The organism is Streptomyces sp. NPDC028305, from assembly GCF_055569495.1.
Genome location: NZ_JBVHTN010000014.1, coordinates 113,843 through 171,513 on the forward strand (window position 1 = coordinate 113,843; position 57,671 = coordinate 171,513).

Annotated in this window: 43 protein-coding genes and 1 pseudogene (2 of these 44 running past the window's edge); 14 read left to right on the plus strand and 30 right to left on the minus strand. The window is 70.9% G+C overall.

What is annotated here, in order from left to right:
• Positions 1–697, plus strand: the end of a protein-coding gene (locus ACZ4WQ_RS44805; protein ID WP_398377208.1) for a family 78 glycoside hydrolase catalytic domain. It extends 1,988 nt beyond the left edge of the window; 697 of the gene's 2,685 nt are visible here — the last part of the coding sequence; its start codon lies beyond the left edge, outside the window; its stop codon occupies positions 695–697.
• Here ACZ4WQ_RS44805 and ACZ4WQ_RS44810 read toward each other — a convergent pair.
• The 6 genes from ACZ4WQ_RS44810 to ACZ4WQ_RS44835 all read right to left on the minus strand — a co-directional run bounded on the left by ACZ4WQ_RS44810 (position 685) and on the right by ACZ4WQ_RS44835 (position 7,957).
• Entirely contained in the window at positions 685–1,638 is a 954-nt protein-coding gene (locus ACZ4WQ_RS44810) for a DUF5996 family protein (RefSeq protein WP_398377207.1), read from the minus strand. The genes ACZ4WQ_RS44805 and ACZ4WQ_RS44810 overlap by 13 nt on opposite strands.
• 114 nt (positions 1,639–1,752) lie before the next feature.
• The gene (gene fumC, locus ACZ4WQ_RS44815) at positions 1,753–3,213 is read right to left on the minus strand and encodes a class II fumarate hydratase (RefSeq protein WP_385342931.1); all 1,461 of its coding nucleotides are present in this window, start codon (positions 3,211–3,213) and stop codon (positions 1,753–1,755) included.
• Positions 3,210–4,883, minus strand: coding sequence for an NAD-dependent malic enzyme (locus ACZ4WQ_RS44820; RefSeq protein ID WP_385342929.1), 1,674 nt, complete (start codon positions 4,881–4,883; stop codon positions 3,210–3,212). The genes fumC and ACZ4WQ_RS44820 overlap by 4 nt, the downstream gene beginning before the upstream one ends.
• A 104-nt stretch (positions 4,884–4,987) precedes the next feature.
• On the minus strand, positions 4,988–6,043 hold the full coding sequence (locus ACZ4WQ_RS44825) for an alpha/beta fold hydrolase (RefSeq protein WP_385342927.1): 1,056 nt from the start codon (positions 6,041–6,043) through the stop codon (positions 4,988–4,990).
• On the minus strand, positions 5,949–7,370 hold the full coding sequence (locus tag ACZ4WQ_RS44830; protein WP_398377205.1) for an MFS transporter: 1,422 nt from the start codon (positions 7,368–7,370) through the stop codon (positions 5,949–5,951). The genes ACZ4WQ_RS44825 and ACZ4WQ_RS44830 overlap by 95 nt, the downstream gene beginning before the upstream one ends.
• Positions 7,367–7,957: a helix-turn-helix domain-containing protein gene (locus ACZ4WQ_RS44835; protein WP_311728058.1), complete on the minus strand. Its 591-nt coding sequence runs from the start codon at positions 7,955–7,957 to the stop codon at positions 7,367–7,369. The genes ACZ4WQ_RS44830 and ACZ4WQ_RS44835 overlap by 4 nt, the downstream gene beginning before the upstream one ends.
• On the opposite strand from ACZ4WQ_RS44835, the gene ACZ4WQ_RS44840 reads away from it, so the two are divergent.
• Complete coding sequence (locus ACZ4WQ_RS44840; RefSeq protein WP_398377204.1) at positions 7,956–8,474, plus strand: GNAT family N-acetyltransferase; 519 nt, start codon at positions 7,956–7,958, stop codon at positions 8,472–8,474. The genes ACZ4WQ_RS44835 and ACZ4WQ_RS44840 overlap by 2 nt on opposite strands.
• 42 nt (positions 8,475–8,516) lie before the next feature.
• Here ACZ4WQ_RS44840 and ACZ4WQ_RS44845 read toward each other — a convergent pair whose 3' ends face one another.
• Together ACZ4WQ_RS44845 and ACZ4WQ_RS44850 are read right to left on the minus strand one after the other, a co-directional pair.
• Positions 8,517–9,251, minus strand: a complete 735-nt coding sequence (locus ACZ4WQ_RS44845; protein WP_398377202.1) for an alpha/beta fold hydrolase — start codon at positions 9,249–9,251, stop codon at positions 8,517–8,519.
• Between the two features lie 131 nt (positions 9,252–9,382).
• Positions 9,383–10,297, minus strand: a complete 915-nt coding sequence (locus tag ACZ4WQ_RS44850) for an NmrA family NAD(P)-binding protein (RefSeq protein ID WP_398377201.1) — start codon at positions 10,295–10,297, stop codon at positions 9,383–9,385.
• Between the two features lie 87 nt (positions 10,298–10,384).
• On the opposite strand from ACZ4WQ_RS44850, the gene ACZ4WQ_RS44855 reads away from it, so the two are divergent.
• Positions 10,385–11,137 (plus strand): TetR/AcrR family transcriptional regulator, encoded by a 753-nt coding sequence (locus ACZ4WQ_RS44855; protein WP_358845599.1) that lies wholly within the window; start codon positions 10,385–10,387, stop codon positions 11,135–11,137.
• A gap of 18 nt (positions 11,138–11,155) precedes the next feature.
• Here ACZ4WQ_RS44855 and ACZ4WQ_RS44860 read toward each other — a convergent pair whose 3' ends face one another.
• The 13 genes from ACZ4WQ_RS44860 to ACZ4WQ_RS44920 form a co-directional block, all read right to left on the minus strand.
• Positions 11,156–11,587, minus strand: coding sequence for a VOC family protein (locus ACZ4WQ_RS44860; RefSeq protein ID WP_311728063.1), 432 nt, complete (start codon positions 11,585–11,587; stop codon positions 11,156–11,158).
• A 33-nt stretch (positions 11,588–11,620) separates the two neighbouring features.
• On the minus strand, positions 11,621–12,799 hold the full coding sequence (locus ACZ4WQ_RS44865) for an argininosuccinate synthase-related protein (RefSeq protein ID WP_398377200.1): 1,179 nt from the start codon (positions 12,797–12,799) through the stop codon (positions 11,621–11,623).
• Positions 12,800–12,819: 20 nt separating this feature from the next.
• A complete protein-coding gene (locus tag ACZ4WQ_RS44870; RefSeq protein ID WP_398377198.1) occupies positions 12,820–14,016 on the minus strand; it encodes an acetyl-CoA carboxylase biotin carboxylase subunit family protein in 1,197 nt (398 codons plus the stop codon).
• A gap of 41 nt (positions 14,017–14,057) precedes the next feature.
• On the minus strand, positions 14,058–15,803 hold the full coding sequence (locus ACZ4WQ_RS44875; protein WP_398377196.1) for a non-ribosomal peptide synthetase: 1,746 nt from the start codon (positions 15,801–15,803) through the stop codon (positions 14,058–14,060).
• Between the two features lie 119 nt (positions 15,804–15,922).
• Entirely contained in the window at positions 15,923–17,299 is a 1,377-nt protein-coding gene (locus ACZ4WQ_RS44880) for an MATE family efflux transporter (RefSeq protein WP_398377195.1), read from the minus strand.
• A 10-nt stretch (positions 17,300–17,309) separates the two neighbouring features.
• Complete coding sequence (locus tag ACZ4WQ_RS44885) at positions 17,310–18,128, minus strand: thioesterase II family protein (RefSeq protein ID WP_398377193.1); 819 nt, start codon at positions 18,126–18,128, stop codon at positions 17,310–17,312.
• Entirely contained in the window at positions 18,125–19,156 is a 1,032-nt protein-coding gene (locus tag ACZ4WQ_RS44890; protein ID WP_311728069.1) for a MupA/Atu3671 family FMN-dependent luciferase-like monooxygenase, read from the minus strand. The genes ACZ4WQ_RS44885 and ACZ4WQ_RS44890 overlap by 4 nt, the downstream gene beginning before the upstream one ends.
• Complete coding sequence (locus tag ACZ4WQ_RS44895) at positions 19,153–26,286, minus strand: amino acid adenylation domain-containing protein (RefSeq protein ID WP_398377191.1); 7,134 nt, start codon at positions 26,284–26,286, stop codon at positions 19,153–19,155. The genes ACZ4WQ_RS44890 and ACZ4WQ_RS44895 overlap by 4 nt, the downstream gene beginning before the upstream one ends.
• A 56-nt stretch (positions 26,287–26,342) precedes the next feature.
• Positions 26,343–29,810, minus strand: coding sequence for an amino acid adenylation domain-containing protein (locus tag ACZ4WQ_RS44900; RefSeq protein ID WP_398377190.1), 3,468 nt, complete (start codon positions 29,808–29,810; stop codon positions 26,343–26,345).
• Positions 29,807–32,452 (minus strand): beta-ketoacyl synthase N-terminal-like domain-containing protein, encoded by a 2,646-nt coding sequence (locus tag ACZ4WQ_RS44905; protein ID WP_398377189.1) that lies wholly within the window; start codon positions 32,450–32,452, stop codon positions 29,807–29,809. Before ACZ4WQ_RS44905 ends, ACZ4WQ_RS44900 begins: the two co-directional genes overlap by 4 nt.
• Entirely contained in the window at positions 32,449–35,586 is a 3,138-nt protein-coding gene (locus ACZ4WQ_RS44910) for an amino acid adenylation domain-containing protein (protein WP_398377187.1), read from the minus strand. Before ACZ4WQ_RS44910 ends, ACZ4WQ_RS44905 begins: the two co-directional genes overlap by 4 nt.
• A 648-nt stretch (positions 35,587–36,234) precedes the next feature.
• Entirely contained in the window at positions 36,235–37,677 is a 1,443-nt protein-coding gene (locus ACZ4WQ_RS44915; protein ID WP_398377185.1) for a M1 family metallopeptidase, read from the minus strand.
• Positions 37,678–37,729: 52 nt separating this feature from the next.
• Positions 37,730–38,479 (minus strand): M20/M25/M40 family metallo-hydrolase, encoded by a 750-nt coding sequence (locus tag ACZ4WQ_RS44920; RefSeq protein ID WP_398377183.1) that lies wholly within the window; start codon positions 38,477–38,479, stop codon positions 37,730–37,732.
• 429 nt (positions 38,480–38,908) lie between these two features.
• Here ACZ4WQ_RS44920 and ACZ4WQ_RS44925 point away from each other — a divergent pair, with 429 nt between their 5' ends.
• Positions 38,909–39,220: a hypothetical protein gene (locus ACZ4WQ_RS44925; protein ID WP_385342897.1), complete on the plus strand. Its 312-nt coding sequence runs from the start codon at positions 38,909–38,911 to the stop codon at positions 39,218–39,220.
• Between the two features lie 19 nt (positions 39,221–39,239).
• Here ACZ4WQ_RS44925 and ACZ4WQ_RS44930 read toward each other — a convergent pair whose 3' ends face one another.
• Complete coding sequence (locus ACZ4WQ_RS44930; protein WP_398377181.1) at positions 39,240–40,148, minus strand: MerR family transcriptional regulator; 909 nt, start codon at positions 40,146–40,148, stop codon at positions 39,240–39,242.
• A 39-nt stretch (positions 40,149–40,187) separates the two neighbouring features.
• Here ACZ4WQ_RS44930 and ACZ4WQ_RS44935 point away from each other — a divergent pair, with 39 nt between their 5' ends.
• From ACZ4WQ_RS44935 to ACZ4WQ_RS44945, 3 genes are all read left to right on the plus strand, one after another.
• Positions 40,188–40,937, plus strand: coding sequence for a maleylpyruvate isomerase family mycothiol-dependent enzyme (locus ACZ4WQ_RS44935; protein WP_311728079.1), 750 nt, complete (start codon positions 40,188–40,190; stop codon positions 40,935–40,937).
• Positions 40,938–41,250: 313 nt separating this feature from the next.
• Positions 41,251–41,904 (plus strand): class I SAM-dependent methyltransferase, encoded by a 654-nt coding sequence (locus ACZ4WQ_RS44940; RefSeq protein WP_398377179.1) that lies wholly within the window; start codon positions 41,251–41,253, stop codon positions 41,902–41,904.
• Between the two features lie 94 nt (positions 41,905–41,998).
• Complete coding sequence (locus tag ACZ4WQ_RS44945; protein WP_398377177.1) at positions 41,999–42,496, plus strand: hypothetical protein; 498 nt, start codon at positions 41,999–42,001, stop codon at positions 42,494–42,496.
• A gap of 76 nt (positions 42,497–42,572) precedes the next feature.
• On the opposite strand, the gene ACZ4WQ_RS44950 is transcribed toward ACZ4WQ_RS44945, so the two are convergent.
• On the minus strand, positions 42,573–44,816 hold the full coding sequence (locus ACZ4WQ_RS44950; protein ID WP_398377175.1) for an MMPL family transporter: 2,244 nt from the start codon (positions 44,814–44,816) through the stop codon (positions 42,573–42,575).
• Between the two features lie 128 nt (positions 44,817–44,944).
• On the opposite strand from ACZ4WQ_RS44950, the gene ACZ4WQ_RS44955 reads away from it, so the two are divergent.
• Positions 44,945–45,430, plus strand: coding sequence for a hypothetical protein (locus tag ACZ4WQ_RS44955; protein ID WP_398377173.1), 486 nt, complete (start codon positions 44,945–44,947; stop codon positions 45,428–45,430).
• A gap of 78 nt (positions 45,431–45,508) precedes the next feature.
• Here the strand turns inward: ACZ4WQ_RS44955 and ACZ4WQ_RS44960 are convergent, their stop codons facing one another.
• Positions 45,509–46,099, minus strand: coding sequence for a class I SAM-dependent methyltransferase (locus tag ACZ4WQ_RS44960; RefSeq protein WP_385343084.1), 591 nt, complete (start codon positions 46,097–46,099; stop codon positions 45,509–45,511).
• A gap of 97 nt (positions 46,100–46,196) precedes the next feature.
• Positions 46,197–47,045: a hypothetical protein gene (locus ACZ4WQ_RS44965; RefSeq protein WP_398377172.1), complete on the minus strand. Its 849-nt coding sequence runs from the start codon at positions 47,043–47,045 to the stop codon at positions 46,197–46,199.
• Between the two features lie 147 nt (positions 47,046–47,192).
• On the opposite strand from ACZ4WQ_RS44965, the gene ACZ4WQ_RS44970 reads away from it, so the two are divergent.
• Complete coding sequence (locus ACZ4WQ_RS44970) at positions 47,193–47,696, plus strand: hypothetical protein (RefSeq protein WP_398377170.1); 504 nt, start codon at positions 47,193–47,195, stop codon at positions 47,694–47,696.
• Positions 47,697–47,782: 86 nt separating this feature from the next.
• On the plus strand, positions 47,783–48,304 hold the full coding sequence (locus ACZ4WQ_RS44975; protein WP_311728086.1) for a hypothetical protein: 522 nt from the start codon (positions 47,783–47,785) through the stop codon (positions 48,302–48,304).
• A 47-nt stretch (positions 48,305–48,351) separates the two neighbouring features.
• Here ACZ4WQ_RS44975 and ACZ4WQ_RS44980 read toward each other — a convergent pair.
• A pseudogene (locus tag ACZ4WQ_RS44980) lies at positions 48,352–48,423 on the minus strand (kinase); the annotation flags it as partial.
• Positions 48,424–48,562: 139 nt separating this feature from the next.
• Here ACZ4WQ_RS44980 and ACZ4WQ_RS44985 point away from each other — a divergent pair.
• The 4 genes from ACZ4WQ_RS44985 to ACZ4WQ_RS45000 all read left to right on the plus strand — a co-directional run bounded on the left by ACZ4WQ_RS44985 (position 48,563) and on the right by ACZ4WQ_RS45000 (position 52,421).
• Positions 48,563–50,803: an NUDIX domain-containing protein gene (locus tag ACZ4WQ_RS44985; RefSeq protein ID WP_398377169.1), complete on the plus strand. Its 2,241-nt coding sequence runs from the start codon at positions 48,563–48,565 to the stop codon at positions 50,801–50,803.
• 51 nt (positions 50,804–50,854) lie between these two features.
• A complete protein-coding gene (locus ACZ4WQ_RS44990; RefSeq protein ID WP_311728089.1) occupies positions 50,855–51,733 on the plus strand; it encodes a S1 family peptidase in 879 nt (292 codons plus the stop codon).
• A 113-nt stretch (positions 51,734–51,846) separates the two neighbouring features.
• Positions 51,847–52,131 (plus strand): hypothetical protein, encoded by a 285-nt coding sequence (locus ACZ4WQ_RS44995; RefSeq protein ID WP_358845579.1) that lies wholly within the window; start codon positions 51,847–51,849, stop codon positions 52,129–52,131.
• The gene (locus ACZ4WQ_RS45000) at positions 52,128–52,421 is read left to right on the plus strand and encodes a hypothetical protein (RefSeq protein WP_311728091.1); all 294 of its coding nucleotides are present in this window, start codon (positions 52,128–52,130) and stop codon (positions 52,419–52,421) included. Before ACZ4WQ_RS44995 ends, ACZ4WQ_RS45000 begins: the two co-directional genes overlap by 4 nt.
• Positions 52,422–52,438: 17 nt before the next feature.
• Here ACZ4WQ_RS45000 and ACZ4WQ_RS45005 read toward each other — a convergent pair whose 3' ends face one another.
• The 4 genes from ACZ4WQ_RS45005 to ACZ4WQ_RS45020 all read right to left on the minus strand — a co-directional run.
• The gene (locus ACZ4WQ_RS45005; RefSeq protein ID WP_398377168.1) at positions 52,439–54,289 is read right to left on the minus strand and encodes a glycoside hydrolase family 15 protein; all 1,851 of its coding nucleotides are present in this window, start codon (positions 54,287–54,289) and stop codon (positions 52,439–52,441) included.
• 84 nt (positions 54,290–54,373) lie between these two features.
• Entirely contained in the window at positions 54,374–55,432 is a 1,059-nt protein-coding gene (locus ACZ4WQ_RS45010; RefSeq protein ID WP_311728093.1) for an NAD(+)/NADH kinase, read from the minus strand.
• 75 nt (positions 55,433–55,507) lie between these two features.
• The gene (locus ACZ4WQ_RS45015) at positions 55,508–56,605 is read right to left on the minus strand and encodes a branched-chain amino acid aminotransferase (RefSeq protein WP_311728094.1); all 1,098 of its coding nucleotides are present in this window, start codon (positions 56,603–56,605) and stop codon (positions 55,508–55,510) included.
• Between the two features lie 83 nt (positions 56,606–56,688).
• Positions 56,689–57,671 carry the 3' portion of an acyl-CoA dehydrogenase family protein gene (locus ACZ4WQ_RS45020; RefSeq protein ID WP_311728095.1) on the minus strand. Its footprint extends 157 nt past the window's final position, so 983 of the gene's 1,140 nt are visible here — the last part of the coding sequence; its start codon lies beyond the right edge, outside the window; it ends in the stop codon at positions 56,689–56,691.

Below are 57,671 nucleotides of genomic sequence, written 5' to 3' on the forward strand. Positions count from 1 at the left end.
CGAGCGCGTCCGCGACGCCTGGCGCACCGAGTTCCTCACCTCCGACGGACGCACCACCGGCGACACGCAGGCCGCCTATGTGCGCGCGCTCTCCCTCGGACTCGTCCCCGACGAGCTGTGCCCGGCCGCCGCCGCACGCCTCGTCGAGCTGATCCGCGCCGCCGGCACCCACCTGGGCACCGGCTTCCTCGCCACCGGCGACCTGCTCCCCGTGCTCTGCGACACCGGCCACGCCGATACCGCCTACGAGCTGCTCTTCCGGCGCACCGCACCGTCCTGGCTGTACATGCTCGACCGCGGCGCGACGACCATCTGGGAGGACTGGGAGGGCGTCGACGAGAACGGGGACGCGCACGACTCCCTGAACCACTACAGCAAGGGCGCCGTGATCCGCTTCCTGCACACCCACACGCTGGGGCTGCGGCAGGCCCCGGGGTCGGTCGCCTGGGAGTCCTTCGAGGTCGCGCCCGTCCCGCACCCGTCGCTGACATGGGCCCGGGGCACCCACGACTCCCCGCAGGGCACGATCACCGTCGAGTGGCGGAGGACCGGCGACGAGCTGACCCTCACCGTGGACGTGCCGCCGGCCACGACCGCACGTGTCGTCTTTCCCGACGGCGCCACCGAGACCGCCACGGCAGGCAGGTTCCGTGCCACCCGCCGTACAGGGAAGGCCTCCGGCGATCAGCGCTGCTGAGCGTGGACCGGGGAAGGCGGTGTCCTGCTCATGTACCAGCCGTCGCAGCGGGGCCCCATGAGGTCCGACGGCCAGCCCGCCGTCTCCACGGCGGCGTCGTAGACGGCGTCACCGAACGCGACGATGGCCTGGTGCGGGTCTGCTGTCTGCCTGAGCGCGGCCCACGGCAGCAGAACCAGACCGGCATCAGGGTTCCAGGCCGCTCCGTCGACCCCCCAGGACCGGCCCTCGAGGCCGTCCGGCTGAGGCCAGATGTAGGCGTACATGCTCACATCCGGCGCCTCGGGACTGCCGAAGGTGAATCCCACCGCCACATACTCTTCGAGCTGGGCGTTCTGCATGAACGCCGGAACGTGGGCCGGCGGGGCGGTGGGCCGTGCGCGATGCCGCGTGGCGGAGAGGTCGAAGCCGCCCCACATCACTCCGACCCGGGGCCGGTGACCCTGGAACGGCGCCTGCCACTCCTCGAGCCCGCCTGCGGCGAGGTTCAGCGCGCTCCACATCAGCCGTGCGGCCTGGCGATCCCAGTGGCGTTCGACGCGATCGTCTCCGAAGGTCGTCGGGGCATCGGGAATCTCGCAGATCAGCGAGGAGCCCGGCCTGCGAATGCCGAGTTCGCTCACCGCGGTGCAGAACGATGTGTAGAACGCGGCCAGTGATTCGTCGAACAGCGGCACGGTCCGTGAGCCCGAGTCCGCTTCGATGACCACGTCGCCGTCGAGGAGTCGGTAGTGCACGGTGAAGGTCACGTCCCGCTTCCGCAGCGTCGGCGTCCTGAGCCCACGGGGCGTGACTTCGAGGACGATGTTCCCCCAGCCGACCTCGAAAGGCTCGTCGAGTGTGTACTTGCCTCCGACCTGCACAAACCGGTTGACGTAAGCGACCATGGGAGCCAGGTCCTCGTAGACCAGCCTTGGCCACACGTGGAGAGACGTGCTCACGACGAACCTCCCAGCCTGTCGATGGGAACAGCGGGCGCGCTTGGAAACACCGTGATGCCTTCTCCCCATTCTTGTACGCCGACCGCGTTTTCTCCTGCTCGCTCAGGCGGCGCCTCAGGGTTCCTGGCCGACCATGGTGGCGGGTCTGACGATCTGGTCGAAGTCCTCGGCGCTGATGTAGCCGGAGGCCAGCGCCGCGTCGCGCAGGGTGGTGGCCTCGTCGTCGGCCTTGTGGGCGATCGCCGAGGCCTTGTCGTAGCCGATCACCGGAGAGAGCGCGGTGACCAGCATGAGTGACCGGTCGACATAGCTGTCGATCCGGTCCCGGTTGAGTTCGGCGTCCTCGACGCAGTACTCCCGCATCTTGGTGCAGGCATCGGCGAGGATCGTGGCCGCGTGCAGGAAATTGTTGATGATGACCGGGCGCATGGCGTTGAGCTCGAAGTTGCCTTGTGAGCCGGCGAAAGCGATGGCGGAGTCCTCGGACAGCGCCTGGATGCAGACCATGACCATCGCCTCGCACTGGGTCGGATTGACCTTGCCCGGCATGATCGAGGAGCCGGGCTCGTTCGCCGGGAGGTCCAGTTCAGCCAGGCCGCAGCGGGGTCCGGAGGCCAGCCAGCGGATGTCGTTGGCAATCTTCATCAGCGGCACGGCAAGCGCCCTCAGCCCGGCGGAGGCGCCGACCACGGCGTCCAGACCGCCCTGGGCCGCGAACTTGTTCGCGGCCGTGGTGAACGGGAAGCCGGTCGCGGAGGCGATCTCGGCGGCGACCTGCTCGCCGAATCCGGGCGGGGCGTTGAGCCCGGTGCCGACCGCGGTGCCGCCCATGGCCAGCTCGTACAGTCCCTCGGCGGATCCGGTGACCCGGTCGATCGCCTGTTTGAGCTGGTGGGCGTAGCCGGACCACTCCTGCCCCACGGTGAGCGGGACCGCGTCCTCCAGGTGGGTGCGGCCGATCTTCACCACGTCGTGCCACTGCCGGGCTTTGGCCTCGATGGCCTGGTGCAGCGCCCGCACGCTGGGCAGCAGGTGCTCGTGGATCTCCTTGACCGCGGCGATGTGCATGGCGGTGGGGAAGGTGTCATTGGATGACTGCCCCATGTTGACGTGGTCGTTGGGGTGGACGGGGGACTTGCTGCCCAGTTCGCCGCCGACCAGTTGAATGGCGCGGTTGCTGATCACCTCGTTGGTGTTCATGTTGGACTGGGTCCCGGAGCCCGTCTGCCACACATACAGCGGGAAGTGCTGGTCCAGCTCGCCCGCGATGACTTCGTCGGCCACCCGCTGGATCACGCCGCTCTTCCAGGCCGGCAGTCGTCCGGCGCGTCCGTTGACGACGGCGGCGGCCTTCTTGACGTGGCCGTAGGCGTGGTAGACCGCTGTGGGCATCCGGTCGTCGCCGATGGAGAAGTGGATCAGGGACCGTTGGGTCTGCGCACCCCAGTAGCGATCGGCGGGAACGTCGATGGCGCCCATCGAGTCGGTCTCCCGCCGGGTGCCGGTCGCGGCCAGGCCGACGGGGATGTCGAGGATCTTCGGGGCCTTGCTGTCGCCGTCCTGACGGGTGGTCATGAGCGCACTCCGTCGGTGTAGACGGGCTGCCACATGGCATCGCGGACGGTTTCCGCGGGGTCGGTCGGCTTGCAGGTGGCCACGCCCTCGTCGAGCGCCGCCTCGACCACGGCGGTCGCGGTGATCGCCGAGGACTCGCGGAGGTTCTCCACGGGTGGCAGCAGTGAGGCACCCCTCCCGGTCGCGTCGACCTGGTCCGCGACCGCGCGTGCCGCCGCGAGCAGCATGCCCGGGGTCACCTGGGACGCTCCGGAGACGATCGTGCCCAGGCCCAGCCCCGGGTAGAGCAGGGCGTTGTTCGCCTGCCCGATGTGGTAGGTCACGCCGTCGTACTCCACGGGCGGAACGGGGATGCCGGTGGCCACCAGTGCCTTGCCCTCGGACCAGGCGATGACATCGGCGGGCATGGCCTCGATCCGGGAGGTGGGGTTGGAGATCGGAAAGATGATCGGCCGCTCGGTGCCCTCGGACATGGCCTCGACGACCTCGCGTGTGAACGCCCCGTGCACGGTGGAAGTGCCCAGCAGGATCGTGGGTTTGACCCGGCGCACGGTTTCCAGCAGCGAGATCGCGCCGTCGTCCCTCGCCCAGTCCGCGACCCGGGCAGGATCGTGCGCGTAGGGCCGCTGGAAGTCACGCAGGTCGTCCATGTCCCGGGTGAGCAGCCCCTGCTTGTCGATCAGCCACACATGGGCGGCGGCCGACTCCGGGTCCGCGCCGTCGCGGATCATGGCGTCACGCAGCTGGTCGGCGATGCCCACCCCCGCGGTACCGGCCCCGAAGACGACCAATGTCTGGTCCCGCATTCGCACACCGCTCACTTCGACGGCCGACAGCACGGCAGCGAGCGTGATGGCGCCCGTGCCCTGCATGTCGTCGTTGAAGATCCGGTAGCGTCCGCCGTACTGCTCCAGGATCCGTCGCGCGTTGCTGGGGCCGAAGTCCTCGAAGTGCAGCAACGCGTTGGGGAACATGGACGATGCGGTCTCCAGGTACTTCTCCACGAACGCGTCGTAGTCGGCGCCGCGGGCGCGAGGGCGCCGGTTGCCCAGGTACAGCGGGTCGTCCAACAGCGACTTCCGGTCCGTGCCCACATCCAGCGACACGGGTACGACCCGGCGCGGGTCCACGCCGGCGGCCGCCGTGTACACCGCCAGCTTGCCGACCGAGATCTGGATTCCCCCGACGCCCCAGTCACCGATGCCCAGGATCTCCTCCGCGTCGGTGCACACGATCAGGTCGACGTCCTCGGGCCCGAGTTCGAGCGTGGCGAAGGCCCTTTCCATGTCGTCCGGATGCTCGATGGACAGGTAGATGCCTCGAGGGTGGCGGTACTCGTGGGAGTACTTCTCGATGGCCTCGCCCACGGTGGGGTCGTAGACGATGGGCAGCAGCTCCACGAGATGCTCGGCGAGAACCTTGAAGTACAGGGTTTCGTTGCGGTCGTGGAGCTGTTCCAGATAGACGTTCTTGGCGAGGTCGCTGCCCTGGGCATTCAACTGCTGGTAGGCGCGCTGAGCCTGCTGGTCGAGGGTGAGTACTCCGGGCGGCAGCCGTCCGGTGAGCCCGAGGGCCGCTCGCTGCCCCCGGGTGAAGGCGACACCGCGGTTGCGCAGCGGATCGGCCAGCGCGGCGGGGGTGGCCGGGGTCCGCGAGTTGCTCTCGGTCATGAGATTCTCCTCAGTGCGAATTCCGTCTCATGTCCGGTGCGGGGTATGACTTCAGGTTAACCACCGGCAGCCCGGCCTGCGACTTCAGCCGAAGCGGAACGCGATCAGAATCCATCGACCGTGACGACGGCCTTCGCGAAGGCCCGCGGAGCCTCCTGCGGAACATTGTGTCCCACCTTGAGGGTCTGGTGCGCGTATTTGCCCGTGAACTTCTTGCGATAGGCCGAGCCATGTCCCGGGGGCGTGAATGGATCGTACGCTCCGTCAATGGTGATCGTCGGCACTTTGATGACCGGGGCCGCAGCAAGGCGCTTCTCGATGGCCGCGTACTTGGGTTCCCCCTTGGCCAGGCCGAGCCGCCAGCGATAATTGTCGATCACGATGCTGACATAATCGGGATTGTCGAAGGCCGCTGCCGTGCGGTCGAAGGTCGCCCTGTCGAACTTCCACGTCGGAGAGTTGAACCTCCATACCAGCTCGGCCAAATCGTGGCGGTACTTCTTGAGGCCCAGCACGCCTCTTTCCGTTGCGAAGTAATACTGGTACCACCATGCCCATTCACTCTTCGGTGGCGTCGGCGTCTTGTTGGCTTCGACATTGACGATCAGATACCCGGTGACCGAGATCAGCGCCTTGCAGCGCTCCGGCCAGAGAGCCGCGATGATGTCGGCCGTCCGTGACCCCCAGTCGTACCCGGCGAGGACGGCCCTCTCGATCTTGAGGGCATCCATCAGGGCGATGATGTCGAGAGCGAACGCCGATTGCTGGGCGTTCCTGGGTGTTTTACTCGAAAGGAATCGCGTTGTGCCGTGGCCGCGCAGATAGGGGACGACAACTCTGTATCCCTGCGCGGCGAGCAAGGGCGTGACCGCAACATAGCTGTGGATGTCGTAGGGCCAACCGTGGAGCAGTATGACCGGCCGCCCGTTCACGGGTCCGGCTTCGACGTATCCCACGTTCAGGTCACCGGCATCGATTTGCTTCACCGGACCGAAGGATGTGCCAGTCCCGGGTTTGATCCCGAGAGGCGCCACAGGTCTTCCCGTTTCGGACTGCGTTTGCGTGTCACCAGTCATGCCGAATTGGGCCGCCACGGCAGCCGCGGCAGCGGCGCCGAGGAAGTGGCGACGGCTGTGTGTGATTCCCTCGGATGTTTCCATCGGCGAATCTCCTCGTTCGAGGCGACACGGCAGACCCTGAATGACGTGGCTCAATGAAAGCGTGGGGAATCGCGTTCGCCCGACGTCCGAGCTCGGGCTTCTCGCCGCCACTCAACATCCGTCGGAGTGACGGCGCAACACTGGCGAGCCGTAAGCTGCTCCACCCGGGTGGTTCCGCGCCGGTGCGCCCGAGGGCCGCGGCGAGGAGTAGCGCGGCGAGGGCGGTGAGGGTGGTGCCCTGCCAGCCGAGGGTGTTGAGGAGGGGGGCCGCGAGGGCGGTGCCGATGGCGCCGATGGTGAAGTACAGCACCAGGTAGACGCTGCTGAGGCTGCCGGAGCGCCGGGGGTTGAGGGCGATGATGCGGCTCTGGTTGGCGGCCTGGGCGACGAAGCAGCCGGCGTCGAAGAGGGCGAGCCCGAACGCCGTGGCCGGCGGGGTGTCGAGACCGGTGGCCAGCAGGGCGGCTCCGGCCGCGGCCGCCAGCATGCCGGCGGTGATCACGGTGTGGGGGGTGTACCGGTCGGTGAGGCGTCCGGTGAGCGGGAGTGCGGCGAGGCCGAGGAGTCCGGCCAGGCTGTACAGGCCGATGGCGGTCGGGTCGAGGGAGTGGGGCGGCCGCGCCAGGGCCAGCGCGAGGGCGACCCATATGAGGTTGAAGGCGAAGTACCACAGCCCACCGGTGGCCACCGCGCGGCGCAGCTCCGGATGGTGGCGCAGGAGCGGGGGAAGTGCGGTGAGGGTGGCGCGGTAACTGCGGCGGGCGTGCGGCCGCTGCCGGGGCAGGAGCGTGGCGGCGGCGATCGCGCCGAGCAGGGCGAGAGCGGCGAAGACCAGGAGCATCCGCCGCCACCCGAGCACGGTGGTGAGTGCTCCTCCCGCCAGGCGGCTGAGCAGGATGCCGGCCGACATGCCGGCGGCCACCGTGGCGACGCCGGTTCCACGGCGCCCGGGCGGGGCGTGGCGGCCCGCGATGCTGCCGGCCTGGGCCGCGACGCCGGCGGCCGCGCCGATGAGCAGGTAGGCGGCCAGGAGCACGCCCGCGCCGGGTGCGGCCGCGCCGAGGGCGAGGGCGGCGGCCAGGGCGGTGAGCTGTGCGGCCACCAGGCGGTTGGCGGCAAGGTGGTCGGTGAGGGGCAGCAGGAGGGCGAACCCGGCCATGCTGCCGGCGAGCGCGGCGGTCGGAACGAGGCCGATCACGGAGAGCGGGACGCCCAGGTCGGTGGCGACCTCGGCGAGCGCCGGCTGGATGGCGTAGTTGTTCGCGATCGCCGTTCCGGCTATGGAGGCGAGGAGGAACGTGCCGCCCCGGGTGAGGGGGCGGGTCACGGTGTCGTGCCACGGGTGAGGACGACGGCGTAGCGGCACTCGGTGTCGGTGGTGTTGGCGAAGACGCGCTCGGTGGGATCGCCGAGTTCGATGGTGTCTCCGGGTTCGAGTTCGTGGACGGTGTCGCCGTCGTGGAAGGTCAGGCGGCCGTCGAGGACCCAGACGACCTGGCGGATGAAGGCGAAGGCGGCGGCCGGATACGGCACCCGGGCCCCGGGGGGCAGGCGGATCTCGGCGATCTCCGCGGGGAAGTGGGGGCCGGTGATCTGGCGGCGGCGGTAGCCGGTGGCGGGGTCGGACCACTCGGCCGCGTCGGTCTGTCGGCGCACTCCCGCGGTTCCGTCCGTGTCGTCCGGGGTCCCTTCGGCGAGGGCGAGCAGGGAGGCGACACTGAGCTGGAAGGCGGCGGACAGTTTGCCGAGGACGACGGCGGTGGGGCTGCTCTCGCCGCGCTCGATCCGGTTGATCATGGCGCGGGAGACCCCGGAGGCATCCGCGAGCTGGGCCAGGGTCCACCTGCGGCGTTCGCGTTCGGTGCGGATACGGGCCGCGATCTGCCTCACCAGAGGATCTACTATGTTGGACATGAATCTAATATACGAGAGAAACCGGGCCGTGGCGGTGCGCCCGGCCCGCCCCGACGACGCGGAGGCCATACGCGCGATCCGCAACCACGCGATCGAGCACTCCACGGCCCTGTGGACACAGACCCCGCAGTCCCCTGCCGAGGGGGCCGCCTGGCTGGCCGCGCACCTGGAGCGCGGATCGGCGTTCGTGGCCGAGGTGGAGGGCGAGCCGGCCGGGTTCGCGGTCTACAGCCCGTGGCGGAACCTGGACGGATACCGGCACACGGTGGAGGACTCGGTCTACGTCCGCGAGGGCCGGCACGGCCTCGGCATCGGCTCGGCACTGCTGGCCACCCTCATCGCCTCGGCGCGCGAGGCCGGCCACCATGTCGTGATCGCCGATATCGAGGCCGAGAACACCCCCTCCATCCGGCTGCATGAACGGTTCGGGTTTCACCACGTCGGGACGGTTCCGGAGGTCGGTACCAAGTTCGGCCGATGGCTCGACCTGACGATCATGCGGCTGCCCCTGACCTGAGCCGCCGCGTCGGCCGGCCCTGCGGGACCTTGCGACGCGAGGTCAGGAGACGGCGGTGTCGAGGACGTCGGCGAGTTGCGTGGGCGCCGACAGCATCGGCCAGTGGCCGGTCGGCAGGTCGAAGCGCCGCCACGGCGGCATGCTCAGTGAGGCCAACATCGGCACCCCGGCGTCCAGCAGGCCCATGAAGTCATGACAGGCGACCAGGACTCGGTCCGCACCGGGAACGGGCTCGGCCGGGCCGGCGAGGCGCTGAGTGTAGGTGCCGAATGGCTGAGGGGTGGCACGCGCGCGCAGAACGTCCCGCTTGGCCTCGTCGAGCCCGTCGAGGCTGCTGGACGAGGCCAGGACCTCGAAGGGCGGCATCGGCAGCCGCCACCCGTCACCGGAAGCGGCGACCTGGTGGCGCAGTTGGTCCGCCGCCTGCGGTGGCATGAGGTCGAGCATGCACATGCCCGCGGTGAACGGGGCGCTGTCCACGTAGACCACGCGCTCCAGCCGGTTGCCGAGACGTCCGGCTGCCCCGGTCACCGGGGCAGCCGCATAGCTGTGGGCGACCAGCGTGACATCGCGCAGATCGCGGCGCTCGACGAACCCGGTGATGTCCGCGATGTGCGTGTCCAGGTCCGTCCGAGGTCCGCCCCCGTCCACGTGCTCGCCCAGGCCCGTCAGCGTCAACGGCAGCGCCGTGTGACCGCGCTCCCGCAGAGCGCGGGCGGTGTCGTCCCAGGCCCATGCCCCGAGCCAGGCGCCGGGAACGAGTACGAAGGTGGCCATGTGATCTCCCTGAAGTGAGGTGCTGCGGGGAGCGTAGAGCCGATACAGGACAGATCCCGTCCGGAAATGTCGAGTGACGGCTGGACGGCATGGCACACGTACTCGCCGCACCACCTGAACCAGCGCGGAGATCAGGAAGTGGCGAACCGGCCGCGGATGGCGGCGGCGCCGGATGCGGTGAGCCAGTCGCCGAGCGTGCGCAGGCCGGGGTGGATGACGCGCAGTGCCTCGATGTCGGCCTGCCAGCGGCCACCGGCCTGCCAGCGCTTTCTGGTCTCGGCGATCTCCGGGCTGAGCGCGGCGGCCTCGCCGTCGGTGAGCTGCTCGTACCGGGTCGGAAGGCCGGTGGCCTCGGCGATCGTGGCGGCGGCCGCCACCGGGGTCGGCTCGTCGCCGGCCAGTTCCAGGGTTCGCCCGGCGAACCGGGGCGGATCGGCGAACGCGAGGGCGGCGAACTCCGCGATGTCCTCCAGCGCGATGATCTGCATGGGCTCGTGCGGAGGGAAGATATGCCGGTGTACGCCGTGGGAAATCCCGTCGATGCCGGTCACCCCGGCGCCGAGATAGTTGGTCATGAACCGGACCGGGCGCAGCACGGTGGGCAGCGCGATGTGGTCGCGCAGATACTCCTCGATCAGCACTTTCCCCTCCGAGCCCCGTGATGCGGCCGCTGCCGAGGCGACGGTGCTGAACACGACCTGCTGGATCCCCGCCGCGGCCGCGGCGTCGATCAGCACCCGGCCGCGGGCCACTTCGAGAGCTGTTTCGGGTCCGGCCGGACCGAAGGTCAGGGGCGGGATGCCGAACACGGCGGCGGCGCCGTCGAGCGCGGGCGGCAGGCTCGCCGGATCGTCGAAGTCGCCGCGCACGAGTTGGGCGCCCGCGGCGGCCAGCTCGGCAGCGGCGGGCGCGGTCAGATCGCGCACCAGGGCTCGCACCGGCCACCCTCCGGCAAGCAGCCGCCGGGCGGTGGCGCCGCCCTGCTTTCCGGTGGCGCCGGTGACGAGGATCGGGGAGTCGGGGTTGGGGCGTGTCTCGGTGGTCATGGTGCCCTTTCCGGGGTTGATGGAGGATCCTGGACGTGATCCGGGATGCTCCACCCGTTTCAAGGCCGCGGACAAGGATTTCGTGACATGACAGCAGCACCAGATGCGGCACCTGCCGGGCGCGCCGATGCCCGCCGCAACCGCGAGATCGTGCTGAGCACGGCGATGCGTGTGTTCGCCGAGGAGGGGTTGGAGGTGTCACTCGGCCGGATCGCACAGCGCGCCGGGGTCGGCGCCGGGACGGTCTACCGGCACTTCCCGAGCAAAGAGATCCTCGTCGAGGCGGTGCTCGCCGAACACATCGAGCGGTTGGTGGCCGCTGCCGACCGGTGGGCCGCCCGCGCCGCGCCTGGCGACGCGTTGTTCGGGTTCCTGCTCGAAGTGGCCGAGAGGTCGGTGGACCGCCAGCGCTTCTGCGAGGTGCTCAACGCCGACCAGGGCTGGCCGCGCGCCGTGCTGACCGCCGCGGCGCAGCGGTTCCGCGAGGCGCTGGAGCGCTTGCTGCGCGACGCGAAACTGGCCGGTGCGATACGCGCCGACATACGGGCCGACGATCTGTCCGCGCTGGCCTTCGGCGGTGTCGCACTGCGCTCGGCACACCGGGACCCGACACGCGGGACATGGCTGGTGCGGCTGCTGCTGAACGGATTGCGCACGCAGGCCGTCACGAAATCCGAAGTGTTCCGTGACACGTCTCCCCTGCCGCGTCACGAAAACACCGCCCTGAGGTACTGCGTGGAATGCGGCACGCGGCTGCGTGTCCGCGCCACCGGGCGGCCACCCCGCTACTGCGGTCCGACCTGCCGCCAGCGCGCCCGCCGACGCCGTCTCGTCGACTAGGCGCATCAGCGGAGGTGCCTAGCCGGGGTAGACGGTGTCGTTCTCCACGAAGCACAGCGGGTTGTCCCAGGGGTCCTGGACGTAGAACGATCGTTCGCCCCACGGGCGGACGGCGATGGCGCCCGCCGGGGCATCGTGGACCAGTTCCGTGGACAGGCAGTCCAGCGCCTCGGCTCGTCCGAAGACGACATCGAGGTCCGTGACGGTGAAGTACAGGGCCTTCGCCGCCGGATGCGGCGGCGCTGCCAGGGCGGACACGTCCTGGATGGAGAGGGTGACCGGTCCGCACGGGAAGTAGCAGCGCGCCCCGGGCTGTCTGCGCCCCTCCAGGCCCAGCAGCCTGCCGTAGAAGGCGACGGCCTCTTCGAGATCACCGACTTCCACGCTGAGCCTGAACAACTGCGGAACATCGGCGGCGGGGTCCGCCGGTCCGGTGGTCGAGGTTGTCATGGCGGGTGTTCTCCTTGGTCGGCCCGGATTGACCTATGTTTCGGATCGCTCACACGAAACCGAAGCCTTCTCCCAGTCCTCGCGGTTTCGCAGATACAGCGGCCGCTTCGCGATGATGGCGTCCGTTTCCACGCGGGCGCCGTTCAGCCGCCACCGAACGGTTCCGGTCACCTCCACCGCGCAGGTGTTGATGAACGACTGGGCGCTGCGCCGCAATTCACCGTACCAACGGCCTTCTATGGCCTCGCGCACCCACAGCTGTTCGATATGCATCTTCTCGCGGATCGTCTCGGCTCGCAGAACAGCGCTCTCCAGATGCCGATACGAGCGCAGCAGCAGCCATGCCGCCGGCATCTCGCGAATCTCCAGGACCTTCACTCCGCTGTCGAGGTGTTCAAGGCCGGTGTAGCGCCCCAGGCCATGGGCTCCCACGCGCAGGTTCAGCGCCGCGATCAGCTCCGCCAGCGGGAGGGGGTTTCCGTCGACGGAGACCGGGGCGCCACCGGCGAAGCCGATCTCCAGGCGCTCCCGCCCATCGGTGTCGCCGGGCCTGCTCCACTGGTAGAGGTCCTCGGGCACCTCGTAGTCCTCGGGGTCGTCCAGGAATCCCGACTCGAATTCGCGGCACCAAAGGTTCGAGTCGCCGCTGACCACGCGCTCTCCCATGTGTGCCAGTCCGACATCCTTGAGCTCTCGGATCTTCTGTTCCCGGTCCACCGGGTCCAGGTCGTAGGGGCTGCCGTACCGTCCGGGGAACCCGAGCAGCTCGAAAGCGCCGTTGAGGCGGCGCAGCGTGTTCTGCGACCGGTTCGCGGTGTGGAGTATCGTCCGGGCACCCAGCTCCTCGGCCAGGCCCATGGCCAGCCTGGCGATCAGCGGCCTGCTCAGCGAGGAACTGATGGGGTGAGTGTCGAGATAGACCGCCTGGGCGGCTATCGCGGGCCGAATGAATTCATCAACAAATTCCTGTCTGCCGTCCATGACGTGCAGCCGGACTCCCAACCGGTCCGCGATCTCCTGCTTGGCCTCGTGCGATTCTCCTTCACCGAGCTCGACGGTGACCGCGTGGACATGGGGCGCGCCCATCGCGACCAGGCGGTTCAGTAGATATGTGCTGTCCAGGCCGCCACTGAACAACGTCACCACCGGCAGGGCCGGATCGGCACCCTCCGGGAATATTCCCGAGAACGATCTCACGACCTTGCCGCGCATCGGCTGAAGCTCTCCACCCGTCACTTGTATGCCACCTGCACCGTGTTATCCATTGTCGTCAGCAATCGGGCCAGATCATCATGTGTGCGCGTCGCTCCGTAGCACACATAGGTGTGTGCCAGCCTCCCCTGTCTCCAGTCGATGCGCGCCCCGGGTTCCTGCTGGACCATCACTCGTGAGATCTCCGGCATGGCCTGGAGATCGTCCGCTCCGCGCAGACTCAGCAGCTGTGTCGCCTCCACCGGCGGGGCCTTCGCGAAGACGAAAGAGACCTGGTTCGGTTCCCACGCGTCGATGCCGGTCGACGCGTCTTCGTCGCCCAGGGCCAGACGAGCGGCGATCTCCACGGCGTTCAGCTCACCGGTGCGCGTCAGCAGATCGTTGACGAGGCCCCCGAGCCGCCCGTTGACCTCGATCACCTGCGGACCCTGAGGAGAGAGCTTTATTTCCGTGTGGCACACTCCGACACTCACGCCCAGGCCCTGGAGGGCGAGCGTCGCGATGTCCAGCACCGCTTTCCGATCCCGCTCCGCGAGTGCCGCGGGAAGGAAGGATCCGGATTCCCGGAAGGGCTTCGCCAGGGGGAATTTCCCTATCACCGCCATGTGTTCGATCCGCCCGCCCTGGATCGCGGATTCCACCGATACATAGTCTCCCCACGGGCCGCTTCCGCGGTCGCCGGGGATCTCCCGCTCCAGAACGAAGTCCTCGTGCGTGGCCCCTTCCCCCTGTGGAAAGATCTCCGCGCAGGCCTCTCGTAATTCCTCCGGGTCGCGAATCCGGTAGGTGCTGCGGCTGCCCGTGCCCACGTTCGGCTTCAGTACCGCCGGGCCGCCGATCTCAGCGAAGGCGCGCATGGCCGATGCCCGGTCACCGACCAATCGCGTCGGAATCGCGGAGGCTCCGCACGCATTGAGCAGTTCACGCTGGAGGTGTTTCCGCGTGAGGCCCCGTACGACGTCGAGGGAGTGGAAGGGCAGCCCCAACTCCGCGGCCAGCACAGCCGTCGTCTCCAGCTGGTAATCGTTGTAGGTCACGATGGCGTCCGGGGCGCATGCTCTCAGCCGGGCGACCGCGTCGCCCAGGTCCAGCCCCGCGATATCGCACAGGACGCCGAACTCGTCCATGAGCTCCCTCGGCTGTTCCAGGTTCCGCGATTCCGGGCACACGAACACCGGAATCGCGAATCCCTCGAAGGCCGCGGCGACGTCGAGCACACTCGCGGCACCCATGTCGTGGACGACTGCGACGCGTCGCATTACGCCCCCCGGCCGGTACCGTCGGCGCCCGCCGCATCGATGCGTCCGGCCAGGTCGCTCAGGACCGGGTGGTTGATGATCTCGCGGAAGCCGATCGAGATCCCCAGATCCCGCTGGACGCGCTGGCGGGTCCGGTAGGCGAGCAAGGAGTTCCCTCCCACGCCGAAGAAGTCGTCCTGCGCGCCGACCCCTTCGACCCCCAGCAACTCCTGCCACAGATCGGCGAGATAGCGCTGGGTCCCCTCGGCCGGAGGGCTCATGTCCGTACGCCGGTGCAGGTCCTCGGCGAGCAGCCGCTCCAGTACGGCCACGTCCCGCTTGCCGTTCTCGTTGGCGGGGAGCATCGGCAGCACCAGGACGCGGCTGGGCACCATGAAGTCCGGCAGTTCCCGCTCCGCGTACCGGGTGAGCTCCTGCGGCGTGACCCCGTCCTCGGCCGCCGCGAAGGCGACCAGGCTCAGATCCAGGCCGGTGCCGATGACGACGACCACGGCCTCCTTGACGGCGGGGTGGTTCGACAGCGTGCGCTCCACATCGGCGGGTTCCACCCGGTAGCCCCGGATCTTCACCTGGTCGTCCTCGCGTCCGATGTACTCGAACACTCCGTTCGACCGTTCGCGCACCAGGTCCCCGGTCGCGTACATCCGGCTGCCGTCGGCCGCGAACGGGTCCAGGTGATAGCGCTGCTCGGTCAGGTCCGGCTGATCGATGTAGCCGCGCGAGACGCCGGGGCCGCCGACGTACAGCTCCCCCGCCGCTCCGGTCGGCACCGGGCGGCGGGCGGAGTCGAGCACATAGAGGTCGAAGCCCTCCAGCGCGCGCCCGATCGGCACCGAGTCCTCGTCGGGACCGACCGTCTCCACATGGTGGACGCTGCACCCGGTGGTGGTCTCGGCCGGTCCGTAGAGATTCCACAGCGACCCCCGAAAGCCCCCGCCCAGCACATCACGGCAGGCGGAGGCGTGCATGACGCCACCGCCGACCTGGAGGACACGCAGCGAGGAGAAGGTCTCGGGGTTCTCGCGCCCCACATGGTTGAACGCCATCGTCGGGGCGATCATGACGCTGATGCCGCGGCTCTCCAGTTCCTGCCGCACATCGGAGGCGAGCAGCTCCGGCATGGAGGGCATCACGGTGATCTGCGCTCCGTAGGCGAAGCTGCACCAGGTCTCGAAGTGGAAGGCGTCGAAGGAGACGCTGGCTATCTGGCTGGTCCGGTCGGTGGGCAGGAGCTCCGGCATGACGGGGTTGCGCGCGAAGGCCAGCAGGTTCCCGTGTTCGAGTATGAAGGCCTTCGGTATCCCGGTGGATCCCGAGGTGAACAGCACACAGGCGGCGTTGTCGGGCGCGGGCCGCGCGCCGGGTGGCCGGGAGGGGCTGCCCGGCTCGCTGTTCCACTCGATGACGTCGGCGCCGAGGTGTGCCAGGCGGCCGGCCCAGCCGGGGGCGGTGACGACCGCCTTCGCGCCGGACCGCTCGATCATCAGGTCGCGGCGCTTGTCGGGGTATCGGATGTCCACCGCCACATAGGCGGCACGGGCCTTGAGAATGCCCAGGAGCGCGACGAACAGCTCCGCCGACCGGGGGCGGTACACCGCCACACGGTCCTCGTTCGTCACCCCGCGTTCGCTGAGATACGCGGCGAGGGCGTCGGACCGCTCGCTCAACTCACGGTAGGTGAGGGTCTGTTCGACGTCGCTGACCGCGGGCCGATCGGGGTGGCGTGCTGCCGTTGCCTCGAACATGTCGACGAGGCTGCGTGGCGCTTCAAGGGCATGGGCGGTGTCCGGCACTGGGTTCTCCCGGGTTCGTGACGTGACGGATGACGTGACGGATGACGGGACGGATACGGCGCGGTGTCCGGTCAGGCGTTCACCGGTTCCGGCTCCACCGCGCGCAGCCTGCCGCTGCGCTGGTGGAAGAAGAACGCCTGGCCCACGACGAGCAGGGCGTTGGCACCGGCCAGCGTGGCCCAGAGGGCGTGGATTCCGCCTGCGGTGGCAACGGGTACGGCGGCCAGGGCCAGCACTCCGTAGCACGCCGCGAAGGTGACCAGGCTCGGCACCGTCCGCTTGATCGCGATGAGGCCGAACCCGAAGACCGCTTGAAAAGCGTCGGTCACCACCACGAGGAGCACCAACGGAAGCATCGCCAGCACGTCGTCCTGGAGGCCGGCGTTCTTGGTGAACAGGGAGGTCACGGGGTCCCGCAGCACCACGAGGAGGGTGCCGAGGGCGAACACCGCACAGAACGTCACCCAGACGCCCGCGAGCACGCCACGCCGCACCTCGGGCACATCACCGGTCTTGACGTACTTGGCCGCCAGGGGCACCGTCGCCTGCCCCACCGCGACGGCGGCGGTGAACATCAGGTTGACCAGCGACACCGAGATGCTGTGGACCGCCGCGTCGTCGCTGCTGATCCGGGCCACGGCGATGGACAGGACTCCCAGCACCGCGAACTTGATGAGCACGGTCGCCGCGAGCGGGATGCCCACCCGCGCGAGCCTGATCACCTCGCGCAGATGGGGCCGTCCGATGCGCAGCGACCGGCCGGCCAGCACCGTGGACCGGCGCAGGGCGATATGCGCCAGTGTGGCGTTGGTCAGGCTGGATGCCACCATCGCAATGCCGGCGCCCGGCAGGCCCAGGCCATCGAACGACCCGATGCCGCCGACCAGGATCAGGGACAGCACGACCGCGGCGGCGGTGCCGGTCAGGCCGGCCCGCATCACCAGCTTCCCCTGCCCCAGGCCGACCAGTGTCGAGGTGGCCGTGGCACCGATGGAGGTGACCAGCGCGCTGCAAGCGAGGATGTAGGGGAAGCCGCCCAGCGCGTCGAGCGTGGAGTCGGGCACACCGCTGAGCCTGCTGATCAAGGGCACCGAGGCCACGGCGAGGGCTCCGAGCAGCCCCACGCAGATCCCCAGCCACATGCCGTTGCGCACCACGGGCAACAGGCCGTCCGGATCGTCGTCCTTGGCGGCCACGAACGGCATCACCCCGCGCATGGCGCCGGAGATGGCGGCGACGGCGGGGCTGAAGACCGCCACGGTCACCGCGAACGCCGCGAGCGAGGTCGCCCCCTGCCGCCCGAGCAACGCGGTGTCCACCAGAGAGCCGGCGGATGACGCGATCATCGTCAGATAGAGCGGAAGGGCGGCGCCCGCGATCTTCCTTGCCTTGCCGCCGCCTTCGCCGTTGCCGTCGCCCTCGCGTGGAGCGGATTTTCCCTCAGTCACAGCTGCTCACTCATGCCTTTCTTCCCGCCGGGTCACGATCTCCGGTGAGTGCCGTATCGATGTCCATTGCCATGCGCCGAGCGACGCTTTCGGTCCTGTCGTACAGGTAGAAGTGGCCGCCCGGCCAGGAGTGGAATTCCACCTGCGCGGTGGTCTGCGCGCGCCAGCCTTCGAGCATGTCGTGTGTCGCCAGCGGATCCTGTTCGCCCGCGTACACGGACAGCGGAAATCTCAGAGGGGGGCCGTCCGCGTATGCGTACGTGTCCACGATGGCCAGGTCGCCGCGCAGGACCTCCACCATGTACTCGACGACGTCAGGGCTCTCCAGCAACTCCTCCGGAGTGCCGCCCAGCCGTCGCATGAAGGCGACCAGCCGCTCTGGTGACCACAGATCACGGCGCTCGTTGAAGCAGTCGCTCACCAGCCGCGGGGCGGGGATTCCGGAGACGCCGAGCCAGACCGGCGGTGTGCCGGATCGCTCCAGTTCGCGGGCCAGTTCATAGGCGACGAGACCGCCCATGCTGTGCCCGAAGACGGCATAGGGCCGGATCTCCTCGTCCATGAACTCGTCCAGGAAGGCGGGCGCCAGCGCCTGAACCGCCGCGGCCGCGCTCCGGCACGGCGGGTCGCCGGCGCTCAGCCCCCGGCCGGGGAGTTCGACGGCGCACAGCCGCCACGACGGCGGGAAGAACTGGGCGAAATCGACGAAACCGGCCGAGGAGCCCCCCGCGTGATGAACGAGGAAGCACGTGACGTCCGGCCGCGACGTCCGGACCCGGGTCCTCCCGGGCCGAGCGCTCAGCTCTCTGAACGGAGACCGGGGATTCACAGTTCCGCGCACCTCGCCCTGAGCCGGCTCAGCGTCCGCAGCCCGTCGAGGACCTGGTCCGTGCCGACCCCGAAGTCGATGAGACAGGCGATCTCGTCGACACCCAGTTCCGCGAGCGACTCGACCAGCGGCACACAGCTGTCGACGGAACCGATGAGGCAGCGGGTCCGCGCGTATTCCTGATAGGCGTGGTCCAGCAGTTCCGCGAGCGCCTCCGGCGCCACCTCCCCCGGCGCGCTTTCGGGCGACTTGAGCCCGAACAGGCTCATGGAGGACCGCATGTACTCGGTCAGCGGTCCCCGCGCGGTGGCCAGCGCTCCCTGCTGGTCAGCGGCGACGAGGGTGTGCAGCATGACGCTGACCCTCTCCCGTGCGATGCCGTGTCCCGCGGCCTCCAGCGCCTCGCTGTACGCGACGAGGTTGTCCTCCAGGCGCTCCCAGGACTGGCCGAGCAGATGGGTCAGCACGCCGCAGCCCTGGCTGCCCGCCCAGGTGAAGGTCTCCTCGGAGCCCGCCGCGGTGATCCACAGCGGGATGTCCGCCTGGCGCGGCCCGGGATGGGTGCGGACCTGTCGCGCCCGCCCCTGCGGCCCCTGGCGCTCCACCGCCTCCCCGGCCCACAGGGCCCGCAGTTCCGCCAGTCCTTCCCGCATGGCGCGCTTGTTGTCGGCGAAGTTGTCGGGGGCGAGGACGAAGTCCTGAGGGTTCCACCCCGAGGCGATCGCGACGCCGGCCCGGCCGCCGGAGATCTGGTCCACGACGGCCCATTCCTCGGCGACGCGCAGGGTGTCGTGCAGCGGGAGCACCACGCTCCCCGCCCGGACGCCCACGCGGGAGGTGACGGCCGCGACCGCCGCGCCGGTCACGGCGGGGTTGGGGAAGGGGGCCCCGAAGTCGTGAAAGTGCCGCTCGGGGGTCCACACCGCCGAGAAGCCCTCGGCGTCGGCGAATCTGGCCGCTTCCAGCAGCAGCCGGTACTGCTCGGCGGCGTCGTCGCCGTTGGCGAAGAAGAAGAGGCTGAATCTCATATCCGCTCCATGACGCTGTCGGATTCCGCGACCGGCGTCTGTGCCATCCCGCCGAGTACCGCGGGGGTCGCGTCGGGCTCGAAGGCGAGTGCGTACAGGGCATGGCGGTAGAGGCCCAGCAGTCGGGAGTCGTCCGGCTCGGCCGTGCCGTGCCGGTACTTGACCAGGGCCCGGAACGCGGCGGAGGAGTCCACGACGGTGAAGTGCAGCCGTTGGCCGAGCATGAGCGGATCGGGGCCCACCGCCCGCAGGGGGTGTCCCTCCAGGCGGATGGTCTCCTCGTCGTCCCTGGCGTAGTTGAACACCACGGGCAGGTCGTCGAAGCCGGTGAGGCCCGGATCGTCCGCGGCCAGATCGGCGTACGGCAGGGTGCGCACGCTGTGCACCTGGTCGAACACCTCGCGCACGGCGTCCAGTGTCCGGATCAGTGGCTGCGTGGCCCGCACGTTCAGCGGCAGGGGCACGACATTGGCGAAGCCGCCGACCGAGGTGTCCAGCGAAGGGCCGGGCCGTCCGTCCAGCGGCACCGCCGGGCACACGCGCTCGCTGCCCTGGGCCCATGACAAGGCCGCGGCGAAGGCGGTGAGATGCAGGACGAAGGGGGTGACCCGGTGTTCCGTACACCGGGCGCGGAGCACCTGGTGCAATGCCTCCCCCGGGACCCAGCTCTGACGGCGGACCGGGCCGTCGGGCGTCGGCGGCCGCACGGTGCCGCCCGCCGCAGTCGACGGCAGCAGCCGCCGCCACAGGGCCGCCGCCTCGGCCGCGCGCTCACCGCCGGTCAGCGTGCTCCGCCACGCGAGGTATCTCAGGAACCCGTCGTCCGGCCGCCGCCGGGCCCCGGGGTCCCGGTACGCCTCGACGAGGGCCTGACACAGCCGCAGCAGCCCGCGCCCGTCGAGCGCCAGGAGGTGCACGGTGAGGGAGAGCAGCGTGTGCCGCCCGGGCACATCCGCCACCGCGACGCGCAGCAGCGGATCACGGCGCGGGTCGATGGCGACGGCCTGCGCCCTGTCGTACAGCCACGCCGGGGCGTCCTGCGCCGTGACCGTATCCGGGCACACCAGGCTGTACACGGTCTCGGCGGCCGGATCCGGCTTTCCGACCGTGGCCAGGCCATCGCCCCCGACCCGCAGCCGCAGCGCGGGGTGGAGGTCGAGCACCGCGCCGACGGCGGCCCGCAGGCGTGCGGTGTCCAGCCGCTGTCCGGTGTCGAACACGAACGTCTTCTGCGTGGCGGCCGATGGTGACCCGGCCGGCCTCCGCAGGCCGGGCGGCAGCGGGGCGGGGGCGGTGGGCGCGGGCGGCAGTTCTTCCTCGGTGTCCGCGTCGGCCGCGCCGCCGCGCCGCGCCACCACCTCGGTCACGGCCCACGCCGTGCCGCGGCGGTAGAACTCGGGGACGGTCAGACGGACGCCGAAGCGGTCCCGCACGGCATGGATCAGCCGGGTCGCGAGCAGCGAGTGCCCGCCCGCGTCGAAGAAGTCCTCCTCCGGCCCGAGGTCCGGGCGGTCCAGGACACGCCGGAACAGGGCCAGGACCCCGGCCAGGACCTCGTCGCCGGCCAGGACCCCGTCCAGGACCTCGACGCGCTCGCCGACGCCGCCCCCTGGCGCGGGCAGTCTCGTCGGCTCCACCTTGCCGTTGACGTTCACCGGCAGGCGGTCCACGAGGGTGAACGAGGACGGCACCATGGCCGCCGGCAGTTCCTCGCGCAGCCGGATCCGGGTCTGTTCGACCACCTGCGCGCTGTCCGCTGCGGCGACCAGATAGGCGTCGATCCGCCGGTCGCCCTCGGGCCCGTTCACGATCAGGGCGACATCGCGGATCCGCGGGTCCTTGCGGAGTACGACCTCCAGTTCCCCGAGCTCCACCCGGAAGCCGCGGATCTTGACCTGCTGATCTCCCCGGCCGAGGAACGCGACATCGCCGGATCGCAGCAGGCGCGCACGGTCGCCGCTGCGGTAGACGCGGCCGCCGCCGTCCGCCTCGAGGAACCTCTCGCCGGTCAGCTCGGGCTTGCCCAGGTAGCCCGTGGCCACGCACACGCCGCCGATGGCCAGCTCGCCCACCGACCCCCGCGGCAGGTCCTGCCCGTCCGCGCCGAGAACGCGCAGCGTGACGTTCTGGATGGGCACGCCGATGGGGGCGTGCTGCGGCCAGGTGTCCGGTGGCCCGGAGAACCGGTAAGACGTCACGACATGGGTCTCGGCGGGGCCGTAGTTGTTGAGCAGCCGGCAGTCGCCGAGCGCTTCGAGGAACGACACGAGTGCCGCGCTCAGCCGTAGTTGCTCGCCGGTGGAGGCGATCTCCCGGAGTGACGGGAAGGCGGAGGCGTCGTGTTCGAACCGGGCCGCGAGCGCGTGCAGGAGGGAGACCGGAAGGATCGTCTTCGCCACCCGCTGGTCCGCGATGAACGCGGCCAGCGCGTCGTGATCGTGCTTGGTCTCCTCGTCCGCGATATGCAGCGATCCGCCCGAGCACAGTGCGGCGAACGTCTCGTGGAAGGAGGCGTCGAACCCGAACGACGCGAGTTGAAGCCAGCGACGGCCGGTGGTGTAGCCCGCCGTTTCCCAGTGGATGAGGTTGGCGAGTGCCCGATGCGGAAACTCGATGCCCTTCGGTACGCCCGTGGTGCCGCTGGTGTAGGTCAGGTACGCGGCCGTGTCCAGGTCCACCTCGTCGCCCGCCGCGGCCGCGTCCCGGGCCGGGAGCGTGGCGACATCGATCGCCACCGCCTGCGCGTCGGTGGCGAAGTCCGCGTCCTCCTTGCGCGCGCACAGCACGACCGCGGCACCGCAGTCCTGTGCCATCGTCGCGAGCCGGCGTCGCGGGTGGGTGAGGTCGAACGGGACGGGTGTCGCCCCCGCGCGCAGCACACCGAGCACGGCGGCCACGACGGGAACACCGCGCTCCATCGCGATGCCGACGGTGTCCCCGGGTTTCACGCCGTGCGAGCCGAGCAGTTCGGCGAGCCCGGCCGAGAGGCCTGCCAGTCGGCCGTACGTCAGCGAAAGCCGTCCGTCGGTCACCGCGAGCCGTTCGGGCTCGCGGGCCGCCCACCGTGCGAAGACCGCGTGCACGGCGCGCTCCGGGACGGCGACGACGGGCCCGGTCAGCGCGTGCCGGGTGCGCTCGGCCACCGCCTCGGGTTCCGCCGCCACGCTCGCCAGGGTGGCGTCCGGAGCCCGGGTCACGGTGTCGAGCAGGTGCACGAAGGTCTCCTGCCAGCCGGCGATCGTGGCCTGCTCGAACCTGAGGGTGTCGTAGACGAAGCGGCCCGCGATGGCGCCGTCCCGGTCGAACCACCAGTCGAGCGACAGCTCGTACGGGCTGGTGGCACGGTCGAAGGGCAGCGGGCCCGTCCGGAGGCCCGGCGGCCCCGGCGGCACGCCTGCGTCGAGGCTGAGCATGTTGAACAGCACCTGGAAGACGGGGGCGGTGTCGAGTCGGCCTCCTGGGGTGAGTTCACGGGCGAGCACTTCGAAGGGCAGGTCCTGGTGGTCGAGGGCCGCCATGACGCGCCCGGAGGTTTCGCGCAGCAGGGCGCGGAAGTCCCCGTCGGTGTCGATCCGCGCGCGCAGCGGGAGGGTGTTGACCAGGTTGGCGATCAGATCCTCGGTCCCGGGCCGGTGACGGCCCGACACCGGAGTGCCCACCACGAAGTCGCCGCGGTTGCCGACCTTGCCGAGCAGCAGCAGGAAGGCGCTGAGCACGACCGCGAACGGAGTCGTGCGCTCGGCTTCGGCGAGCCGCCGGACGCGCCGGGCGAGGTCGGCCAGCACGGTGAAGTCCAGCTTGCCGCCCGCGTAGCCGCGCCTGGCACCATGCGGCCGGTCGCCCGGCAGCTCCAGCCGTTCCGGCAGGTCCGCCAACTGCTGCTGCCAGAAACGCAGTTGGCGGTCGGCTTCGGGTGAGCGCAGCCAGTCGGCCTCGGCCCGGACGTGCGCCGCGAGCAGGCCGTCGACGGGTGGCAGTGTGCGGGCCGCGCCGCCGGTGCGCCGCTCGTAACCGACGTAGAGGTCGCGGAGCAGGATGCCGGTGGACCGGGCGTCCGCGCCGATGTGGTGGACCGCGAGGGCGAGCACATGCCGGTCCGGCGCCGTCCGGAAGATCCGCGCGGCGAGGACGGGTGCGCGGTCCAGGGGGATGCGGCGGTCGAGGAGCTCGGCGATCTCGCGCCGCAGGGTGGCCTCGTCGGGGACGTCGACCAGGGGCACATCGACGGGCGCATCGGGAAGGATCACCTGCTCCGGCCCGTCCTCGGACATCCGGAAGACCACCCGCAGGCTCTCGTGGCGCGCCACCACATCGGCGAGCGCGGCGCGCAGCGCCGCCACGTCCAGCGGTCCGGACAGGTCGGCGAGCACCGGGACGTTGTACGCCTCGGCGGCGCCCTCGATCTCGCTGAGGAAGAGGAAGCGCTCCTGGAGGGGTGTCGCGGGCAGCACCCGGCCACCGGACCCGTCGGGGGCGCCGGTGTCGGCCGGGGCGGGGGCCGTGGGGGGCGCGGGGGCGGCCGCGCGTACGAGCCGGGCCAGGTTGCCGGGCGACGGGTCCCGCAGAAATGAGCCGAGCGGCACGGCCTGCGACCACTGCCCCCTCGCCAGGCTGATGATCCGGGTGGCCAGGAGCGAGTCCCCGCCCAGGGTGAACAGGTTGTCCTCGGGTGAGATTTCGGGGACGCCGAGGGCCTGGGCGAAGATCCGGCGGGCCGTTTCCTCGATGTCCGGGGCGGATCCGGCCGCCTGGGCCTCGGCCGGCGCGGGCACCCGCGGCTCGTCGCGGTCCCGCACCGGGTCGAGCCAGTGCCGCTGCCGGTCGAACGGGTAGGGGGGCAGGTCGACGTGGTGTCGGGGGCCGGGAGGGGTGACGCATGCCTCGTCGATCCGCAGTCCCATGGCCCAGGCCTGGGCGAGGGCGGCGCGCAGGGCCTCATCGCCGGGCCGGGTGTCCTCGGCGGCGGCCACGAGGCAGGCGCCCTCGAAGACCCCGGGTACGGAGCGGTCCCGGGCCGGAACCGGGGTCGGAGCCAGGGCCACCACCGCGGCCACGCGCGGCGGCAGGGTGCGTCTTCCGGGCGCCGCCGGGGCGCCGCTGAACACGTCCGCCAGATCCGGGCGCCGGCCCGCCGGGCACAGCTCCGAGCCGTCGGCGTCGTACCAGGGGACGCGGGCCGGGCGGGCGCGCACCTCGAGCAGGGCCCGTTCCAGGCGCTGCCCCTCGGCCAGGGCTCCCAGCACCTTGGCGACGTCCTGCTCGTCGAGCACTCCGCTCAGTACGGCCGCGGCCGCCCGGCTCTCCCGGTCGGCGACGACCGCCGCGGGGCGGATGCCGTGCCCGGCCCAGACGGCGGCGCAGCCGAGCGCGACCATCAGGGCGGAGTGGTGCGGCGGGAGGGCGTCCGCCAGCCGCTCGGCCGTGCGGCGGAAGGCCGGCTGATGGTGCAGCAGCGACCGGTACGTCTCGTGGTCCGGCTCGCGGTGGTGGAGCGCGAAGGCCACCGGCCGGTCCGTCACGTCCTCTCCCCCGGCTGTGCCGTGGAGCGTCACGGGCTCGCGGTCCGGGTGCCACAGCAGGGCCCGCCGGAGCGGGTGGGCCCGGCGCCCGGCGAGCAGCGTGCCCGCCGCTCCGGGCACGTCCCGCGGTTCCATCGTGGCCAGTCGGGTGCGCAGCAGTGCCTCGACGGCGTCCAGGGCCGCCGGGGTCCTCGCGGTGAACGGCAGCGGGGTGAGAGTGGGCTCGCTCTCGGCGGGCTTCTCGCTCCCGGCGGGCTCGCGGGGCGAGGGCCCGGGTTGTGGCGGAGCCTCTTCCACGAGTACGTGCACATTGGTGCCGCCGACGCCGAAGGAGCTCACCCCGGCGAGCAGCCGTCCCGGTGCCGTCCACGGCCGCAAGGCGGTGTTCACCCGGAACGGTGAGTTGTCGAAGTCGATGTGGGGGTTGGTCCGTTCGCAGCCGAGGGTCGGCGGCAGGGTGCGGTGCCGGAGCGCCAGGATCACCTTGATCAGTCCGGCGATGCCGGATGCCGAGTCGAGGTGCCCGATGTTGCTCTTCACCGATCCGATGGCGCAGAAGCCGGTGGCGTCGGTCGTCTCGCGGAAGGCCTCGGTGAGGGCGCTCACCTCGATCGGGTCGCCCAGCGCGGTGGCCGTGCCATGGGCCTCCACATAGGAGATCCGGTCGGCGGTGACACCCGCCAGTTGGTGCACCGAGGCGATCAGCTCGGCCTGGCCCGTGGGGCTGGGGGCGGTGTAGCCGCTCTTGCGATCGCCGTCGTTGTTCATGTCGCTGGCCCGGACGACCGCCAGGATCCGGTCGCCGTCGGCCAGTGCGTCCTCCAGCCTTCGCAGCACGACCAGGCCGACGCCGCTGGCGAAGGCGGTGCCCTGGGCGTCGGCGGAGAAGGGCCGGCAGCGGCCGTCGGGGGATCCGATGCCGCCCTCGGTGTAGGGATAGCCGAGGTCCGCCGGTTTGATGCCGGCTCCGCCCGCGATGGCCGCGTCCGTCTCGTAGTCCAGCAGGGCCCGGCACGCCTGGTGCACCGCGGCCAGGCTGGACGAGCAGGCGCAGTCCACCGCCACGCTGGGCCCGGTGAGGCCGAGGCGGTAGGACAGGCTGGTCGCGGTGTGGCCCCGGTCGTTGCCCATCAGCACCCGGTGCCAGCCGAGGGTCTCCACCACCTCGGGGTGGTCGAGCACATTGCGCAACAGGTAGTCCGAGTGGTTCAGGCCGATGTAGACGCCGGTCCTTCCGGCCCGTCCCGCCCGTCCGAGCCCCGCGTCCTCGAGGGCGTGGACCGCCGCCTCCAGCAGAAAGCGCTGCTGCGGGTCGGTGACGGCGGCCTCCGCGGGGGTCATGCCGAAGTACTCCGCGTCGAAGAGGGACACGTCGGCGAAGCGTTTGCGGGCGGCGACGTAGGCCGGGTCCCGCAGCGCCCGGTCCAGCAGCCCGGCCCGGCGCAGTTCCTCGTCCGGGACGTCCTCATGGGGGTCGACCCCGTCGCGCAGCAGCTCCCAGAACTCGGCCGGCGAGTCGGCGCCGGGGAAGCGGCACGCCATTCCGGTCACGGCGACGGCCGGATGGGCGTCTTCGGGCATGTCGGCGGTCTCGGGCAGTTCGGCGGTCATGGTGCGAACTCCGCTCGGTCCGGTCGGTCCTCGGAACAGGGGCGGCGGGGCGGGCATCAGTCGCTGTCGGCCGCGCCCTCCGCGGCCCGCAGCCGCTGTTTGCGGGACACCTGCTGCCTGCGCTGTAGCCGTGCGGCGTGCCGGGCCTGCGTTTCGGCGGTCCTGTGGTGGCCGGAGGGCGCGGCGGAATCCGCCCGGCCGCCCAGGTGGGCCGCGTAGGCCTGGACGCTGGGGTAGCGGAAGAGATCCACGATCCGGGCGTCGGCGTGCACCCGCGTCCGTACCTTGGTCAGCAGGTGGGCCACCAGGATCGAGGTGCCGCCGGACCGGAAGAAGTCGTCGGCGGGGCCCACCGCATCGCTGCCGAGCACCTCGCGCCAGACCTCCAGCAGCCGCTTCTCCATGTCGTTCGCGGGCTCCGTCACGGCGCGCTCGGTGTCGCCGAGAGGCACGGGCGGCAGGGCTCTGCGGTCGGTCTTGCCGCTCGACGTCGTCGGCAGGGCGGTGGCGCTCACCATGGCGGCCGGCAGCATCTGGTCGGGCAGCAGGTCCGCGAGCGCGGTCCGCAGGGCGGCCTCGTCGAGCACGGCCCCGGGCCGCGGCACGCAGTGGGCCACGAGCGCGGCGCGCGCTCCCTCGCGCTGGACGACCACGGCCGAATCGGCCACGCCCTGGAGCGAGTTGAGGGCCCGCTCGATCTCCTCCAGCTCGATCCGGTATCCGTTGACCTTCACCTGGTTGTCGATGCGGCCGAGGAGTTCGAGGTCCCCGCTCGGCAGCCAGCGGGCGACATCGCCCGTCCGGTACGCCCGCCCCTGGTCGCCCAGGGCGGGGAGGGCGGGGAACCGCTCGTCGGTGAGGTCCCGGCTCCCGGCGTATCCGCTGGCCACGCCCGCGCCGGTCAGCACGAGCTCCCCGTACATCCCGACCGGAACGGGGTTGAGCCGGGCGTCGACCACATGGGCCGCGGTGTTGGCGAGCGGCTTGCCGACGAGGATCCGGTCGGGCGGGACGGCGGGGACCTCCCAGCAGGTGGACCACACGGTCGTCTCGGTGGGCCCGTACATGTTCAGCACACAGGGGATGCCCAGGTCCTTGAGCCTCCTGGCGAGTGTGCTGTCGAGGGCTTCGCCGCCGACCATCAGGAGCTCCAGACGGCGCAGCGCTCTTTCGGCGTCGGGCAGCGCGAGGACGCCCCGCAGCATGGTCGGGGTGGCCTGGAGCGCCGTCACGCCTTCGGCCAGGATGAGTTCCGGCACGGTGAGGGGGTCGGACCGTCCGTCGGCCGGCGTCATCAGCCGCAGGCTCTCGGAGGTCTCCGCGAGCACGACGCGGGCGCCTCGCGCCAGGGTCCAGAGCAGTTCGACGACGGCGATGTCGAAGGTGACGGCCGTGACGGACAGCCAGACCGGGTCCGACGGCAGCCGGACCGCCTCGTCCAGCGCCACGAAGAGGTTGGCCAGATTGCGGTGGGTGACCTCGACCCCCTTGGGCCGGCCCGTCGACCCCGAGGTGAAGATGAGGTACGCCGACTCCTCCGTGGCGGTCGGCCGCTCGGCGTTCGCGGTGGTGTGCGCCAGGTCCCGCGCGGACAGGCGCGGCCCGGCGAAGTCCGGGCACCTGTGGGCGTATTCGGCCCCCAGGACGAGCGCGGAGCAGTCCGCCGACTCGAGCATCGCGTCGGTGCGGGCCCGCGGGGCCGCGCCGTCCAGGGGTACGTAGACCATTCCGGCGGACATGATTCCGAGCAGCACGGCCACCAGCTCGGCCGAGCGCGGCACCATGACACCGATCCGCTGCCCCGGGCGCAGCCCGGCGGCCTGGAGTCCCGCCGTCACCGCGTCGGCTTCGCGGGCCAGCTCGCCGCGGGTCAGGCTCTGCCCGCGGAAGGTCAGGGCCGGTGTCTCCGGGTTCTCGGCGAGACGGTGGCGGATCAGCTCGTGCACCGGCTCGGGCGGGACGGGGCGCCGCGTCCGCGTGTTCCACCGCTCGATCAGCGCCGCGCTCTGCGGGTCCATGAGGGAGAGTTCGGCGAGCGGCGCGTCGGGCATGGCGCACATGCTCTCCACGAGCCGCCGGAAACTGTCGGCGATGCGCCGCGCGTCGTCCCCGTCCAGCAGGGCGTCGTTGTGGACGATCAGTCCCTGGAGCCCGTCCTCGTCCTCGCGGAGCTTGAACATCAGGTCGTACTGAGCGGAATAGAAGGGCGTCGGCGCCGGCGCGGCCTCGACGCCGGGCAGTGCGAACCGCTCCCCCGGATACGTCTGGAGAATGAAGATGTTCTGGAACACCGGTGAGTGGGAGCTGCTGCGCTCGGGCGCCACGGCCCGCACGACCTGGTCGAAGGGAAGGTCCTGGTTCGCGAACGCCTCGAATGTGGTGCGCCGTACCGCCGCGAGGAAGTCACGGACCGTCTGTCGCTCGTCGACCCGGGTGCGGACGGTGATGGAGTTGAAGAAGAGTCCGGGGGTCTGCTCCAGCGCGGGGTAGGGCCGGTTCGCCAGCGGGCTTCCGACCGCGATGTCGTCCTCACGGGTCATCCGCGACAGCAGCAGGGTGTATGCCGAGATCAGGACGGCGTAGAGGGTGTTTCCGGTTGCGGAGCACAGCCGGCGGGCGTGCTCCAGCAGGTCGGTGTCGTACCGGAAGGTCAGTGCCGAGCCACGGTAGCTCTGGATCGTCTCGCGCCGGCGGGACGGGACGAGTTCGAGCAGCGGCGGCAGATCCGCCAGGGCGTTGCGCCAGTGGTCGCGCTGCCGTTCGGCCAGTTCGCCTTCGAGCCACTCGCGTTCCCAGACGGCGTAGTCGGCGTACTGGACGGAGAGTTCGGGCAGCTGGGGACGGCGGCCTTCCACCCTCGCCGTGTACAGCTCGGAGATCTCCTTCTTGAGGATTCCGGTCGACCATCCGTCGGAGATGACGTGGTGCTGAGTGACGACGAAGGTCCGGCACGAGTCGTCGGTGCGCACCAGGTCGAAGCGGATCAGCGGGGCCGAGGAGAGCTCGAAGCGGGTGGAGACGATCGAGAACATCACGTCGTCACGCGTGTCCGGGCCCGCCTCGTGTTCCGCGAAGACGACAGGACACCGGTCCTGGATCCGCTGCACAAGCTCCGAGCCGGTCTCCGCGAGCGCGGTGCGCAGAATCTCATGGCGGTCCACGAGGTCCTGGGCGGCGCCTCGCAGGGCCGCGATGTCCAGGTCGCCGCGCAGCTCGAGGGCGAAGTACATGTTGTAGACGGGGAGGTCGGTGGCCGTCTGCTCGATCAGCCACAGCCGCTGCTGGGCGTAGGAGGCCGGAATGGGGGCGCCGCGGTCCACGCGCTCGATGCGCACCTCGCGGCGGGCGGCCTCCTCCTGGGATTCGCGCAGGAATTGAAGGATGTCGTCCCGGTTGGCCCTGATGGTCTTCTTCAGTTCGTCGCTCAGGACGCCCTGGGGAGCGGAGACGGCCAGCCGGTCGCCGTTGGCGGTGATCCGGATGCCCTTCAGCAGCAACCTTTCGAGCAGGCTCGTGACGTTCACAGCTCAACGGTTCCCATCCGGTCGTCGGCGGTCGAGGTGAGGGCCGCGTAGACACGCATGGAGGTGAGTCCCTCGTCCACGAGCTCGGCCATCCCGGCCAGGGTCTCGGCCTCCAGCAGGTCGCCGAGGGACACTCTGACGTCGAAGCGCTCCCGGATCCTCACCATGACCTGCGAGGCCACCAGCGAGTGGCCGCCCAGGGCGAAGAAGCTGTCGTCGGGCCGGACCTCGGGTACGCCCAGAACGGCCCGCCACATGGCGGCGAGTTCGGTCATGGTGTCGCCGGTCGGGGCGGCCGACGGCGCGGGGCTTTCGGGGACGGCCGACGGAGGGGGGCTTTCGGGGACAGGGGCCGGCGCCGCGGCGACGCCCCAGTGGCGTACCGCGTCGAAGGGGTACAGCGGCAGGGAGGTGCGGCGAGCCGTCTCGGGGCCGGGCAGGAGTTCCCAGGACACCTCGCAGCCCCGCTCCCAGCAGTGGGCGACCAGTGTCAGCCAGTCCTCCCAGGTGGCGACCGCGTCGGCGACGTTCGGGACGCCCGCGGGGAGCCCGGCCTCGGCCGGTCCCATGACCGCGGAGCGGGTCACCTCCAGGAGGTGGCCGGGGGGCGGCGCCGCGCCGGCCGGCAGCGTACTGCCGAGGGTCAGGGAGCGCAGTTCGTACGCGGGCGGCGACATCCGCACCGCGGCGAGTTCCGCCTGGATCTCTCCCAGCAGTTCCTCGCAGGCGTCGAGATCCCCGCCGTCCAGCGCCGCCTCCACGGCCTGTGCGTGGTACAGCGCGCAGCGCAGCGCCACCTCCCAGGGCAGCGCCCCGGCGGCGGCGAACGCCGCGTACTCGCCGGCGTCCAGCGCCGCCAGCGCATCGGGCACGGCCCCCAGGGCGGCCAGGGACTCGAGCGCGCCGCAAGCGGTGCGGAACTCCTCCCCGGTCCATGCCGCCCGCTCCTCGAGCGCGCCGGGGCCCGGGCGTTCCCGGGCGGCGCGCAACCGCGGAAGCAGGGCGGCGGGCGACGCACCCGCGGTCTGCGGGGCCTTGTCCCGGAAGCCGATCCCCAGGACCACGGGCCCGCGCGGCAGTGGCGCGGAGTCCTCGCGCAGGGCCGAGTCCAGTGCTCCCAGGGTCGGGGCCACCCAGGCCCGGCGCAGCCGCCGGTGGTTCCGGGACCGCTGAAGCGTCAGGGCCACGTCGGCATGCGACGGCGGGTGCGGCGCCGCCGTGACGGCCTGCGCGAGCTGTTCACGGAGGCGGTCGAAGGATGCGGGCGTGTGGGCCGACAGGGGGAAGATCTGCGGCGTCCACGGCTCGGCGCCGGAGTCGTGCCCGGTGTGCCGTGGCGTGGACGCAGTGGCCGGTGGCTGCTCAAGCACGATGTGGGCATTGCTGCCGCCCATGCCCAGGGCGGTGACCGCCGCGCGCCGGGGGTGGGAGGTCAGGGGCCACGGGTGTGTGCGGGTGCTGATGTAGAGGCCGCTGCCGTCCAGCTGGATGTCGGGGTTCAGCTCGCCGTGCCCCACGGTGGCGGGCACCACGCCCTCGCGGACGGCCAGCACGGCTTTGATGATCCCGGCCATGCCGGCCGCGGTGTCCAGGTGTCCCACCGAGGACTTCACCGCGCCCACGGCGCAGGGGGCGGTGACGCCGAGGTGTTCGCGTGCCTCCCGGAGCGCGGCCAGCTCGATCGGGTCGCCCAGCGGCGTACCGGTGCCGTGGGCCTCCACATAGCCCACGGTCGCGGGGTCGATCCCGGCGTCGGCCAGCGCCGCGAGGACCACGTCCCGCTGTCCCCGCACGCTGGGCGCGGCGAAGCTCTGCCGCTCCGCGCCGTCGTTGTTGAGCGCGGATCCGCGCAGGACGGCGTGCACGGTGTCGCCGTCGCGGAGGGCCTGTGCCAGGCCTTTGAGGACGACGACGCCGACGCCGCTGCCGGGCACGGTGCCCGTGGCCGACCGGTCGAAGGGGCGCAGCTCCCCGTCCGGTGACATCGCGCTCCCGTCGACGGCCTGGTAGCCGTGCTGCTGGGGGAGCTGGAGCGACACGGCCCCGGCCAGGGCGATGTCGCACTCTCCGGCCAGCAGGCTGCGCCTGGCCAGGTGGACCGCGGTCAGCGCCGTGGAGCACAGACTGTTGACGTACACGCTGGGACCGCGCAGGTCCAGGTGGTAGGACACGCGCAGCGGCAGCGCGGCGGGAGTGTCCGACATGCTGCGGTGCGTCCTCGCGCCGCTTTCCGGGCTCGGGAGGAGGGCCGCGTAACGGTTTTCGCCGGCCCCGCAGAAGACTCCGACGCGCCGGTCCGGTCCGTATCCGGCAAGGCCCGCGTGTTCCAGCGCGTGTACGGACTCCTGGAGGAACAGCCGGTGTTGCGGATCCATCGCGGCCGCTTCAGCGGGGGCGATGCCGAAGTACTCGGCGTCGAAGAGGTCGATCCCGTCGAGGAGCCCGGCGACGGGCACATAGCGCGGGTTCGAGAGCGTGTCCTCGGGTACGCCCCTGGCCCGCAGTTGCCCGTCGGTGAGCCTGACCACGGAGGTCTCGGCTCCGACCAGGCGGGCCCAGTAGCGTTCCGTGTCGTCGGCTCCGGGGAAACGGCAGGCCATACCGATCACGGCGATGGACTGATCTTCCTGCTGAACCGTCATACGCGTCCCTTGTCGTCCTCGGAGCGGCGGCTCAGCGAGCGAGCGACGGCCGCCACGGTCGGGTACTTGAACAGGTCCGTGATGGGGATGTCGGCCGAGATCCGCTGCCGGAGGAGGCGGTGAAGGCGGATCAGGGTGAGCGAGGTGCCGCCCAGCTCGAACAGGCTGGCGTCGCGCGGCACCCGTTCACCGCCCACTCCGAGCACCTCGGCCCACAGCCCGGCGAGCCGCTGTTCCAGCGCGGTGCGCGGGGTGGCGTGTGCCGAGACGTCCTGTCCTTCCTGGGGCCGGGGCAGGGCTCGGGTGTCCACTTTGCCGGTGGCGGTCACGGGCAGTTCCGCCAGGCGGAGGAGGTGGGTGGGCATGAGCTCGGCGGGGAGGCGGTCGGCGAGGTGAGCGCGCAGCTCGTCCGAGCCGATGTCCCCCGATGACACGAAGTGGACGAGCAGCGAGTCGTCGCGCTCGGCGCTGATGGTGACCACCGCGTCGTTCACGCCGGGGTGCTGGAGGACGAGGCTGCGGACACCGTCCAGTTCGACGCGCAGACCCCGCACCTTCACCTGGGCGTCCTCACGGCCGAGGAATTCCAGGACGCCGTCCTCACGGAACCGGGCCAGGTCCCCGGTCCGGTACAGCCGCGCGCCCGCGCCGTCGACGAACGGATGCGGGATGAAGCGCTCGCGGGTGAGCTGGTCCCGGTTGGCGTACCCGAGGGCGAGCGGCAGTCCGCCCAGGTAGAGCTCCCCCGCGAAGCCCGGCGGCAGTACCTGGCCGCCCGGTCCGAGCACATACGCCTGGGCGCCCGGGATCGGGCGGCCGATGGGTACTGTGCCCGTGACCATGTCTGTGGCCGGGGAAGCCTCGTGGAAGGTGGCCTCGATGCCCGCTTCGGTGGGGCCGTAAAGATTGACCGTCCGGGCGCCGCACGCGCGGTGGACGGCGTCGACCACCCATTGCTCCAGCTGCTCGCCACCGGAGAACACCCGGCGCAGGGCGGCGCACTCGCCCAGCCCGTCCTCCGCCAGCACGGCCTTGAGCAGCGTGGGGACGAACTGCACCACGGACACCGCGTGTTGACGCATCTCCCGCAGCAGGTACGCCGGGTCGCGGTGCGCGGAAGGCGGTGCGACCACGGCGAGCGCCCCCACGGTGAGCGGAGCCAGGTACTCCCACAGGGAGGCGTCGAAGACGGGTGGCGTCTTGAAGTAGAAACGGTCCTGGCCATGGAAGCCGAAGTCGCGGCGTTTCCAGTTCAGGTTGTTCGCGAGGGCCCGGTGCGGAACCGCCACGGCCTTGGGCAGACCCGTGCTGCCCGAGGTGGTGATGAGGTAGGCCGGATCCCCGCCCGAGACGGGGACGTCGTCGAACGCGAGTCCGGGACCGACCGACTCGGCGTCGGTGTCGGTGGCGGTGTCGACCAATGGGAGGGTCCCCGGTAGCCCGTGGTCCCCTGTGGCTCCTTGGACCACTGCCGCGGCGGCTCCCGCCTCGGAGACCACGAACGCGCGTCGGCGCGCGGGCTGCTCCAGGTCCACGGGCAGAAAGGCGAGGCCACAGCGCATCACGGCCAGCGCCGCGGCGACGAACCGGGCCGACCTGGGCAGACACAGCGCCACCGGACTGCCCGGGCGCAGCCCGAGGCGGGCGATGCGAGCGGCGAGGTTCCGGCTGGTCTCGTCCAGTTCCCGGTAGGTGATCTCGCGTCCCTGCTCGATCAGGGCGATCGTCTGGGGGGATCGCTTCACCTGCCGCGCGAACATCGCGGGAACCAACTGGTCGGGCTCCGATGTGATACGGGCATTCCAGGTGTCGAGCACCTGGGAACGGTCCTCCTCCGGGGCCAGCTCTACGGCGCGGACGGGACCGTCCCATCCAGCGAGAATTCGCGTGAGCACCTCATGAAAGGCCCGGGCCATACGCCGTGCCGTGTCGGTGTCATAGAGCTGGGTCTTGAAGTCGAGCCGACCGCTGATCTCGGAGCCGATCATGTTGACGGAGAGCAGGAGATCCGCCTTGCCGTCACGGGGAGCCAGCGGGATTCGCTCGACCTCGATGTCCGGAAGTCGAAGTTCCGACTCGGGCGCATCGTTCAGGGACAGCATCACGGGTATACCCGAATGGCCTCCCCTGGCCTGGAGCGTACGCATGCACGCCCATAACTGGCCCAAGGGGGCTTCCTGATGATCGAAACACTCGAAAAGTGAATCCTGAACCGCCCGCACATATCTCTGTAGGCTCAGTTCCTCCTGAGGGAGGCAACGGAAGAGGAGCATATCGGTGAACAGGCCGACCGTCTGGCCGTATTCACCTCTTCGCCAGTCCACGGCCGGATAGGCGATCGCCACGTCCTCAGACCGCAGAAAATGTTGCAGCGTCACCGAGAGAGCGGACAGCAGAAGGGAGAAAGGGGTGACCCTTAATCGTTCACCGGCCGCCGCGAGATCGCCGGGCAGCTCGACCGGGACCGAGGAAGTGCGGAGTAAACCCGCCTGGGAAAGGCCGGGGTTGCGCACGGGGGCGGCGATGCCGTTCATCCCGTCGAGATACTTGCCCCAGAATTCCGCCTGCTGATGCCCCGCCGGGGAGGCAAAGCGCTCCTGCTGTTCCGCGATGTAGTCGAAGTACTCCGCCGTGGATGTCGGCCGACCGAGCCGACCGGCGCCCTGCGGACCGGCCGAGTATCCACGCGCCAGATCCTGCGTGATCAGGGGGATGGAGGCGGCATCCACCGCCACATGGTCGAAGACCAGCAGCAGCACGGCCTCACAAGGCGCGGTGCGGAACAGGTGAGCGCGCAGCCGGCGCTCGGCGTCCGGCCCGAAGGGCGCCCGGGCCGCCTCGGCGATGCGCTCGTCGAGTTCCTCCGTGGGCACGTCGTGCACGCTCAGCACCTCGGCAGGAAGGCCGCAGACCTGCTGACGCGGGACGCCGTCCTCGGATTCCCCCATGGACACCCGTAACAACGGATGGCGCTCCATCACCTGCCGGACGGATTCCTCCAGCGCCGCCTGGGAAATTGGCCCGTTGAGACGGAATGCCACTGGCACGTTATAGAGGTCGCTGCCCTGATTCAGCTGCTGCGCCGCCCACACCGCTCGCTGCTGTTGACTGAGCGGGGCCCAGGGGCCGGTCACGGCGAAACTCCGGGAATCATCGAGAATCGCTGCTCAACAAACCGAAAGGAAAGATCATCATCAATCAGAACGTGCGTCATCAGCTTGCCCCCGCTCAACCGGACAACCCCCGCCAAGCCGCTCCGAAAGGCGGCTGATTCAGATGCGAAGGTCAGTCAGCAAATCTGAAATCTCATCCGTTCCAAGCGGTAACAAGGACAGCAGCAACGACCACAAATGGCAAGTGACCTAAATCACGCCAAGCCTTTGGATTGGATGGCCCACCGTCCGATAGGGCGCGATGATCCCCGGATATCGCGCATCGCCCTGTTCAGTCACTCTGGTCCGAAGGTGCGCGGGACGGGAAATGCGGTGAGTCCCGTGACGTACGAGCGGATAGGCCGCGGCCAACCGGCTCGATTACCAGCTCGACCGCGCACGCAATGGCTGATCAGGAGGCCTGTCCGCGCTCTGGCCGTGATCATTCCGGGGCTGCTGAACGCCTTCTTCGCGGACATCCTCAAGGGGGACGGGCCCGAACCCCCGGAGGCTCGATCTGAGGAGCAGGGGCAATTTGGAAACTGCCGGTGTGACGACCGATGGCACCTTCCTGTCGAGGGATGCCCGCCGACCCCGGGCCCCCTCCCGAGGAGGGCGCCCGGGATGCGTTCAGCGTGCCGTGGCGCCGTCCGGGTCGAGCGACCCGAGGGACCCCGGGAAGAGGTATTTCCTCGCCGGGGTGGTGGTGCCGTGTGCCCAGGCGCCGAAGAAGCCGGTGAGGTCCTCGCCGGAGACCTCCTCGACGAGCGCCTCGAACTGCGGCCAGGACGCGTTGTTGTAGCGGTGGTCGCGCTGCCACCGCTTGAGGGTGCCGAAGAACGCCCGATCCCCGACCGTGCGGCGCAGGGCGTGCAGCATCATGGACCCCTTGCTGTACAGGGCACTGGCCAGTTCGCTGCCCTGACCGGGGTCGTACAGCCTCGTCGTCCAGAAGTCGGGGTCCTCCCCGCTCTCCTCCACCATGGAGCGGTAGAAGCCGGTGTCCAGGTCGTCTCCGGACTTCTCCTCGTACCACAGCTGGACGGCGTACTGGGCGAAGCACTCGGCCAGGCAGCCGTCGCGCCAGTCGGAGAGGGAGACGCTGTCGCCGAACCACTGGTGGGTGTTCTCGTGGACCATGGAGACGTCGAAGAACCCCCCGTGGTACGTCGGGCGGCTCTGCGTCTCCAGGGCGAACGGGCCGCTGCCGTCGTCGCCGGCGATGACGATCGCGCCTGCCGAGGAGAACGGGTACGGGCCGAACTTCGAGGCCAGGAAGTCGATGACGTCGGGCAGCAGGTCCTCCGTCTCCGGGTCGGCGGTGGCCCCGGGACTGTAGGCGTGGACGACGGGGGTGCCGTCCGAGAGCTCCGAGGTGTGCAGCGTGAACTTGTCGATGGCGATGGTGCTGAGGAACGTGGCCATCGGCCGGTCCTCGTACCAGCGGAACGTGGTCGTGCCCCGGCCGGTGGTGGTGGCGCCCGGCCTCCCGTTGCCGACCACCGTCCAGCCGTCGGGGACCGTGGCCGTGAGCCGGAAGGTCGCCTTGTCCGAGGGGTGGTCGTTGGCCGGGTACCAGGCCGTGGCGGCGTGCGGCTCGCCCGACACGTTCGCGCCGCCGTCGGCGAGGGTGTGCCAGCCCTCGCCGACCGGTTCGCCGGAGTAGCGGACGCGGACGGAGAAGCGCGCGTTTTCCGCGAGCGGCCGGGCGGGGGTGATGACGAGCTCATGCGCGCCCTCGCGGGAGACGGCGCGTGCGGGTGTGCCGTCCACGGTGACGGAGGTGACCTGGAAGCCTTCCAGGTCGAGGTGGAACCGGTCCAGGTCCTGCGCCGCGACGGCCTGCACCGTGGTGTCGCCCTCCAGGTGGCGGGGGCGGGCCGGGTCGTAGTTCACGCGCACGTCGTACTGCGTGACGTCGTAGCCGGAGTTCCCGTCGTCGGGGTAGTACGGGTCACCGACGCCGGGGCCGCCCGGGGCGGCGGAGGCGGGCAGCGTGGTGAGCACGATGCCGGCGGCCACAGCCGTGGCCAGGGTGGTGGTGCGGCGTTGCCGTTTCCAGCGGGCGGGCATGGTCTGCTCCTTCGGGGGCGGGTCGTCGAGGGGCCGGGAGGAGGGGCGGGGGTCAGCGGCGCGCGGCGAGCTGCCAGACCGCGCTGATGAACGCGTTGGTGCTGAGGGTCTCGGTCTGCGGGTCCACGTTCGCGACGCGGTCGCACGCGTCGTGAGTGCAGTCGTCGATCCCCGTGGCGAAGCCGCCCACCGGGATGCCGGCGTCGCCGAACGACACATGGTCGCTGCCGCCGATGCCGATCTCGAACGTAGGAAGGTTCCGGGCCGCGAACCAGCCCTCGAACGCCGCGGCCGCCGCGGGGTCGTCGTGGACGACGAGCCACTGCCGGATGTCCTTCGCGCCGGCCATGTCCACGTTCAGGTAGACGTCGATCCGGTCGCGTTCGGCGGCGGACAGATCCCGCACATAGGCGGTGGACCCCACCATGCCGGCCTCCTCGGCGCCCCACCAGGCGAACCGCAGACGGCGGTCCGGCGTGAGACCCGCCCTGGACACCTCGAGGGCGGTGGCGAGCAGGGCGGCGGAGCCGGAGCCGTTGTCGTTGATGCCGGGACCGGCCGCCACGCTGTCGAGGTGCGCCCCGGCGAACACGACATGCCCGGGATCGCCACCGGGCCAGTCCGCGACGAGGTTGTAGCCGGTGGCGCCGTCGTGCGTGAAGCGGTGCAGGGTGGTACGGAAACCCGCCTTGTCCAGCGCGGCCTTCACATAGGCGACCGAGTCGCGGTAGCCCCGGGTGCCGTGCGCGCGGTTGCCCCCGTCGCGGTCCGCGATCCGCTGGAGGGCGTCGAGGTGCGGCATGACCTGGTCCGCGGTGACGACAGGCGGAACCAGATCCGCGCGCGGTTCGGCCGCTGCGGCTGAGGCACCCACGAGCGCGGCGCACAGGCCGAGGGCCACGGCCGCGTGGCGGATCCGGGACGACGCGCGCGATCGGGATGTGCGAGGGCCGGCTGTACGGCGACCAGGTGTGCTGATCGGGTCCATCGGTATGGGCCTCTCCGTGATGGGGCGATGGCGAGTGCGCCAGGGCGGTTGCGGTGGCCTGGCGCCCAGACGGAGAGACGGGGTGCCCCCGACGTCGGTTGTAAAGAGATCACAAAGTGCCGGAGCCCGTACCCCGCCCCTCCCGTACGGCTCCACCGAAATTCCTGTGCGCACGGGTACCCAGAGGGCCGTCAGCCGGTCTGGAACTGCCACACCGACCGCAGCGCTCCGAAGGAGTCAGGCATGATGCGACGCATCACCACCACTGCCGGGATTCTGGCCGCCGCAGGAGTCCTCACCCTCTCCATGGCCACCTCGGCCTCCGCCGCCCACGGCGACCTCCGCAACAGCACCTGGCACATCGTCAACCCCAGCGGCTGTGTCGTGGTACCGCTGGAAGACAACAGGTTCCACGTGTACAACTCCACCAACGAATACGCCCTCGCCTACCAGAACATCACCTGCACCGGACCGGTCATCGATGTGATCCCGCCCGGCGGTCGCTCCGCGGAGGGCCCCATCGCCGTTCTGGGCCGAGCCGTCTGGGTCGATTGATGAAACCTCGGGGTGGCGTCTACGCCACCGCGCGGTCGAGCGAGTCCAGCAACCAGGAGTGCGCCTCGCCGACGGTGACGTCCTCGCCCGTGATGTCGCCGACGAGCTCCCAGTAGCGGCGCATGCTCGGGCCTCGATCGACCGCCGCGACGCGTAGCAGGGCGCGCCGGAACGTCGGGCTGTCAGGCGTGCCCTGCCTCGTCGCGTGCGCCTCGACGAACCGGTCGAGCAACGGTCCGGGGCCCGGCTGCTCGCCCGCTCGCACAAGTGGGCGGGCGAGTTCGCACGCCTCGCCGATTCCCCCGTCGAGCAAGGCGTTCTGGTAGGCGACGAACTCTGTGCCGGTACGTGTGCGTGCCCAGATCTGTTGCCGGAGCCGGTGGTCGTCGACGATCGCGACCAGCGTGGCGTAGGCGACCACCTGCTCGGGGGTGGGGTCGTTCGGTGGCTCGGGGACGCTGACGGAGATGAACATGCTGGCGCCGTCCTCGGGCATCGCGGGCAGGGCGAGGCGGCTCCAGAACACCTCGAGCACGTGCTGTGCCGCCCGGCCGTCGGCGACCGTGGCCAGCAGCTCCAACCTCGCGGCCCGCTCGGCCGGTGCCGCTTCCTCGACGGCGCGGAGCGAGGCGCGGCGCCAGGCCAGCGTCGCCAACTCGACATCGATCTCGGCGCGTTCCTGTGCGGCGGCTTCGGCGACGGATCTGCGGCCGCTGAGCACGGCGTCGATCGCCGTCAGCCCGAGCCCGAGTGCGCGCAGCCGACGCAGCAGCGCCAGCCGGTCGACCACATCCGCGGGGAAGCGACGGTGCCCACCGGTGCTGCGGACCGACTCGACGTAGCCCTCGTCGCAGTAGAAGCGGATCGTGCGCACGGGCACACCGGTCAGCTGTGAGAGCTCGCCGATGGACAGGGTGTCCTCGCGCACTTGAACCTCCACCCGGGTGGAGTTCCTACCCTACGCCGCATGACACAGACGGATATCGACCGACTGGCCTCGGGCCTGCTCGCACAGACAGCGGCGTTCGCGGATGCCGTGGACGGCGCCGACTGGGACGCCTTCGTACCGACGTGCCCCGAGTGGCGCCTTCGGGTCCTCGTCGGACACCTCGGGCAGGCACCGCGCTGGGCGGCGGGAATCGTACGCGGCGGCTCGGCCGATGGCATCCCTGATCCGCATGAAGCGATGCCCCCGCAGGACTGGCGGACATGGCTGCTCGCGGGGGCTTCGGAGCTTGTCGAGGCAGTGCTGGCGGTCGGTCCTGACACACCGGTATGGACGCTCGTCGGGCCGGGACCGGCGTCGTTCTGGCTGCGGCAGGCGACACACGACACCTCGGTGCACGCCGTCGATGCCGCGTTGCCCGCCGGTGTGCCGTACGCCCTCGAGCCCGACCTGGCGGCCGACGCGGTGACCCAGTACCTGGAGCTGCTGTCCTCGCCGGCGGCCGCGACATTGAAGCCCGCGGTGGCCTTGTTGTGGGGTGCGGGCTCGATCGGGCTGCGGCCTTCCGAAGAGTCGATCGAGGGGTGGGTGATCACATGCACCCCGACGGGGGTGTCGTGGCGACGGGGCCCGGGGTCGACGGACGTCACCGTGACGGGGGCGGTGGAAGACCTGCTGTTGGTGCTGATGCGACGCCTGCCGCCACAACGCGTGGCGATCGATGGGGACGAGCGGCTGTTCGACCACTGGCTAGCCCATTCGGCGCTGTAGGCGGCAGTCCGGCTGAACAGAGTATGGCTCTCACCGACGGGGGATGCGGTGAGAGCCATACTCAGTGTGGCACAGAATAAGCACCGAAGTACCCGATCCGGGCAGTAAATCTCGCATATATCCATCACTTGGGCCTCACACGTCCCAGCCGCCACAGCGGTGACCACTCCTCGCGGCCCTGCACGGTGCGGGTGGAACGCCCGCGGAGCCACTTGACCTTGCCCGAAGGTGAAGGCCGACAGTGTCCGTGGCAACCAGGCCGCGAGCTGAGCCCGCTCGGCTCCGGCCGAACCCGGATGAGAGGAACCCGCATATGGATGACGACGCTCTCCTGGCAGAGCAAATGGCCTACTACAGGGCGGGCGCGGCCGAATACGACCGGCCCTACGCGGAGCGCGAAGAGCTGAAGCGGTTGCTGGCTGCCGTCGATGAACTCCCGATCGCCGGGGATGTGCTGGAGCTGGCCTGCGGAACGGGCCAGTGGACTCCGAGGCTCGCCGCGCGGGCGCGGTCGGTGACGGCTGTCGACGCGGCGGCCGAGGTGCTGGCCCTCGCCCGGGCGCGCACCGCGTCCCCCACTGTCCGGTTCCTTGAGGCCGACCTGTTCACGTGGCGGCCACCACGGCGCTACGACACGGTGTTCTTCGCCTTCTGGCTCTCGCACGTCCCGCCGACGCGGTTGCCCGACTTCTGGAACACCGTCGCCGCCGCGCTCGCGCCGGGCGGCAGAGCGATCTTCATCGACGACGGCCCCGCCGCTGCCGCGGAGGAGGAGGTTCTCGCGAACCAGCCCGCCCCCGCGGCGCTGCGCCGGCTCGATGACGGCAGTCAGTACCGCATCGTGAAGGTGTTCCACGATGTCCGGACGCTCACGGACGACCTCACGGCGCTGGGCTGGTCGGTCCGCATCCGGCCCGTGGCCGGGAACTTCATCGGCATCGCGGAACCGCCGGCCACCGCCGGCTGAGAAGCCGCGGCCGCGGCGCCCGAGCCGTACAGGTCGGACTTGACCTTCGAGTTGGTTGAAGCTCAATGATCGCCGGGTGCCACATTCCGAACACATGCCGACCCCCGACCCGACTATGGACGCCATCGGCCAAGCCGTCGCCGAAGGCCGAGCCGGCGACACCGCTTCCGCCCGCCGGAAACTCCTGGACCTGTGGTCCGCGACCGGTGTCACCGGCGACCCACTGCACCGCTGCACCATCGCGCACCATCTGGCAGATCTCCACCAAGACCCCGCCCAGGCTCTGATCTGGGACATTCGGGCCTTGGACGCTGCCGACGCCGTGACCGAGCAGCGCGTCCAGGAGCACCACGCCGGCCTTCATATCGCCGGTTTCTACCCGTCCCTGCATCTCAACCTCGCCGACAACCACCGCCGGCTCGGGTCCTTCGAGGCCGCCATCGAGCACATCGACGCGGCCAAGGAGCATGCGCCGAACCTCCCCCAGGACTCCTACGGTGACCTTCTTCGCGAGGCCATCGATCAGGTGGCCGAGGCCATCGACCGGCGGGACACCGCCGCGCGGGCCTCCGCGCCCGGTGCCGGCGCATAGCACTCCCCGCGTCGAAGTGACCCGGTGCTGCCCCGACCGGCCGGGGCAGCACCGCCTGCGGACACGCGGCCGGCGGTCAGCCGGTCGGCGTCCGCTCGCGCTCCTTCCGCTGCGACTGCGGGTTCGCCTCCTCCCGCAGGCCGAAGCGGGTGTACAGCCGCTGTAGCCCCGGGGGCGCCCACCACGTGGCCTTGCCGCCCAGTCGCATCGCGGCGGGGAGCAGCACACCGCGGATGAGTGTCGCGTCCATCAGGACGGCGAGCGGCAGCCCGACGCCGTACGCCTTCACCAGGGAGATGTCCGACGCCGTGAACGCGAGGAAGACGATCGAGATGGCCACGGCGGCGGCGGTCACGATCCGCCCCGTGCGCTCCAGAGCGTGGGTCACGGCCTTCGTCGGGGAACCCGTCAGCTCGTACTCCTCCCGCATGCGGGACAGCAGGAACACCTGGTAGTCCATGGCCAGGCCGAAGGCGAGGCCGAAGAGGATCACCGGGATCGTCGCCGCGATGTTGCCGGTCGTAGTGAAGTCGCCGAACAGCCCGGCCAGATGGCCGTCCTGGAACACCCACACCAGGGCGCCGAACGTCGCCGTCAGGCTGAGCAGGCTGAGCACCACGGCCAGGAAGGGCAGCAGGACACTTCCGGTGACCAGGAACAGCAGCACCAGCATCGCGAGCATCAGCGTGCCCAGCGCGTACGGCAGCGACTCCATCAAGGCGGCCGACGCGTCCTTGTTGGTCGCCGCCATGCCGCCCACCAGGACCTCGAACGGCGCCTCGGTGTCCCTGATCTCGCCGACGAGCTGCCGTGCCTCGTCCGGGCTGTCCGACGCCGGTGTCACCGAGAAGTAGACGGCGCCCTTGGCCGCGAAGCCTCGTGACCGCTCGTCCGGGGGCGTGACAAGGGCTCCTTCCGCGTAGCCGCCGGTGGATGTGCGCACCGCGGCAACACCGGGCAGCGACGACAACCGCTTCGCGTACCCCTCGACGGCCTTCCCGTCCGATCCGCTCTCGGGCGCGACGACCACCAGCGCGTTCTGTCCGCTGCCGACGAAGTCCTCCTTGACGGCGGTCGCGACCTGGCGAGCGGATGACGACTCCGGCATCACGCGCTCGTCCGGCATGCCGATGTTGATACCGAGGAACGGCGCGCCGAGCAGCAGCAGAAAGAGCGTGGCCATCGTGGCGATCGGCAGGGGACGCCGCATCACCAGTGTCGCCAGGCGGTGCCAGAAGCCGTTCGAGGCGGCGGCACCCTCACCGTCCGCGGCCCCGGCGGCGCGCTTCTTGCGGCCGAAGACCCGGCCGCGCTCGATCCGGTCACCCAGGATGACGAGCACCGCGGGAAGCACGAGCAGCGCGGCCGCGCCGGACACCACCGCGGTCAGCACACCCGCATAGCCCATGGACCGCACGGCCATGAGCGGGAACCACACCATGGTGCTGGAGGCCACCGCGACCGTGAGCGTCGAGAAGAGCACCGTCCGGCCGGCCGACGCCATCGTCGCCCGCAGCGCCTCCTCGGTCTGTTTCCCGGAGGCCAGCTCCTCCCGGTAGCGGTTGACGAAGAGCAGGCTGTAGTCGATCGCGAGCCCCAGCCCCAGCAGGGTCACGATGCTCGCGGAGAGGGCCCCGATGGTTGTCACCTCGGCCAGGATCCACATCAGCCCCATGGAGAGCGCCATGGCGACAATGGCGACGATCAGCGGCAGGGCGGCGGCCATCAGGCTTCCGAAGACGAAGACCAGCACGACCAGGGTGAGGGGGATGGCGATGGCCTCGCCGGTCTGGGCGTCCTTCTGCCCCTGCTCCAGAAACTCGACCTGGAACTTCGTATTGCCGCCGAACGTCACGTCGAGACCGGCTCGCTCGCCCTCATAGGCATCGGCCAGCTCGGCCACGCGCTTCTGCGCCGTGGAATCATCGCCGGTCACCATGCCGGTGATCAGGGCCTTGTCGCCCTTTCGGCTCTTCATCCGGGGCGGTTTGCCCGCCGCCCAATAGGAGGTGACGTTCTCGACTCCGGGCTCCTCGCTCAGCTCCCGGGTGAGCTTGCCGGCCGTGGCCTCGACGGCGGGATCGTCCACACTGCCGTCGACGGCGACGAGCACGGTGAGGTTGGGCTGACCTTGGCCAAATGTGCTCGAGAGCGTCCTGACAGCGCGCCCGGACTCCGAGTTCGGGTCGTCGAACCCTCCGGCGGCCAATTTGCCGAAGAGGGTGGTACTCGCCGCTCCCCCGGCCACGGCGAGCAGAAGACTGACGACGAGAACCGCCACTCGGCGCCGGATGACCAGTCCGGCCAGTCCGTCAAACATTTTTCTGTCCTTTCCAGAACTCGGTATGTGGAGCACTACCGCCCTCTGGACGGACCGGGCCGCCCCGGATGTGACATCACGGGTCCCCGGCAGCCGACCGGGATCGCTCGTCGTCGGTGGCTGATACGTTGACCGGCCCGGACAGCGCTGGGGTCGGGAGTGTGATGGGGACGATCCTCAAGGGGATGCACCGCGTTCGGTGGCATGAGTTGACACATGCGTACGGATCCGCGGAAGACGTTCCGGGCCGGCTGTCGCGGGTGGCGTGGGGTGACGCCAGGACGAGCGCTGAGGCGCTGAGCGATCTCGGCCTGTGGCTGGGTGAGCTGGCGGTCTTCGACGCGACCGTCGCGGCGGTTCCGTTCCTGTGGGATCTCGCGGTGGCCGATGGCGTCACCGATCGGCCTGGGGTGATCGAACTGCTTCAGGCGATCCTCGAACACGCGAACGCTGCCCAGATCGAGGTCCAGCACGCGGCTCACCGTGCCGTGCTCGACGGAAGGAGCACGGCGGGCGTGCTGACCGGTGACGAGGATCCCGCGGTGCGGGTGGCGGCTCGCGGTCTGGCGGCCGCGATCGACGGCCACGTCTGTGCGTCCTGCCGCCCGGCCTGATGGCCGGCCTTGTGCCGTCCCGCGCCCCGGACCGGGCAGGCCCTCCGCGCGGACCCGCCCGGCCGACTGCGTCCGGACCTACAGCTTGCCGCGCATCAGCAGATGCCCCCTGCGGCGCCTCTCTCCCTCACGCGGCTCGCGCAGCATCCGGCCGACTTCGGTGAACTCCGCCGCGCGAGCCAGGCCGGCAAGCTCATCGATCGGCCACTGATAGGCCGGCGCCACCTTGTGGTCGAACTCCTCCACCGGGCCGCCCTCGGACTCGAAGAAGCCGAGCAGGAGGTAGCCGCCCGGGGCCAGCACCCGGCGGAACTCCTCGAAGTACGACGGTATTTCCCGGGGCGGGGTGTGGATGAGCGAATACCAGGACACGATGCCGGCCAGCGCACCGTCGGCCAGGTCCAGGGCGTCCATCGAACCGACCTCGAAACGCAGGTCGGGGTATGCCTCGCGGGCAAGGTCGATCATCACGGGCGACAGATCGACGCCAAAGATGTTCAGCCCCAGGTTCCGCAGGTGCGCCGTCACACGGCCCGGGCCACATCCGAGCTCCGCGACGAGCCCGGCGTCGTCGGGCCGCACGGAGTCGGCGAACGCGGCGAGTACCGCGCGATCCAAGGGGAGATCGTCGAGTTCATTTCGAACGAATTCGGCATACGGAACGGCCATGGCATCGTAGGCCGACGCCGTAACACTCAGATACGAGGATGCAGACACACGGCGGACCCTACCGAGTCCTCGGAGACAGCGGGCCGCCTCGCGTCGACTACCCGCCCAGGGGCCAGACTCGGAGGCCGTCGCCGCCCGATGTGACGAAGGCGGGGCGACCGTGCAGTTCGATGATGCGGATGGCCGGAATGCGGCGCTGCCGGCTGTCGCCGGTGTGGGCTGTGAAGGGCTCTGCCAACGGGCGCCGGTTCTCGAGATCCCAGGTGTGGACGGTGCCGTCCTCGGCGCCGACCACGGCCACCTGGCGGCCCTTCAGCCACGCGACGTCCATGCAGCTGATGTCGCCCCCTGGCACGGGGAGAGGATCCTCCCACCGGCCCGTGCCGAGGTCGCCCAGTCGCAGGGTCGTGCCGCCGGCGGCCAGGACGCACGGGCGGCCGTCCACGGACACCACGGCGACTCCCTCGACGACGCTGTCGAGCTCTTCGAACGTCATCACCGGGGCCTCTTCGCGGAGGTCCCACAGCCACACCTCGCCGTCCCAGCTGCCGGACACGAGGAGGGAGCGATCCCCGAGCCTCCCCGCCGCGACGGCACCGACGCCGGCATACGAGCCGTGGTCCGACAGGGACAGCTCCATGGACTCCGGCTCGCCTTCTTCAGGGTCGACCTCTTCCACGGGGTCGGACAGGAGGATCACCGAGCCCGTGCCGCCGCCGGCGAACCAGGTGCGGCCGTCAAGCTCCACCGTGGTCGTCGAGGCCACGCCGGCCAGGTCGTCCCGCTCCGAGGCCCGCACAGCGCCGCTGTCGAGATACCACTGCGCGAAACCCTGATGTTCCCCTCCGCCACCGACCACGATCCGTCCTCCGGCGACGGTGGCGCCGACCGTGGTCACCTCCACCTCATCCGTCAACTGGTGTTCGGTCCACCGGTCATCGAGCAAGGACCACATGGCCGCCGAGTGGCCGCAGGCACAGACCGCCAGGGGGCGGCCGGAGACATGGACAACATCGAAATCCTCTACAGAGCCGTGCGGACACGTGGTGGACAACAGGGGAACTCGTGACGCCATGCCGGGGACTATAGATCCGTGGACACGATCGACACACCCGTACCGGGTTTCCGGCTCGCCTGGCGCGGCAACCACTATTCCGGCACGCCCGTCGACGACATGTGGCTGGCCGTCCTCAAGACGTTGGACGGGGTGTGGTGGTTCGACGCGTATTTCATCGGACGCGTGCCGTTGCGCGGTGGCGTGGCACGGGCTGCCGCGTTCGCCCGGTGGCTGCTGGCAGCCCCGCCCGATGGCCCGTACGAGACGGAGTTCGTGCTCGTTCGCGGCGAGCCACAGGCCGGAACGCGGCAGATCGCGGAGGGCACCCTGCTGACGGTCGAGCTGCTGATGGGCCGCGAACAACCCGGCGGGCCCGAGTTCCTTCAGGTGCTGCTGTTCGGCGAGACGCCGGTGCGCCACCTCGCCTTCGAAGTGTGCGCGCCACTGGACTGCCAGCCGATGCCACGCGCCGAGCTCGAACGCGCGGCGACCGGACTCCTCACGATCTGTGCCGAAGAACTCCCGGAGGCCGATGTCTGAGCGCGCACGTCGCGTCGGCGCTTTTTCCCCCGGGCGCCGCATGCCGGAACCACGCGGAGCGCGGTCCGCTCGGCAACCCTGGAGGCATGACACACCGGACCAGCCCGCAGGACTCGCAGCCCCGGCCGCCCACGGGTGCCGCGCATGCCGACTACAGCGGCGCCGTCTACGGCTCGCTGCTCGCCGCCTCCGTGGTGGCCGGCGCCGGAACGCTCGGCTCGTTCCCGCGGCTGGAACTCGCCTTGCTGCTGTTGTGTACCGGGGTGGTGTTCTGGGCCGCGCACGTCTTCTCCCGGCTCTTCGGGGCGCGGATGGTGCGTCAGTCGCTGAGCTGGAAGCAGGTCCGCCGCGTGTGTGCCGACGAGCGGCCGATCGTCGAGGCGGCCGTGCCACCGGCCGCTGCCGTGGCGATCAGTCCGCTCCTCGGACTGGGGGTCCCCGGAGCGGCATGGCTGGCGCTCGCCGTCGCCCTGGCCGAGCAGGTCGGCTGGGCGAGCCTCGCCGCCGTCCGGGCAGGCGCCTCAGTCCGCCTCACCATGCTCGCGGGCACGGTCAATCTTCTCCTCGGGCTCGTCATCGTGGTCCTCAAGGTCTCGCTCCACCACTGACTGGCCATCCGGTTCAAAAAGCGCGTTCAGGCCGGTGTCGAGCATCCCGCGACACTCGACTTGCCCGAGGCGCTGTTGCCGCGCAGAACGACCAGCCGGGTTGCTCCATTGCCCACCATCACCCGCGTCACGCTACCGGTGGTGGCCGGCCGTCGAGGCGGCCCGAGGGCGGGCCGTTACGCGCCAACGCGCCCTGTTGAAGCCCTTTTGCGCACCTCACAATGGGCTGGTCACGCTGTCCGTCGCGGGAGGTCGTCCTTGTCCGATTCCACTCCGGTCTCCTCCCTCGATGCCGGGGCTCCGCTCGTGGATCCTCAGCTGGCGCGCTATATGGCCGAGCACGCGGCCCCGGCCGTCTGTGCCGACGCGCTGATCCGCGACGGCCAGGGGCGGATCCTGCTGGTCGACCCGGTGTACAAGGACGGGTGGGACCTGCCCGGCGGGATGCTCGAGGACGAGGAACCGGCTTCCGCGCTGGTCCGGGAGCTGGGTGAGGAGCTCGGCCTCGGGGTGGACGTCGGCCGGCTGCTGGCCGTCGACAGCATCCCCGCCTCGGTGTACGGGCGCACCGTTCTGGCCTTCGTCTACGCCGGCCACCTGCCCGACGACCAGGCCCCGACGGCGTTGGTCCCACAGGACGGTGAGATCCGTACGGCCGAATTCCTCCCCGAAGGGAAGGCACTGGAGCTGCTGCCGCCGCCGCTGCGCCGCCGCCTGGCCGCCGCGCTCGCCGCCGAGCGCGGCTCGCACACGGCGGTGTTGCGCGACGGCCATCGGCCGCCACCTCGGCGGCGCGACCACTACGCGCTGCTGCCCGCGCCGATGATGGCGGCCACCGTGCTCGTCACCGACACGGCCGGGCGCGTCCTGGTGCTCGAGCCGACCTACAAGGACCACTTGGAGCTGCCCGGGGGGATGGTCGAGGCCGACGAGTCGCCCGCGCAGGCGGCCGCCCGCGAGCTGGCGGAGGAGCTGGGGCTGACCGTTCCGGTCGGGCGGCTGCTGGCGGTGGACACCTCCGCGGCGGCCGGCCGGCATGGCCGCGCCCTCACCTGCATGGTCTTCGCCGCGCCGCCGTTGAGTCCCGACCGGGCCGAGCGACTGAGCTTCCCGGACGGGGAGATCCGCGCCGCGTACTGGCTGGACCGCGGTGCGGCCGCGCGGCGGTTGCCCGCCCGGCTGGCCGCCCGGGTGTCGGCCGGTCTTGACGCCCTGGCGGCGGGCGGCGTCATCCACCTGGAGCGGGGCGAGCCGGCCGCCCCGTCGGCCGAGGCGGCCGTTGAGGAGCGGGCGGCCCAGGCCCGCGCGGCGATGGTCGACCGGCTGACGGCCGACGGGGTACTGACCGACCCCGGCGTCCGACAGGCCCTGCTCGCGGTGCGGCGTGAAGTCCTGCTCCCCCGCTGCTACATCCGACGCCCCACCGCCGCCGGGCAGCCGAAGGCCTGGCAGCTGCTGGACGGCGCGGACCCCCGCGACCGGGACGAGTGGCTGGCCTGGATCCACGACGGGGACTCGGTGATGGTCCAGCACCGCGGTGAGCCGCTGGACGCCCCTCGGCGCGGCCAGATCGTCACGGGCGGCGGGTTCACCGGGATGTCCACCGGCATGGCCGCCGTGGTCAAGGGCCTTCAGGCGCTGGGCCTGACGGCCGGGGACCGGGTGCTGGAGTCGGGCACCGGCCCGGGGCTGGTGACGGCCGCGCTGTGCGAGATCCTCGGTGACGCCTCGGTCACCACGATCGAGGTCGATCCTCATCAGGCCGCCGCCGCCCGCTCGCGCCTGGCCGCCCTCGGGTATCGGCCCAGGGTGGTGCGGGGTGATGGGCTGGACGGCTGTCGCGGTGAGCTCTTCGACAAGATCTTGGTGTCGTTCGCGGCGCGCGGTCTGCCGCCCGCCCTGACGGCGCAGCTGGCCGACGGCGGGACGCTGCTGGCGCCGGTCACCACCGGCGCGGTCGGCTGGCCGGCCCAGGCCGTGGTCCGGCGCACCGGCGACGCGCTCGACGCCGTGCTGCGGCCGGTCCCCACGGGGTATCGGCCGGGCCTGGGCGTGGACCTGGTCGTCGCGCCCGACCGGATGCCCGTCGGCCCGGTCACCGTTCACCGCGATCGCCCCGCCCCGCCCGAGGAGGCCGGGTTCTGGCTCGCCGTCGGCCATCTCGTGCCCGGTCTGGTACGGGTCGTCGGCGCCGACCGGCTGACCCTGTACGCCCCGGCCGAGGAGTCGTGTGTCGTCGTCCGCTCCGACGGCGACTCCTGGTGCGTCGAGCGCACGGGCCCCCGGGACATCTGGGCCGAGGTGGAGAGCGTCCACCGCCGCTGGCTCCGGGCCGGCCGACCGGACCACTACCGTCTCGACCTCGCCGATCCCGCTGTCCAGCGGGTGTACGGCGGCGCGGGGGCGCATCCGCTGACGTGGCGCCTGCCTCGAACGCCTCTTCTCCCTTTGGCGGCTGGGGAGTTGGGTACCGCATCGGCCGAACCAACGGCACAATGAAGCGGCTGGACCACATCCGCCGGGCATCGGCGGCCGCTCAAGGAGGTTCGGGTGAAGACCGTACGCCGTACCTGGAGACGCTTCCGGCTGATCGCCGCGGTGTCCGGCCTGTTCACCGCGGCTGCCCTCGCCACGGTCGGGACGAGCGCGGCCGCTCCCTCATCGGCCTCCGCCACCGCCGCCGCCTCGGCCGTCGAGTCCCTGGACGTCGCGGGCACCGCCTGGACCGTGGACGAACGCACCGGGACGCTGCGTGTGTTCGCCGGCTCCAGCGTCTCCGGCGACGACCTGGCGAGGCTCGACCGTACTGCCGAGCGCTTCGGCGGCGCCGTGGCCGTGGAACGGCTCGGCGGCACGCTGCGGACCTTCCTCTCGGGAGGCGACGGCGTCTATTCCTCCGGGGGCGCGCGCTGCTCGGTCGGGGTCAATGTCCAGAGCGGCTCCACGTACTACTTCATCACGGCCGGCCACTGCACCGACACCCTGCCGACCTGGTACACGGGCTCCGATCTGGCCACCGCCGTCGGCCCGACGACCGCGACCAGTTTCCCCGGCGACGACTACGGCGTGGTCCGCTATGCCAACACGGCCGTGCCGCACCCCGGGACCGTCGGCACCGTCGACATCACCGGAACCGCGACCGCCTACGTCGGCCAGCAGGTCTGCACTCGGGGTGCCACGACCGGCGTCCGCTGCGGCCGGGTGACGGGGCTCAACGCCACCGTCAACTACGGCGGCGGTGACATCGTCTACGGCCTGATCCAGACCAACATCTGCGCGGAGCCCGGTGACAGCGGTGGCCCGCTCTACGCGGGCGACAAGATCATCGGCATTCTGTCCGGCGGCACCGGGGACTGCGCCACGGGGGGCAGCACCTACTACCAGCCCATCCAGGAAGTGCTGAGCGCCTACGGCCTCACCGTCTACTGACCGGACCGCGCCGGAGGAGACGTCGGGGCCGGGTGCCGCGAGCGGTGCCATCGACGGCGCGCCGCGGGGTACCGTCATCGGCAGGCCCTGGCCCCGACCTCGAGGAGGTGCGCATGAGCGCACAGCCCGACCACTCCGTCGACCGCAAGGTCGCCGCCATTCCCCACACGATCAACGCCATCGGTGAGGCCTTGAGCGGCGAGCAGCGGGCCCGCTTCTACGGGGAGGTCCTGGCCGCCGAGGAGGCCGTCGTTCCCGCGGTGATGCGCTCGTGGTGGAAGATCGCGATGCTCGCGAAGGCCCCGTCCGCCGAGCACAGCCGCGCGAATGCCGCCGCCGGGCGGAATCTCGTCAGCATCGACGACCTCCTGACCCGGCTCGAGGGAGCCCACGGGTGAACCGTGAGCGCCCCCGGCCGGGCTGGGCTGCCTATATCGAGGAGACTCCGGCCGCCGCCATCTTGGCGATGCCCTCGGATCTGGCCAAGAAGGTCGCCAACTACATCGCCGCTCTGGCGCTCGAAGCGGGCGGCGCGCTCGACCGGCTCAGGCAGCCGCCCGGCGACCCGATGGACGACCACGGCACGCGGTTCAGCATCCAGGTCGCGGGCGAGCCCGTCATCATCGAGTACAGCGTCCACCACGACGTCCGGGCGATCCGGATTCCGGTCGTGGTCTGGATCGACTGACCGGGCGGTGGGGCGGGTCAGCCCAGGGCGCGGTCGAGGTTGAAGGCGGCGCTGATGAGGGAGAGATGGGTGAAGGCCTGGGGGAAGTTGCCGAGCTGTTCGCCGGTGGGGCCGATCTCCTCGGCGTACAGGCCCAGGTGGTTGGAGTAGGTGAGCATCTTCTCGAAGGCCAGCCGGGCCTCTTCCAGGCGGCCGGCCCGGGTGAGGGCCTCGACGTACCAGAAGGAGCAGATCGAGAAGGTGCCCTCGGTGCCGGGCAGGCCGTCCGAGCTGAGGAAGGGGTCGTAGCGGTAGACCAGGGAGTCGGAGACGAGCTCCGCCGTCAGGGCGTCCAGCGTCGCGAGCCACTTGGGGTCGACCGGGGAGACGAACTTGGCGAGCGGCATCATCAGCACCGAGGCGTCCAGGGCGTCGTGGTCCAGTTGCTGGGCGAAGGCCCCGCGCTGCTGGGACCAGCCGCGTGTCATGATCTGCCGGTAGATGGCGTCGCGGCTGCTCCGCCAGCGCGGAAGGTCGGCGGGCAGGCCACGGCGGTTGGCCACGCGTATGGCGCGCTCGATGGCCACCCAGCACATGAGGCGCGAGTACAGGAAGTTCTGCCGTCCGGCGCGGATCTCCCAGATGCCCTCGTCGGGCTGGTCCCAGTGATCGCAGACCCAGTTGACCAGGTAGCCCACCTCGTCCCAGTGGTCGCTGCTGATGGGGTGTCCCCACTTGTCGTACAGATAGACCGAGTCGATGAGCGCTCCGTAGATGTCCAGCTGGAGCTGGTTCACGGCGCCGTTTCCCACCCGGACCGGGGACGACCCCAAGTAGCCTTCAAGATGGGTCAGTTCGCGCTCGGCGAGCTCGCGGCGCCCGTCGATGCCGTACATGATCTGAAGGGGCCCGGCGGGGCCGTCCTCGCACATGATGCAGTGCTCGGACAGAAAGCCCATGAACGCCTCGGCCTCCGAGGTGAAGCCCAGGCGGAGCAGGGCGTAGACGCAGAAGGCGGCGTCGCGGACCCACATGTAGCGGTAGTCCCAGTTGCGCTCGCGGCCGATCGCCTCCGGCAGGCTGGTGGTGGCGGCGGCCACGATGGCGCCGGTGGGCGCGTAGGTGAGGAGTTTGAGGGTGAGCGCGGAGCGCTGGACCATTTCGCGCCACCGTCCGTGGTAGCGCGAGGCGCTCAGCCATGTGCGCCAGAAGCGCACCGTGGCCTCGAACTCGGCCCCGGCCTCGCGCCGGGCGCAGCCGAGGAGGGCGATCTCGTCGCCGACCCGGTCGAGGGCGAAGACCGCGGACTCGCCTTCGAGCAGTTTGAAGCGTGACCGCACGTCCTGGCCGTCGCACTCCAGCGGCACGGTGGAGGTCAGGGCCAGGGACAGGGAGCGGGACTCGAAGAGCACCCGGTCGCCCTGGAGGCTCGCGGTGTGCGGCTCGGCCCCGTAGCCGAAGCGGGGCGCCACCCGCGCGGTGAACGGGAGGGTGCCTCGTACGCAGCGCACCCGTCTGATCAGCCGGTGCCGGACGGAGTCGCGGGACTCGTCGACGACGGGCATGAAGTCCTGGATCTCCCCCGCGCCGTCGGCGGAGGAGAAGCGGGTGATCAGCACGTTGGTGTCGGGGAAGTAGAACTGGCGGGTCCGCGCGGGGACGTCGGTGGCCAGCTCGAAGGATCCGCCCCGTTCCGCGTCGAGGATCGAGCCGAACACGCTGGGCGCGTCGAAGCGCGGGCAGCAGTACCAGTCGATCGTGCCGTTGGTGCCGACCAGGGCGACGGTGCGCAGGTCGCCGATCAGTCCGTGATCGGCGATCGGCAGATAGCGCGAGGAGGCCGTCGGGCAGCCCGTCTGCTGTCCGTATTCGGTGATGTCGAACACCATGCCGGGCCTCCCTGTGCCGGGCCTCCCTGCTATCGGAGCAGCGCCTCCGCCAGCGCGCGGCGAATGCTCCTATAACAGAGTAAATCACCCCGCAATTGGCCAGGGCCGGTGCAGATGGGCCAGGTCGTCGGGGGGCGGGGTGCCGGGTCGGTAGACGGGCGGGGTCTGGTCGACGGCGGTCGCGGGGGCGTCGGCCAGCTGGAAGCGGCCGCGCAGGAGCCGGTAGAACTGGAGCGGCGCCAGCCGCGCCAGGCGCAGGCGGTACGGGGCCCGGTAGGCCGCCATCCAGTCGCCGGGGTCCAGCACCCCGCGCAGCTGCCCGTCGATGCTGACGGCCACGCGCCCGGAGTGCGGAAGGACGCGGACCGCGACCATCTCGTCGGCCCCGGCGATCACGGTGCGGTCGAAGGCCATGTGCGGAGCGACCGGCGTGAAGACGATCGCGTCGGTCTCGGGGGCCAGGACGGGGCCTCCGGCGGCGAAGCTGTAGGCGGTGGAGCCGGTGGGGGTCGCCACGATGACGGCGTCGGCCGAGTAGCAGGCCAGCAGCTGTCCGGCCAGATACACGGCCAGGCTCGCCTGCCGGTTCCGGGCGAGTTTCTCGAAGACCACGTCGTTCACCGCGGTGACGTCCAGGGCGATGCCCCAGCCGGACTCCGTGACGACGCCGGGGCGCACGGTGGGGGCGGGCAGCGCGGGGCCGCGCCCGTAGCACAGCGGCTCCTCCAGGCCGACGGGCGTCTCCAGCGGGCGCGACGCCCGGAGGGTGAGCACCATCCGCTCCTCAATGACCGCCTGGCCCCGGTGGAGGATGTCCAGGGCGCCCTCGACCTGGTCGGTGGCGATCTCGGTGAGGAAGCCGACCCGGCCCACGTTGACCCCCAGCACCGCCGCCCCGTCCTTGGCGGCGATCCGCGCCCCGCGGAGGAAGGTGCCGTCGCCGCCGAAGGTCATGACCGCCCCCGGGTGGCCCGCGGCCACCGCCTCGTCCTGGCCGCCGCGCCGGGGCACCCCTTCCCGCCACACGTCGATGTCGGCGCACACGACATCGTGCGCGGCACACCACGCCCGGGCGGTCTGCGCCGCCGCGACGGCGGCGGGACGGCCCTGGTGGACGACGAGTCCGAGCCGGGTCAGAGGCATCGATTCCCACGGTAGCCCGCGCCTGTCGGTGCCGCAGGTCGCGGTGGCGCGGGGCCCGACGGCGTACCACGGCGGTCAGGCGCAGGGGCGCAGCCAGCCGTGGGGGTCGGCGGTCAGGCCGGTCTGCCGCTGGAGCAGGGCTTCCCGGAGGCGCATCGAGACGGGGCCGGGGCGTCCGTCGGCGACAGTCCAGGCGGTGTCCTCGGTCCGGGCGTGGCCGACGGGAGTGATGACGGCGGCCGTGCCGCAGGCGAAGACCTCGCTGATGGAGCCGTCGGCACAGCCCTCCTGCCACTCCTGGAGGCTGATGCGGGTCTCGTGGGTCGGGTAGCCGAGTTCGTCCGCGATCGTGAGCAGGGAGTCGCGGGTGACGCCGGCCAGCAGGGTGTCGGTCAGCCGTGGGGTGACGACGCGGGCCTCGCTGCCGGTGCCGTGGACGAAGCACAGGTTGGTGACGCCGACTTCCTCGATCCACCGGCGCTCCAGCGCGTCGAGCCACACGACCTGGTCGCAGCCGTGTTCCGCGGCCTCGGCCTGTGCGATCAGCGAACCGGCGTAGTTTCCGGCGCACTTGGCCGCGCCGGTGCCGCCGGGGGCGGCGCGCACATATCGCTGGGTCACCCAGACGGACACCGGCTCGACGCCGCCGGGGAAGAAGGCGCCGGCCGGGGAGGCGATGACCACGAAGAGGTAGGAGGAGGCCGGCTTGACCCCGAGGGCGTTCTCGGTGGCGATCATGAACGGTCGCAGGTAGAGGGAGCGTTCGGCGCCGCGGGGGACCCACGCCCGGTCCTGGCGGACCAGCAGTTCGCATGCCTGGACGAAGGTGTCCACCGGCAGTTCGGGCATGGCCAGCCGGCGGGCGCTGTGCTGGAAGCGGCGGGCGTTGGCCTCGGGCCGGAAGAGGGCGACGGTGTCGTCGGGCTGCGGATAGGCCTTGAGCCCTTCGAAGATCGCCTGCCCGTAATGCAGCGTCATGTTGGCCGGGTCCATGGCGAGTGGGGCGTACGGGCCCAGCCGGGCGTCGTGCCAGCCGCGGTCCGCGGTCCAGCCGATGGTCACCATGTGATCGGTGAAGTGGCGGCCGAAGCCGGGGTCGGCCAGGATCGCCTGGCGGTCGGCGGCGGGGCGGGGTGAGGGGTGCGGCAGCCGCTCGAAGGCGAGGTGTGTCATGGGCGGTCCTCACAGGCGGGGTCGGTCGGCGGGGCCGTCCGCGCGGAGCGTCCGGTCCGCGCGGGCGGCCCCGCCGTCGCGCGTCAGTCGGCGAGCCGGCGGCTGATGACCAGCCGCTGGATCTGGTTGGTGCCCTCGAATATCTGCATGATCTTCGCTTCGCGCATATAGCGCTCGACGGGGTAGTCGCGGGTGTATCCGTAGCCGCCGAAGACCTGGACCGCGTCGGTGGTGACCTTCATGGCGGCGTCGGTGGCGATGAGTTTGGCGACGCTGGCCTGCCGGCTGTACGGACGTCCCGCGTCACGGCGGCGGGCGGCGTCGAGGTAGGTGGCCCGTGCGGAGTCGACGGCGGCGGCCATGTCCGCCAGCAGAAAGCCGAGCCCCTGGTGGTCGATGATCTTGCGGCCGAAGGCGGTGCGCTCACCGGCGTACGCGACGGCGGCGTCCAGGGCGGCCTGGGCCAGCCCGGTGGCGCAGGCGGCGATGCCCAGCCGGCCGGAGTCCAGGGCGCTGAAGGCGATCTGGAGGCCCTGGCCCTCCCGTCCGATGAGCCGGTCGGGGTCGAGCAGGGCGCCGTCCCAGTAGGCGGCCGTGGTGGGGATGGCGTGCAGGCCCATCTTCTCCTCGGGCCGGCCGAAGGTGAGGCCGTCGGCGTGGCCGGGGGCGAGGAAGCAGGAGATGCCGTCGCCGCCCGGGGCGGTGCGGGCGAAGAGGGCGTAGAACCCGGCCTTGCCGCCGTGGGTGATCCAGGCCTTGGCGCCGTTGATCCGGTAGCCGTCGGCGTCCTTGTCGGCCCGGCAGGTCAGGGCCGCGGCGTCCGAGCCGGCCTGTGGTTCGGAGAGGCTGTAGCCGCCGATGAGACGGCCGCTGAGGGTGTCCTCGGCCCAGCGGCCGAGCTGAGCGGCGGTGCCGAAGGTGAGGAGGGGGAAGGTGGCGAGGGTGTGGACGCTCACGGCGACGGCGACGGCCGCCCAGCGCGCCGCCAGCTCCTCGAGGGCCTGGAGGTAGACCTCGTACGGCTGGTCGCCGCCGCCGTGCTGCTCCGGGTACGGCAGGCCCAGCA

Bases quoted from the DNA above. Each gene is read 5' to 3' on its own strand.
- fumC (WP_385342931.1), bottom strand. From the start codon at position 3,213: ATGACCACCCGTCAGGACGGCGACAGCAAGGCCCCGAAGATCCTCGAC.
- ACZ4WQ_RS44820 (WP_385342929.1), bottom strand. From the start codon at position 4,883: ATGACCGAGAGCAACTCGCGGACCCCGGCCACCCCCGCCGCGCTGGCC.
- ACZ4WQ_RS44825 (WP_385342927.1), bottom strand. From the start codon at position 6,043: ATGGAAACATCCGAGGGAATCACACACAGCCGTCGCCACTTCCTCGGC.
- ACZ4WQ_RS44840 (WP_398377204.1), top strand. From the start codon at position 7,956: ATGAATCTAATATACGAGAGAAACCGGGCCGTGGCGGTGCGCCCGGCC.
- ACZ4WQ_RS44835 (WP_311728058.1), bottom strand. From the start codon at position 7,957: ATGTCCAACATAGTAGATCCTCTGGTGAGGCAGATCGCGGCCCGTATC.
- ACZ4WQ_RS44845 (WP_398377202.1), bottom strand. From the start codon at position 9,251: ATGGCCACCTTCGTACTCGTTCCCGGCGCCTGGCTCGGGGCATGGGCC.
- ACZ4WQ_RS44850 (WP_398377201.1), bottom strand. From the start codon at position 10,297: ATGACCACCGAGACACGCCCCAACCCCGACTCCCCGATCCTCGTCACC.
- ACZ4WQ_RS44855 (WP_358845599.1), top strand. From the start codon at position 10,385: ATGACAGCAGCACCAGATGCGGCACCTGCCGGGCGCGCCGATGCCCGC.
- ACZ4WQ_RS44860 (WP_311728063.1), bottom strand. From the start codon at position 11,587: ATGACAACCTCGACCACCGGACCGGCGGACCCCGCCGCCGATGTTCCG.
- ACZ4WQ_RS44865 (WP_398377200.1), bottom strand. From the start codon at position 12,799: ATGCGCGGCAAGGTCGTGAGATCGTTCTCGGGAATATTCCCGGAGGGT.
- ACZ4WQ_RS44875 (WP_398377196.1), bottom strand. From the start codon at position 15,803: ATGTTCGAGGCAACGGCAGCACGCCACCCCGATCGGCCCGCGGTCAGC.
- ACZ4WQ_RS44890 (WP_311728069.1), bottom strand. From the start codon at position 19,156: ATGAGATTCAGCCTCTTCTTCTTCGCCAACGGCGACGACGCCGCCGAG.
- ACZ4WQ_RS44895 (WP_398377191.1), bottom strand. From the start codon at position 26,286: ATGACCGCCGAACTGCCCGAGACCGCCGACATGCCCGAAGACGCCCAT.
- ACZ4WQ_RS44905 (WP_398377189.1), bottom strand. From the start codon at position 32,452: ATGACGGTTCAGCAGGAAGATCAGTCCATCGCCGTGATCGGTATGGCC.
- ACZ4WQ_RS44915 (WP_398377185.1), bottom strand. From the start codon at position 37,677: ATGCCCGCCCGCTGGAAACGGCAACGCCGCACCACCACCCTGGCCACG.
- ACZ4WQ_RS44920 (WP_398377183.1), bottom strand. From the start codon at position 38,479: ATGCCGCACCTCGACGCCCTCCAGCGGATCGCGGACCGCGACGGGGGC.
- ACZ4WQ_RS44925 (WP_385342897.1), top strand. From the start codon at position 38,909: ATGATGCGACGCATCACCACCACTGCCGGGATTCTGGCCGCCGCAGGA.
- ACZ4WQ_RS44935 (WP_311728079.1), top strand. From the start codon at position 40,188: ATGACACAGACGGATATCGACCGACTGGCCTCGGGCCTGCTCGCACAG.
- ACZ4WQ_RS44940 (WP_398377179.1), top strand. From the start codon at position 41,251: ATGGATGACGACGCTCTCCTGGCAGAGCAAATGGCCTACTACAGGGCG.
- ACZ4WQ_RS44945 (WP_398377177.1), top strand. From the start codon at position 41,999: ATGCCGACCCCCGACCCGACTATGGACGCCATCGGCCAAGCCGTCGCC.
- ACZ4WQ_RS44950 (WP_398377175.1), bottom strand. From the start codon at position 44,816: ATGTTTGACGGACTGGCCGGACTGGTCATCCGGCGCCGAGTGGCGGTT.
- ACZ4WQ_RS44960 (WP_385343084.1), bottom strand. From the start codon at position 46,099: ATGGCCGTTCCGTATGCCGAATTCGTTCGAAATGAACTCGACGATCTC.
- ACZ4WQ_RS44975 (WP_311728086.1), top strand. From the start codon at position 47,783: ATGACACACCGGACCAGCCCGCAGGACTCGCAGCCCCGGCCGCCCACG.
- ACZ4WQ_RS44995 (WP_358845579.1), top strand. From the start codon at position 51,847: ATGAGCGCACAGCCCGACCACTCCGTCGACCGCAAGGTCGCCGCCATT.
- ACZ4WQ_RS45005 (WP_398377168.1), bottom strand. From the start codon at position 54,289: ATGGTGTTCGACATCACCGAATACGGACAGCAGACGGGCTGCCCGACG.
- ACZ4WQ_RS45010 (WP_311728093.1), bottom strand. From the start codon at position 55,432: ATGCCTCTGACCCGGCTCGGACTCGTCGTCCACCAGGGCCGTCCCGCC.
- ACZ4WQ_RS45015 (WP_311728094.1), bottom strand. From the start codon at position 56,605: ATGACACACCTCGCCTTCGAGCGGCTGCCGCACCCCTCACCCCGCCCC.